This window comes from Sporolactobacillus sp. PKPK-6 (assembly GCF_056678885.1).
This window is the reverse complement of sequence record NZ_JBWXPA010000001.1, coordinates 1,440,691-1,497,636: the sequence shown is the minus strand read 5'-3', so window position 1 is coordinate 1,497,636 and position 56,946 is coordinate 1,440,691. Positions and strand designations below refer to the sequence as shown.

The following is a 56,946-nucleotide window of genomic DNA, read 5'->3' as shown; positions in this document are numbered from 1 at the left end:
GCGTGCCAATGATACCGGCGCTCGCACCGACACTGACCCATGCGTCAGACAAATTATCTTTAGCTGCCGCCAGCACGGACGCGCTCTTTGTCCGCATGGATAATCGTTTATTGTACGCGTAAACGAAAAACATGACCGCGGCACAAAATAAGCCGACCCATGCAGCGAGAAGATCCGGCCTTTCCTCATGCCCTGTAAAAATTGATTTTGCACCGTCGAAGAATACCTGAACGCCAACAGCCATCATGACAAAAGAGGCAAACAACGAAGCAATCGTTTCGCTGCGCCAATGACCGTATGGATGGTCGCTGTCTGCAGGACGCTGGGAAAGACGCAGGCCGACCAGCACGGCAGCTGATGCAACAATATCGGTCACATTATTAAATCCGTCGGCGCTGAGTGCCCTCGATCCCATGGTGACACCGACAAACAATTTCAGCACTGATAAAACGAGATAGGTAACGATACTGATGATCGCACCCCGTTCGCTTAATTTTAAATTCAAGTATTTATCCTGAATCATCACAAGCACCTAACTTTCTTTTCTGCTAAGCCGTTTATAAAAAATCTTTTGCTATAATGGAAAAAATATGATTTAAGCTCATATCCTAATACCCCAAAAGAGAAAGTGCAAATCTAAGCCAGGAGGTTACTTTTATGATTGGCAATTCATTTGATGCCAGTTTTCAAGGCATGCAGATTTTGTTTTACATTGGATTTTTCGTTGTTATTGCAATCATCGTAGTAAGTGCTGTAAAAGGGATGGCGACGTGGTCTTCGAATGAGCAAAAACCACGACTCCGCGTACATGCCTCGGTGGTGGCGAAACGAACACAGACTTCAGGCGGAAATCAAACAATGGTTTCCACAAACTATTATGCCACATTTGAAGTCGAAAGCGGAGATCGGATGGAGTTTCGCCTAAACGGCTCTGAATACGGTGAACTAGCCGAAGGAGATCGTGGCATGCTTGATTTTCAAGGAACCAGATTTCAAGGCTTTACGCGTGAATCAGAGAACGCAGACGTGCAATATCACGATTGATGCAAAAGTTTGGAAAATTTGTGCCAGTCAATTAATTTACCTTGACTTTATCAGCAATTTATCAGAAACTTATAGAGCACCACATTTTCGGCATCTTCCATAGGGCGGATGCGAAAAAAAGAACAGGAGCTGAGTAGAGATGAGTAAGAGTATGAGCGTAGTAACAGAGGCAGGAACATTTGGTGAATTCGGCGGAAGCTATGTACCGGAGGAATTGCAAAAGGTTTTAGCGAAGATCGCCGAAGCGTTCGACAGGTACAAGGATGACCCTGAGTTCAACAAGGAATTGCATTATTATTTGAAAGAATATGTGGGGCGTGAAAATCCGCTGACGTTTGCGAGGAATCTGACGGAACAAGCGGGCGGCGCGAAAATCTATCTGAAAAGAGAAGATTTGAACCACACAGGCGCGCACAAGATTAATAACACAATCGGCCAGATTTTATTGGCGAAACGAATGGGTGCGAAGCGGATTATTGCCGAGACCGGTGCCGGTCAGCACGGTGTCGCGACCGCGACTGTTGCAGCCCTTTTTGGTTTGCCGTGTACCATTTATATGGGTAAATACGATACCGAACGCCAAGCATTGAACGTCTTCAGGATGGAACTGCTTGGCGCTGAAGTCGTGCCTGTGGAAAAAGGGCAAGGACGCCTGAAGGATGCCGTTGATGTTGCATTAGGCGACTTAGTTCAAAACCATGAGACGACCTACTATCTGCTTGGTTCGGCGGTCGGGCCGCACCCTTATCCGACGATGGTGCACCATTTCCAATCGGTAATCAGTGAGGAATCGAAACGTCAGATTTTGGAAAAAGAAGGCAAGCTGCCGACTGCAGTTGTTGCCTGCGTTGGTGGCGGCAGCAACGCGATCGGCGCGTTTGCCCATTACATTGACGAACCGAGTGTCCGTCTTGTCGGTGTGGAGCCTGTTGAAGCAGCAAGCATTGCTGAAGGAGTGCTGGCGGTTATCCACGGATTTAAGTGTTACGCCCTGGTGGACGAAAATAATAATCCAAAGCCAACCTATTCCATTGCTGCTGGCCTGGATTATCCAGGCGTCGGACCGGAGCACAGCTATTTGAAGGCATCCGGCCGCGGTGAATATGTGACCGTGACCGGTCAAGAAGCGCTTGATGCGTTCTTGAATCTTTCTAAGGTTGAGGGAATTATTCCGGCGCTGGAAAGCGCGCATGCCGTAGCTTATGCAATGAAACTTGCAAAGACGCTGCCGAAGGACGAAAGCATCATCGTCAACCTCTCCGGCCGCGGCGATAAAGATGTGAAGCAAGTATATGAGATGCTGCAGAAAAAATAAAAATGACTATGCGATCTGAAAAATAGATAGATGAAACAAAAAAGGCGGCTTGGCATTCAAATCGAATGCTTGGGCCGCTTTTTTCACAGGTAAAGAAAGTTTATCATTTTTCCTTGCTGGTACGACGACAAGGTCATAAGATTTGGTTGGACGATCAGGTTTTAACGTCAAATCTGAGAAATAAAGGGAAAAATTCCGCTTAATTAGAAAATGAACGAAAGAATAACTTAAATAGACGGAGAAATTCCGCTTATCGAACACGAAAAACGTGAAAATGGAAGGTTTTGTTTTGTATAACCGGAAAAATTCCCCTTATTTACCGGCGAAACCAGGTCCATGGTGCATATAACCGGAAAATCTCCGCTTATTTTACTCGTTACTTAATTAAGGACACATTGCCTTATGAAATCGAGATGTCTGTTCAAGCACAAGGTGGATGATTCAATACTGCATTTGGAGCAAAGAAACTTTCGCTAAGAACGCGAAAACCATCACGTCCTGTGAAAGTACGTCCTGCACGCAACACGAAAGCTACCGCATCCTGCGGAAGTAAAGACCTGACGCGTTCTACTGAGTTTTTATAAATGTGTTAGTAAATGGCTTTAGCGATTGCCTCAAGTTCATCAACAACAGCATGAATTGGTTTTTGCGTATTGATTTCCAAAGTGGCCCCGGCACGAAGAAGCGGTTCAACTGCGGTACAGTCACTTATGATCCGTTCTCGATCTTCTGACGTTTTTCCAAAGGGATTATTATTACGCGTTTTGACACGCTCAAGGATGGTTTCGAGAGGTGCAGACAAGAGTACAATGACATCGAATTGAGGGTAAAATTTGCTCTGATTGCGGACGCAGCCGGAGATAAACACTATGCCTTCATCATGCTTTGAAAGAAGCTCGTTTATGCGCTCTTCATGCCACAGCTGTTCAAAACCCTGCCCACCGGCAAGCGGCACCTCCATACTGAATCCATCATAGTCGGTGTCGACAACGGTGTATCCTCTGCGCGCCAGTTCAATCAACGTGGTGGATTTTCCGGTGCCGGACATACCCGTTATGAAGATGACGTTTTTTTTCGGCAGTGTGATTTGATTTTTCTTGACAGGCAGTACTGTGCCCTTGCGATAATGATTATAGATATGCGCGCTGAATTTTGGCTGGGAGTGATCGGAAAATGAAACCATTGCTTTTTGACCGGGTTCAACAGACTGTGTACGCAAGTTTTCCGTCCATTGCGATGAAGCGTCTGCAGTAGTATAGGTGTGGCTGATCAACCAATAACTCCATTCATAGCCTCCTTTGCGTGTTTCCACTTTTTTGTGCTGCACGGTGACTTGAGCATTCGGCGGCTCCTTGCTTAATGAGCTGCATGACGAAATAATAACAAGTATCATGCAGACGAAAATCAACCCAATTTTTTTCATCAACATCTCTCCAGTGCTTTTTTTCCATTCTAAACTATATTGTGGTTCAAGTGATGATACAATAGAAAAAAATGAGAGGATGCGTCCTATGTTCCTTCATAAAATTGATAATGAGATCTCATTGAAACTCATTGATCTGGGTGACGCAGAGCGAATCTTTGAGATGACCGATAAGTCGCGCGATCATTTGCGCGAATGGCTGCCTTGGCTGGATATGACAAGAACCGTTAACGATACGCGTGCGTTCATTCAAGGCGCGCAAAGAGGTTATGGTGAGAATCGCAGCTTGACAACGGTCATTCTGTTCAATGGAGCGACTGCCGGAGTGATCGGGTTCAATGAATTGAATATGATGAACAAGACTGCGCAAATTGGCTATTGGCTTGGTGCCGGTTACCAAGGAAAGGGGCTCATGACACGCGCGGCTGCCGCAATGACTGATTACGCGTTCAATGAACTCGGAATGCACAAGGTGGAAATTCGCGCTGCTTCAGGCAATAAAAAGAGTCGTGCCGTGCCTGAACGGCTCGAATTTAAGCAAGAAGGCTGCATCCGCCAAGCCGAATGGCTTTACGATCATTACGTGGATCATGTCGTGTACGGAATACTTGATTCCGAGTGGAAAGCAAAGAAAAACAAGAAAGCTAACAAATGAAAATCTATACCTATCGCACAATTCTTGTCACTTCATATAGGACCCTCGCAATACATAACGAATAAAATGGAATCAACGACTTTGATGATGATTGGATGTCCGCACTCTCAAGTATCTTGCAGCCGGTTATTAACTTTTAGGAGGCCGCCATGTCCTCATATCTTTTACTACTTTTCATACTTGCCTTCTTCCTTCATAATGCTGAGGAAGCCATTTGGCTTGTGAGAAAATCTGCGCAGCCGTCGAAAATAAAAAGGCAACCAAAGCCTACGCAAGATCAATTTTTGTTCGCTGTTCTTTTTGTCACAGCTCTTGCGGTTTTGATCACGGCTTTCTATCTTTTCTATCCCGATCAATGGTTTTTGAAATATGCTTATTTTGGTTATGTCGGTGCAATGATCCTCAACGTTTTCCTTGTTCATCTGCCATCAACGATTCTTGAAAGAAGATATTCGCCGGGATTGATGACAGGACTCTTGGTGCTTGTGCCGGTGAATGGGCTTCTGATCACAAGAGTTTTTCAAATAAAACTCTTGTCACTTGCCGATTTAATTGGCGCAACAGGGATCATGGCTGCACTTTTGCTATTGGCTATTCCGTTGCTGTTTCGACTTGCGGGAACACTGATTCATTATTAAAAGGGGGAAATCGCAATGCTTGATCGATTCGACAAAGAACTTCTAGAAATCAAAGAACAAGTGAAGTACAAACGGAAATGGGAAGATCAGCTTGGGCGTCTGCAGGATGAGGCAGAGCAGCAGGAAATAAAAGTGCATATGCTTAAATCCATGCTTCATAAGGAACAAAGAGATGTAGAGCGTATGGAGTCGTTCAGCGTGCCCGCTATTCTTTATTCAATTATTGGACGAAAACTGGAAAAAATTGATAAGGAGAAGCAGGAAGCAGTGGCGGCAGAGCTGAAGTATCAGGAGGCTTGTCGCACTTCGGAGGATATGAAAAAAGAAATGGCTGAGCTAGAAAGCCAGTTAGCATCCGTGCGAAATGCGGATGAGCGCTATTCAGAGTGGATGCAGAGAAAAGAGCAACTTATTCATGACGCCCAATCACCGCTAGGCGAAGAGCTGTACAAATTAATGGACCATGAGGCGGAGCTTCGCGCAAATCTCAAAGAGTATGGCGAAGCGTTCACGGCAGGTGCGCAGGCACGCAACGCGCTTGAACGCGCACTGAAATCGTTAGGGTCTGCGGAAGGTTGGTCGAACTGGGACATGTTCGGTGGCGGCTTCATTTCGACAGCGATAAAACATGAAAAGATGGATGACGCGCATGGCGATATTCATGAAGCGCAACAAGCGCTGAGACAATTTCAGAATGAATTGAGTGATATTACCGATGCCGCGCTAACTGATCTCGAAAATGATCAACTCCTGAACTTCGCCGATTACTTTTTTGATAACATCGTGACCGATTGGATGGTGCACAGCAAGATTCAGAACTCAGAATCGCAGACAAGAAAAGTTCTTCAGCAAACCAATAGCCTGCTCAGCACTTTAGACGCGCAAATTACCGATCTGAAGCAGCAGCGCGATATGATCGAACAGAAAAGAGTGACACTGATCGAATCTGGACAGTGACACTTTTGGCTGGTTGTCATTCTGGCAAAAGCTAAAAAAATCCCATTCGAATTGTTCTCGAATGGGGGTTCAACCTTATGCCTCGAACTGAGCCTTCAGCCAGTTCTGAATATCGTTGACTTCATCCATAATGACACCATGAGCAGTGGGGTACTCTTTATAGGTGACACTCAGCTTCTTACCTTCGAGAAAGCTCTGCGTCGCCTGACCGATTTTTGCCGGAAAGAGAGGATCAAACTGTCCGTGTCCGACAAAGAAAGCTGGCTGCGTGCCAAATTCTGTTGTTCGGGCAGCTTCAGCGACATAGCCGGGCAGACGACCGCTCAAAATCACAGCACCACTCGATTTTTCAGGATAAAGCAGAGTGTAGGACAGGCCCAAAATGGCACCTTGGCTGAAGCCAAGATAATATCTCGGTTGTTTTTCGGAGAGCCCTTCTTTTTGAATCGCTTCATCAAAGAATGTATCAAGATCATGCAAGGTGCCGTTAATCACTTCCTCTTCAGTCTGTCGTGAAAAGTCGGGCACATAGTACGTAAATCCGGAGCCATATGGCCGGTCGCCTTGTACATCTATCTGTACAAAATTTTTCTCACCATCTCCGGGAATGGAGCTGAGATCGTGATAATTGGAGCCAACGCCATGCATCGTGAAAAGGATTGGAGTCGTCTCTGTAACTGTTTCGGGCTTGGTGATTTTATATAAATAGGTCATTGTCCCACCTCTTTCTGTTGATAGCTATAGTTTATTTTCTTACAAAAAGTAAGTCAAAGAATTGTTCTTGGAGTGTAAAAAAAACCTGCGCAACGAATTCACGCAGGTCTCTTCTTATAATAAAGGTTAATTTTTCCACTCGATGACGTCTTCAATCGGCTGTCTTGTCTTCGGACGTGGGTCCTTGGCGCGATAACCAAAAGCCGCCATGCAGGCAATCCCGAAATCGTTGCCCTTAATAATGCCTTCTTCACTTAAGACTTTTTCCACCTGATCCTTGTTGAAGCCTTCCATTGGGCAGGAATCGATGCCGATTTCAGCAGCTGCAGTCATCATATTACCAAGCGCAATATAGCACTGGCGGCAACCCCATTCGAAGAAGACACGTTCATTTTCAGCCAGGGTGAAATCCACCTTTTGAAAATTAGCGATCGCATTGGTCATCATTTTGGCAACATCCGGCGGACATTGCTGAATGTCATTGATCATGTGCTGAACGTGCTCGGAATGTGCATCCAGTCCGGAGTGCAGCCGAGACAAAATCAGCACGAAGTGACTTGCAGTCTTCAGCTTTTCGGTTGCCCCCCAAGCTGCCGGGGCAAGCTTGGCGCGCAGCTCTTTATTTTGTACGACGACAAATTTCCACGGTTCAAGACCGAATGAGCTTGGCGATAAATGACCGGTTTCCAAAATGAACTGAAAATCTTCATCGCTGATTTTCTTTGCCGGATCGAATTGCTTGCAGGCGTGCCTGAATTGAAATGCGGATAAAATGTTTTCTTTAACTTGTTCCTTGTTCATGGTCTGATTCATGACTTAATTCCTCTTCCTTCATGTTGAAATAGATCCGAATTGAGTGCTTCCTAGGTTCGCGTACAACTCGGTCACAGTCAGAAACATCCATCATGTTCACAGAGATTATTATAGTCTCCATGTTTTAATAAAATAAACTAAATTGGCTCGCCTGCTTGAGGCTGCGTAAATATCGCCAACCGGTCTGACTTGATATTCCCGCTGATTTTTCTCACAATAAAAGGAACACGAAAAATTGGAGGGAGCACTATGTATTCAGATCTATTCGGAAAAACAGCTGTTGTCACAGGCGGATCTAAAGGAATTGGGAATGCAATTTCGCGCCGATTAGCCGAAGAAAAGATGTCGGTGGTCATCAACTACAACAGTGGCAGCGGGCAGGCAGAACAAACGGTTGAAGAATTAAACAAGGCCGGTGGGAAAGCCATTGCAGTGCAAGCGGATGTGGGAACCGAGAGCGGCGTCCAGTCCTTGCTGGATGCAGCAGTAGAACATTTTGGCGGATTGGATGTATGGATTAATAATGCCGGGATGGAAAATCGGGCACAGACGCATGAGCTCAGTCTTGAAGACTGGGAGAAGGTTATGAATGTCAATCTGACCGGAGTATTCCTCGGTGCGAAGACAGCGATCAACCATTATTTGGCACACAATAAAAAAGGCACAATCATCAACATGTCTTCCGTTCATCAACGAATTCCGTGGCCGACTTTTGCACACTATGCCGCCAGCAAGGGAGGCGTCAAACTGTTCACGGAAACAATTGCTTTGGAATACGCCAAACGCGGCATTCGAGTCAATGCAATTGCACCCGGTGCCATTCAAACGCCAATCAACGCAGAAAAGTTTGCGGATCCCGAACAAAAACAAAGTACCCTGAACCTGATTCCAATCAATTATATCGGCAAGCCGGAAGAAGTTGCGGCCGCAGCGGCTTGGCTCGCCTCAAATGAATCAAGTTATGTGACCGGTACGACTATTTTTGTGGATGGTGGTATGTCACTTTATCCGGAATTTTCAGAAGGAAACGGCTGATCTTTATACGCATCCATAATAGCATCGTGTTTCATTCGGAAACGAAACAGCACCGTTTTGTTCATAACGAGAGAACAGCTCCGTCAACGCTTGAACGAACGGCTGGCGGCTTGCATCGCCCGGCTTAGGGGCATAGGAAGCCGATAAATGCCGGCCGATAAAGGCATCGAGCGTATACCGGAGCGGGTGACTATAGGTTTTAACAGAATACGCGCCATCTCGGAAAAAGCGTAAAAAACTTGAACGGTCACCATCAATACCGCCGGAGAAGCCGCGAAAATTTGGGCAGAATGTCTTGCAGATTTTCGCGGTTTCTTTAATGAGCGGTGCGTTCGGTATGCGGCTGTTCCAAATAAGGGCAACTTTTTGATCCGGCTTTAAAATGCGGCAGCATTCTTTCTTGAAATCATTGACGTCAAACCAATGAAACGCCTGTGCGACCGTGACCAGATCCGCGCAATGGTCAGGAAGTTGCGTGTGCTCGGCGTTGCCGGAGACTGATGTGAACTGAGAATACGTGTTGAGTGATGTCTCCGCGGCGGTACGCATATCTTCATTGGGTTCAACAGCGATAACCTTGACGCCGCGATCGAGCAGTTGTCTGGTCAGAATGCCTGTGCCTGATCCAATATCGGCGACAATAAATTGCGGACTCGGATGGGTAAGCAGATCATCCAGCAGCAATTGCGGATAGTCGGGACGGAAGCGAGCGTAGATTGAAGCTTTACCGGTAAATTTATCAGTGTTATTCATCCTGATTCCCCATTTCATCATTAATTAAGTGCTTTCCATCATCGTACATGATTATTTCAACTTTTCATAGATACATACCCATTGGAGGGATTTGCATGAATGAGAGAAACAGCGAACGATTTAGCGATAAACCTTGGCTGAACTGGGCGATGGAGCTTCAAGCCCTGGCACAGGCCGGTCTCGCCTATTCAAAGGATCGCTTTGATCAGGAACGATTCGCACGCATTCGTGAAATTGCAGCGGAAATGCTGAGCCTGAAAACCGGTTTCTCGCTCGACCATGTCAAAGCGATTTTCTGCAATGAAACCGGCTATCAAACACCGAAGCTTGATACACGTGCGGCGATTTTTCAAGATAACCGGATTTTGCTGGTGAAAGAGAATGCCGGCACATGGTCGTTGCCCGGAGGATGGGTCGATGTGGATCAATCGATTAAATCGAATACAATCAAGGAAGTGAAGGAGGAGTCCGGACTGGACGTCGTTCCGATTCGGCTTATTGCCATTCAAGATCGCAATGCACATAATCTTCCGGTGTATGCTTATGGCGTCTGCAAAGTGTTCGTGCTTTGCACACTGATTGGCGGACAATTTGAAAAAAACATTGAAACAACTGAGACCAGATACTTTGGTATCGACGAACTGCCGCCCCTTGCTGAGGAAAAGAATACTCCGAAACAAATCAAGCTGTGCTTTAGAGCGGCGAGCGATCAGAATTGGGTCGCGGAGTTCGACTGAGCACGTTACTTTTTCGTTTTCTTCATGCCTTTAATCATTTCAGATCCAATAGCGCCAATGACTAAAATGATCAGAGAAATCACGCTGTAATCCTTGAAAAAGGTTGTAAACGGCACATGCATCAACCGGAAAATCAGCGTCAGCAGCCGGCCGAAAAGCAGAATAATACCGATAAAAAATAACCAGTTAAAGAGCTTTTCGAAAAAGATCATTCTTTACCTCCTGTTATTTTGTCGCTTTAAGGACCATTCGATGAACCCAAGGAATAGGTTTCAAGATACGGTTCTTGCGCAATTGTTGAACCCGGTCAATAGGAAGTACGCGCAGGTTGCACCATCTCCATTTAAAAAGACTAAGTAAATAAAAGTTTGACAGATCGTTAGCATTGTCGCAACAAACTGAATAACAAACTATGATAAAATAAATGAAAAAGAGAAGCTGAATGGGAAGAGGGGATGCTGATGGAAAGCAATGTATTGATGGAGCGCGTGCTGCCTCTTGAAGGTGTATATAATTTTCGCGATATGGGCGGAATAAAAGCACGAGACGGACGGAAAGTGAAAAAGGGACTTCTTTTTCGTTCTGCGGAACTGACCGGAATGACGAATGAAGATAAAAAAAATCTAAAGCCTTTGAATCTCAAACTCATCTATGATTACCGTGACAAAGCGGAAGCTGTGCTCAAGCCGGATCCGCAAATTGGCAACGAACGGCATGAACGAATTGCGGTAAATGGGGAAGATAAATTGACCGCCAGAGATGAGTGGAATCCGGAGCTTTTTTATAAAACATTTACACGTGAAAAATTCGCGCAAGTCTATCGAAAAATGCCAATTGAGAACGGTTCGTATAAACGATTGATGCAGTTGTTTAAGAAACCGGAAGAAAATTTACCGGTGCTTCACCACTGTGCCGGCGGCCGCGACCGAACCGGTGTCGGCGCAATGCTGCTTTTGCGTACCCTTGGTGTTTCCTTCGAAACCATTATGGAGGACTACCTTTTCTCAAATAAAACATTGGTTGCTTATCACCAGGAAACGTTTGCCGAAGCTGCGCAGTACGTATCCGGAGCCCAACTGAAAAATTTTGAAGAAGGCTTCTTGCTGCACGAAGAATACCTGGACGCATCGATCGGCTCCATTTTCGGCAGCTACGGCAAGTTCGGCAAGTACCTGGAGCGAGAGTTCGGCATCACGCGCGCCGATCGCGAACGGATTAAGGATTTTTGTTTGGAATAATTTTTTAAAAAGGACGGCTTGAGCAAAGAGAAGCCGTCTTATTCTTTCTATTGTGGATTCTGCAGAAAAACAGGATATACTTAAGTAAAGCATGTTAAGAGAACGGAGGTCGTTTACTTTGAACAAAAATATTGATTCTAGAGACAAAGAGATCCTTCGAATGGTTCCATACATCATTGATCGTGCACGTATCGACGGCAAGGCCAATAATACACCGATTGTTTATAAGAAAAATGGACAAATGGTTGAAGAATATCCGGATGGAACGATTAAAATCGTTAATGAGGCTTAACTTTATGTGCACACTGTACGTATTTGCCGGAAATAACGGAAGTGGTAAAAGTACTTTTCGGAGCTTAATTTTGGATAAAATGGATTCCGACATCAATGTTGACACCGACTTAATAGCCAAAAATATGAAATTAAATCATGTGAATAATCCTCAAATAAAAGCAGGGAAAAAATTCAAATGATTCACGAGTGTATTGAAAAGAAAATAAACTTTTCAATGGAAACAACGCTATCTGGGAAACTTGCAGTGAATCAAATTTTGACTGCAAAAGAAAAAGGATTTACCATCAAAATGTTCTTTTTGTTTTTACAAGACGATTCGTATAATTTAAGAAGAATTAAATATCGTGTTGAAAATGGAGGACATAATATTCCCAAAGCAGATGTATTTCGCAGAAAAGATCGGTCAATTAACCATTTTCTTAAACTTATTGATGCTTTGGATGAGTCATTTTTGATTGATAATACTGGAGGTATTCCGACTACAGTAGCAATCATACAAAGTGGAAAAATCGTTGTACAACGTAAGCATGCAGTACCCTCATGGATGATCGAGTATTTTCAAAAAAAAGAAAACGAAGCATAACTTGAGCAGCATCTTACACCGTGAGGAGCTGTTTTTTCCTATTCTTATAGGAATTATTACATGAATAGGCTATGGATGACATTCAAATGCTATACTTAAATCAACAGAAAAAAAGGAGAGGGAACTTATGACAACATGGATTATTATCGCCATCCTAGCAATTATCGTGATTTATTTTATTGCTCAATACAACGGTTTGGTCAAGCTCCGCAACTGGGTGCAGGAATCGTTCAGTCAGATTGATGTGCAGCTAAAGAGGCGCCATGACCTGATCCCGAATCTCGTGGAAACGGTTAAAGGCTATGCGAAGCACGAAAAAGAAACGCTGAATCAGGTTATTGAAGCACGAAATGGTTTGATCAGTGGTACGCCGCAGCAGCGAATTGAAGCGGATAACCAGATTGAAGGTGCGTTGAAGTCAATTTTTGCTTTAGCAGAATCCTATCCGGATTTGAAAGCGAATCAGAACTTTCTGCAGCTCCAGGAAGAATTGGCGACAACAGAGAACAAGGTTGCTTATTCCCGTCAGCTGTATAACAAGACGGTGAAGGATTATAACATCAAGCGTGAATCGTTCCCATCGAACATTATCGCCGGAATGTTCAACTTCAAAAGAGAAGAGCTGCTCACAATCCCTGAGGCTGAACGCGACGTGCCTAAGGTTACCTTTTAACGGAGGCTGCTCATGCTCTATCAACAAATCCAACAAAATAAGCGAAAAACGCTCGTGCTGCTCACCTTTTTCTGTTTTCTTGTCCTTGTGATCGGCTGGGCGGTCGGCTATTTTCTGAACGGGGACATGCTTTCAGGACCGATCATTGCGGCGGTGGTACTCGCATTTTATGTGCCCATTACGTTTGCAAGTGCTCGTGCTCAAGTTCTGAGCATGGCTGGCGCGCGAGAGATCAACAAAAGCGACAATCCAATGGTGTTTAACGTGGTTGAGGAGCTTGCGCTCGCGGCGAATGTTCCCATGCCGAAAATCTACATTGTCGATGACCCGTCACCCAATGCGTTTGCGACCGGTATGAAACCGGAGTCCAGCGTGATCGCCTTCACGAGCGGCCTGCTTGAACGGCTCAACCGTGAGGAGATCGCAGCAGTCACCGCACACGAATTTTCTCACATTAGAAATTACGACATTCGTCTGATGACACTGTGTATTGCACTTGTCGGTGTGATCGTTGTTGTCGCGGACATTGGCCAGCGCATGTTTTTCTGGGGCGGCGGCCGAAGCAATAAGCGCGACAATGAGAAATCGAACCCGATTTTTATGGTGATCGCACTTGTTCTGATTATCCTTGCCCCGCTCGTTGCGCAATTCGTTCAGCTCGCGGTATCGCGCAACCGTGAATATTTGGCCGATGCCTCAGCAGTGGAATTGACTCGTGATCCTCAAGGTCTGATCAACGCGCTGACCAAGATCAGCAGTGATGACAAAGGCATGAAGCATGTTAAGGATGCAACTGCTTCAATGTATATTTCCAATCCGTTTGGCAAGAAACACAAGAAAACCAATTGGTTCGCGACTCACCCATCAACCGAGAGCCGGATCGAGCGACTCAAAGCAATGTAAAAAAATAAGCAGCCCCCTCGCAGAAATTCTAACGAGGGGGTTTTTACATGCGTAAAAATTCATGCGGACAAACTCGGAATTAATTAGGGAAACGATCAATTTAATCGGGGGAAAGTCCGAAACAATCAGAGAAAAAGTACCCCTAATCCGGGAATCGAGTGTGTCTGCGACTTTTATCCAATCAAACTCGGAATGAATCAGGGAAAAAACAGTTTAATCCGGGAAAACTTCAGGCCAATCTGGGGAAAAGTGCATCTATTCCGGGAATCGAGCCCATGGCAACTTATATCAGGACAAATTCGGCATCAATCGGGGAAAAATTCAAGTTAATCCAGAAATAATCGCGCCTAACCGAAGAATGGATGCCAAATCACATTTTATCCAGGACGTTAAAAATCAGCACAGCGATTTTTTTTTCGCTGTGCCGCCTTTAGTTTATGTCAACTAGATAGAAATCACGCTTGTTGCAGAAGATGAATCAATTCGTCACGGTTCGCACGGGCACAGTAAGCTGGAGTGCCATTTTGAAAACGATAGCCTTCATGCAGCGCACCGGCGTCATAGACATCGAAACCAATGGATTCAATCAAGTCGATGACTGTTTTCTTTGCTTCCGCGTCGTTTCCGGCAATCGGGAGCGTTCGTCGTTGCGGATCGCCTTGCGGTTTGGCAGTTGTTTGAATTTCTGAAGCAATGATTGAGTTGAACGCTTTGACTACGCGTGCATTCGGAAAATGTTCCGCCGTCAATTCACTGGTCGTCGCCGTTCCGTCATCAAGCGATGCGATATGCCCATCTCGGAATGGATAATAGTTCATGGTATCAATAATTACTTTGCCATCCGTTCCGGAGGTTGATAATTTAGGAAGCGCATAAAGCGGTACCGTCACAACAATCAAGTCAGCTTCATGTGCTGCTTGTTCCGCAGTTGCAGCTTTTGCCTTAGGACCTAATTCTTTGACCAAGTCGGACAGTGTTTCCGGACCGCGGGAATTGGACATCACAACGGAATGACCGGCACGGAGAAAGCAAGAGGCAACGGTTCGGCCGATATTGCCGCTGCCGATAAAACCGATTTTCATAATGATCGCTCCTTTCGCTATTCACGATTAGTGTAGCATTCATCAACATGAGCGTCTAACAACTTGGCTCGAAGCAGGGCAAGCGGGCATCGTCTTTAGGTGAAATGTTAAAGACAAGATCAAGAGGCGCGGAACGGAATCAGTATTAGAAAACTTGGCTTCGCCAAGCCTCTGACGAAGGCGAAGACTTAGTTGTACATATAACTTATTTTCCTTAAAATTTATATACTTATAGTATAAAAAAATGCGCCGGAAACGGCGCATTTTAACGTATAATCGCTGCATCAGTGACTTTCCTGCCATGATCTATCCTAATAAGACGCGTGCATGCCAGTGTAATGAATTCCTGGTCATGCGTGATGACAAGCACTGTTTTTCCTTGAGCGGCCAATTGACGCAGCTTTGTTGCAAGCAGCCGCATGTTTTCCCCGTCAAGTCCGCTGGTCGGTTCATCGAGAATTAGGATTGAGGGTTCCATACTCTCAGCGACAGCAAGGAGCAATCGCTGTTTTTGACCGCCGGATAATGTTGATGGGTGAGCATCCTTGAACGGAAACAGCCCGTACGATTGCAATAGAGTTTCTGCCTGTTCAGGAACTTGTGCGCTGAGTCGGATTTCTTCAAGCACGCTTTCGGCGAACAGCTGGCTGTCGGCATGCTGCATGACAAAAAAAGCAAGCTTTCTTCGCAGTCTGCGACCTGCCGAACGGTGATTCATCAGAATTTGGCCTGATTTTTCCGTAATCAATCCGCACAGAATTTTTGCCAATGTTGTTTTGCCGGCGCCATTCGGACCGGTGAGAGCGACCACGTCGCCTTTGCCGATGCGCAGACTGAAGTCGTGAATGACCGGTGATTTTTTATAGGCAAAAGAAAGGTGTTCAATCACCATGGCTTCTTCCTTATTTGTACTTCGCTCGCTTGTATTCAGATCGGGCAGGCTGGCACAGCGCAGACCGAGTCGGCGCAAATCGTCATGGTTCAGGCGGGACAGCTCTGCTGAGGAAAAAGTCTCAGTGATTACACCGTTTTCCATATACAGAATTCGATCAGCGATCTCGGTTAAATAGAACAAACGATGCTCGGCAATAAGTATGGTTTTCCCCTCATTTTTTAGTGCGGCTAGCAATCGGCACAGCTGATCAACTGCCTCTGAATCAAGATTTGCGGATGGTTCGTCGAATACATAGGTATCCGGATTGATCGCATAGATGCTGGCGATGGCCAGCCGCTGTTGCTGACCGCTCGAAAGATCATGAAGCCGCTGATCAAGCAGCGCAGTGCTTCCTGTCTTCTCAGCAGCACGAGAAATACGCTGCTGCATCTCATGACGCTCCAGTCCGTAATTTTCACAGCCGAAGGCAATTTCGTCAATGGCCTGATCTGCGAAGAATTGGCTGCTCGGATCCTGGAGCACAGCACCGATCCGCTTCCCAATGGCCCAAAAGGGAAGGTCGCGTTGGTTCTTACCGTCAATCACAACCTGGCCGTTCAGTTCACCTTTATAGAAGTGTGTCGCCAAGCCATTGATGATGCGCGTAACCGTTGTTTTCCCGCAGCCGCTTTTGCCGGTAATGACGACAAGCTCTCCTTTATTTACAGTAAGATTCAGATCGCGAACAACCGGAGGCTCGTTCCCATAAGAAAATGAAACCTGTTGAAGTTCAATCAAATCATCACCCACTTGTCAACATAGAGACAGATCGCCGAAAAAACGAATGCTAAAATGAGTAGAATGCCGTCAATCAGTCGAAAACGAATCAACCGCAGCGAGCTGTGTGTTCCCGGATTGGAGATCCCGCGCAGTTCAGCAGAAGCGGCTAAATCATCTGAAATGACCGAGCTGCGGGTAATCATTGGGATTAATGTATATTCGAATGCCCGCAGCGGATGAGCCAAAGACAACAGACCACGCATGCGGAGCGCCGCCAGTACAGTCCGAAATTCTCCACGGACGGTCGGTGCGAAGCGGAGCATGAACGTGATCGGCAATGCGAGAGCTGAGGGCAGCCGCATTTTCATAAATGCCGCTGTAATTTCCCCAGGCGGCATACGTACCATTGCAAAAGCAGCCATCATGACGAGCGAAATACGCAAGATCGCGAAAAGCAGAACATCGGGAAGAAAAATGGTGATTCCCTCAGACCCGGATAAACTGCGCAGAAGAGCAATTGCGCATCCGGCAAAAAAATAGATAATGCCTGCGCGGTAAAAGGATTGCGCGCAAAGGTAAAGCATCATGAAAAGCATGGCAAGACAAACCGATCCATCATGCGTGAGCAGGGCAGACAGCACGAACATCAGCGCAAAAACGGCCAGCTTTGCCCGGAAATCCACATGAAGAGCGGAACGTGTCATCGAAGCAGCCCACTTTTCACAAAGTGTTTCTTCATCAGCTTCGCCGACACAAGTCCGCCAAGCAGGGCGCCAATGGCAGTCAGCAGCAGGATAAAAATGACCCATGGCACTGAGTAGTAATAATGAGCAACCTGATTAAAGTGTGCCTTGCTGACACCGGAAGCAAGATATTGCTTAGAGAAAAACCAAATATCGATCATCCCGTTTGTCGCACGGAACAGCGAACAAATGATCCAGCTGATCGTGATTCGAATGAAATTTTTATACGCATCATGTCCGGTCATTGCGAGTTCGCCCAGAATAGCGGAAAGGACGAACCATGCGGCGAGATAAGGCGTTCCGCTTATCAAATACAGAATCGCCATGATCAGGCAGTAGACCAAGACAGTTCCGCGCTTATGCACCTTCAAGACCATAAAAGTAAATAGAGGTGCAGACAGAAAGGCAATCAACGGACTGCTGATGAACATTGAGAAATAGACTACGGACATTGCCGGAATGGCCACGGCAATCGCCAAAATAATCATAAGCACACTGAAAATGCCGATTGTTGCGTAATTACGCACCGACAGACGAGATGATTCTTGATGTATTTTTGATGAAACCATGATGAATTCCTCTTTTCGACAATAATTTGTTACAAAATAGACAAAAATGAAAGCATTATTATAGTAGCATAGAAGATTCGATGAAAACTAAAAAAGGAAAAAGTGTATGATATTTGTCACAATTTGAGTCGGATATCATGGAAATGGCAAAAAGCTGTCATAATGTTAGCTACTAGTCGAACTAAGTTATTTGCGGGTGGCTCGGGTGGGAATACAACAAGCGTAATACATGAAACCCAAGACTCAATGCACGAAACCAAGAATTCAACGCACAACTAGAAGGGTGGGCCAAATTCAATGCACGAAACCCAAGGCTCAATGCACGAAAATCGTGATCCAATGCACGAAACCAAGAATTCATCGCACAATTAGAAGGGTGAGAAGAATAAACGCCGTTCGATCATTACTTTGATCGGGCGGCATTTTTAATGGATCAGATCAATCAACAAGCATCTTTTATGACTTATTTGACAAATTCAACTTCAGCCCCGCAAGATAAGCGGAAAGGATCCATTTCAAAGACTCGTCTTGATCATTTTTCATGTTAAATCCTTGATGCAGCTGCAAACTGGCAAATCCATGGACAATACTGCGCAATCCGCGAACAGCATGAACGCGATCCTCCTCACTCAAAGGATAGCCTTCAAGAATTTTAAACAAAAAGTTAAGCAGCCTTTCGGCGATTTGATGAAGATCGGGGTCGGTGGGATCAGGCACATGAATGATTGCGTCATAGAGATTGGGATGCTCTTTTGCAAAAGCGATGTAGGTACCGGCTATGGCGAACAGGGCATCGTCCTGCGATTTACCCAGTGCGGATTGAATCAATTTTTCCGTGAGCATACTCAATCCATAACAGGACAGGCCGTTCCTCAGATCGGTTAGATTGTTTATGTGATTATAAAGTGACGGTGTTTTGATGTGAAGTCGCTGAGCGAGCGCGGCGAGCGTAAGGTTATGCAGACCGGTCTCCTCAATTTGCTGAGCAGCTTGTTTAATAATTTGCTGTTTCGTTAGCCCTTGGCGCATCTTAATTCTCCTTCATTTTTTGCTCGGCAAAGCTGATCGCTCCAGACATGGCCTGCTCCGGTTGATCAAGTACGCGGCCGTGTCCTACGGACAAATAGTACGGTTTCAAATTGAGTAATTTCTTCGCACTTGTGTAAGCCGTATGCTTACTCCATGTTGCGAGTGCGGGAAACGGGAAGAACCATTTTAATTGACCGCTGACAGCAATCCCGCCGCGCACTTGAAAAGCATCACCGGCAAAAAGTGCACCATATTTTCGATCGAAAAATGCGATATGGCCGGGGGTATGACCGGGACTGGATACGACCAGCAGACGGCCGATGGTATCACCTTCTTGCACAAGGCGATCGGGTACGGTTTGAATATTTTTAGGGATACCCCCGCGAATGGGAAGCTGTGGTTCATCAGGATCAAGGTCAACTTTTCCGGCAAGCAGGCGCGCATCACGTTTGGAAATATAGACGGTGACACTCGGGAGTGCTTTTTTCAACGAATCGAGTGCACCGACATGGTCGCCATGTGCATGAGTCAAGACAATACGAGTAATCGGTTTACCAATCCGTTTTGCAGCTTTCAAAATTGATTGTGTGCTTGATGGAAGCGCACAATCGATTAACGTAAGTGCATCTTCTTCTTCAACGAGGTAGCAATTCACGGGAAACAAAGTCGGAAAAAAAGTCAGCTGATAAAAATGATCGTATTTTAATAGGCGCATACAAATGACCTCCGCAAAACTAATTTTATTAGTATTTTAACTTATGATATTAGTTTTGTGAATTAAATTAATTTATAGTAAAATTATCCAAAAATATTTTTTGCTCACGGTCTCTTAGACCCATTTTTATTACTTTTTCATGACAATACATGCAAATCGTTAATTGCAACGGAGCATGCGTTTACATTTTTCACATGTATAAAGGAGTTTAGGACAGGCATGAATCGAACATCAATCATTCAAAATGAAAAACTGTTCTGCGGCATTAGAGAATATGACACTGTTTGTCATTAATGCAATAGTACATGTGTCTTAAGACCTATGATTTAAATAATTCATTTGGAAAAGTCTACGTTTTTATCCTTCATTTGCTCAATTGACGAGTTCGTTGGTTTCCACGTATTCTTGTGGGGAACCGACGCCGACATTTTGACGACCGGTTGACAATTATCTTTTTCATGGGAAATGACAAAGAGAGAAGCACGCAGACAAGGTGCTCGGTTCCATGAAATGATGCAGCAAGACAAATAAGGAACAGGGAGAGGAAAACATGCACATTGGCAAAATCGCAAAACAGACGGCAGCCGCGCTGCTTGTCACAACCTTTATGATTGGCGGTAGCACGCAAGCATCGGCAAAGCCAATTGATTACTTTGGAAAGAATAAAACGTATGGCATCTCGCATCTGACACGTTATGATATGAGTAAGATTCCGGATCAGCAGGAAAACGAACGGTTCCAAGTTCCTGAATTTGATGAATCAACGATTGAGAATCTTCCGTCGGCAATAGGCAAGGACAAGGACGGAAACACGATTGACCTGGATGTTTGGGACAGCTGGCCGCTACAAAATGCAGATGGCACGGTTGCCGATTACAAGGGCTATAATATTGTCTTCGCACTTGCCGGTGATCCGAAAGTCGGCAGCGATACGTTCATCTACCTCTTCTATCAAAAGAAAGGCGATACATCGATCGACAGCTGGAAAAATGCAGGACGCGTCTTCCAGGCTGATGATCATCTGAAAACAAACGATCAGATATTAAAAGATCAGGCTGAGGAATGGTCCGGATCGGCGACGTTGACCAAGGACGGCAAGGTGCGTTTGTTCTATACCAACCGTCAGCCTTGGGACGAGGGCAAGAAGCTTTATGGGAAACAAACACTGACAACCGCACAGATCAATCTTTCACAGCCGGACGTAGACTCATTGAAGGTAGACGGCATCGAAGATTTGAAGTCAATTTTCGCTGGTGACGGCAAATACTATCAAACCGTTGATCAATTCGCAGCCGGCGACAAAGGCGCAGACAACCACACGTTCCGTGATCCGCACTATGTTGAAGATAACGGACACAAATATTTGGTATTTGAAGCAAACACCGGAACGAAAGTGGGCTACCAAGGCGATGACCAATTCAATAATCGTGCATTCTACGGCGGCAGCCTGCGCTATTTCCAAAAGGAACGCAAAGCGCTGCTCGACAGCCCGAAAAAGAATCTTGCGTCACTTGCTAACGGTGCGCTTGGAATCATTGAACTCAATGATGATTACACCTTGAAGAAAGTTATGAAACCTTTAATTGCATCGAACACGGTTACGGATGAAATTGAGCGTGCAAATGTATTCAAAATGAACGGCAAATGGTACCTGTTCACCGATTCACGCGGTGCGAAAATGACCATTGACGGAATCAGCGACAAAGATGTGTACATGCTCGGCTTTGTATCCGACTCGCTCACCGGTACGTATCATCCGTTGAATGGCAGCGGACTGGTTCTGCAGATGGATCTGGATACGGATGACATCACATGGAACTACTCGCATTTTGCTGTGCCTCAGAAAAAAGGGAACAAGGTGGTCATCACAAGCTACATGACCAACAGAGGGACATTTGATGACCAGCATTCAACCTTTGCGCCAAGCTTCCTTGTGAAACTTCAAGGCTCACGGTCATCGGTTGTACCGGACAGCATTCTTGATCAAGGTCAGCTCACCATTGACTAATAATCGAGAAGGTAAGTCATTAGTTCATAGCAGGAAAATTGAGACTTCAAATCAGGAGTCTTTTTTTACACAAAAATAGATTGCGAAATGGTTATTCATATCCCTGAACATAATGGATCATAATAAGCATTAGAGAAAATAATGTCGATTATAGGCGACATTTTCATTTTTTGCGTAAAAAATGTGCGACGATGAATGCTGTGACATGCTGGAGGTTATTCTTGTGAATAAAAAAGTTTGGATTGTGAGCAGTCTGGTGATGCTCGGTCTGCTCCTTGTGATAATAGCGCTTGTCCTGTCTCAATCATTTCGGCCGAAGGAGAAACAAGTGACACATAAAAAGGAAGATTCTTATCGACCGGTCTATCATTTCTCAGTGCCGGATAAATGGATGAATGATCCGCAGCGGCCGCTCTATTTTAATGGCAAGTATCATTATTATTATTTGTACAATCGCGATTATCCGAAAGGGAACGGGACGGAGTGGCGACTGGCCACATCGAAGGATCTCGTGCACTGGAAGGATGATGGTGTCGCCATTCCAAAATACACGAATAAAAACGGTGACATCTGGACCGGATCGGTTGTGCGCGATCCGGAAAACACGGCCGGATTTGGAAAAAATGCACTGGTTGCCATTGTGACTCAGCCGCCCGCGCAGCGTGATCAGGAGCAATTTCTGTGGTACAGCACCGATGACGGGAAAACATTTAAGCAAGACAATGAGGATTCGATATTGCCCAATCCCGGTGTCAAGGATTTCCGCGATCCGAAGGTGATCTGGGACGAATCGCGCCATAAATGGATCTTGCTGCTTGCCGAAGGATCGAAAATCGGGTTCTATGAATCGAATGATCTAAAGGATTGGCACTACACGGATGGTTTCATGACACAGAATATAGGAGTGATCGAATGCCCGGATCTCTTTCAGCTGCGTGCCGGTGACGGAACGGTTAAGTGGGTGCTCGGTGCAAGCGCCAATGGAAAAGCAGAGGGACTTCCGAACACATATGCATACTGGACCGGTGATTTTGACGGGAAAAAATTTACTGCTGATCAAGATACGCCGCAATGGCTGGACTACGGATTCGATTGGTATGCCGGCGTGACATTCGATAACGGAAAGGCGAAAGACAAGCTCGATTCGCGCTATGCTATCGCATGGATGAATAATTGGGACTATCCTAACACTACGCCGACTCTGAAAAAGGACAAATTCAACGGCGTGAACTCAATCGTACGCCAAATTCATTTGATTAAGCAGGACGGTGGCTACAGCCTGGCTTCTCAACCGGTTGCCGAAGTGGATAAGCTTGTTGATTCGACGCAGCGGCTGAAAACAGTCCGCGTGAATGGTTCGAAAACACTCGATGTGCACGGAACTGCCTATCAGCTTGATGTCGATCTGTCGTGGACCAATGCACGCAACGTCGGGCTCCGGCTGCGCGAATCCGACAATGAAAAACGGCATATCGATGTCGGAGTATTTGCTGAAGGCGGCTATCTTTATGTTAATCGCACGTTCACAAATCAGCCGGATAAGAGTAAAAAGTACTTGGAAAGCCGTGCACCGCTTGCTCAAGATACCAAACGCATGCATCTTAAAATCCTTGTCGATAAAACAAGTATCGAAGTTTTCACAGACGATGGGCGAACCGTTCTCACAAACGAAGCCTTTCCGAACCTGAACGACCAAGGCATCAGTCTGTACTCCGAGGACGGAACTGCCGTCTTTAGTAACATTGAAATCAAACACTTTCGATCAATTCATTAAAGCCCAAGGTTAAGCGGATGGACCAAACTCCGCGGGAAGTTAGACCGAATCAAGGAAAAGTGAGACCGAAACGCTGAAGAGTTAGACCGAATCAAGGAAAAGTGAGACCGAAACGCTAAAGAGTTAGACCGAATCAAAGGAAAGTGAGACCGAACCTCAAAAAGTTTAAACCGAATCTCGAATCCATGAAAGATCAAAATCTAAAAAAAAGAGCTATGAGCAGATCGCTCACAGCTCTTTCTTTATCTGAATCAGTCGAATATGTTGATGCAGGATTGAAACAGGTCTTTGTTTTCTTGGATTTTTCCTTCATTGCCGAGGACGCAGACCAGACCTTGATCGGTAACTTTTTTCAGCAGTTTGCCGAATGCCTGAATATCCGACAGCTTTGTATCAAGGACATTGTCGCGTGTTTCCTGTACGTCGGCCTGGGTAATGTTTTTGAAATATTGAGCATCGGCCATGCTGCCCTTGCCGCGCGGGGTCAGCGGTGTATCTAGGTCAGACAAGGTTCCGATAATATATTTCGTCATTTCGAAATCGTCGGCGTCGAACGCTTCAGCGAATTTTGCTGCTTCATCGTAGATCGCCAGCGTTTCCTTCAGGTTCGGGTCACGGTATGACCAGAAAATCATGTTGCCCGCGGACTCGAGTGCGAGGCCACATCCGTACGCACCGCCCATGACGCGTACCTGGTTCCACAGATAGTCAAGCGACAGAATTTTTTTCAAAACCTGAAGCTTGCCTGTGTAATCGAAGCCGAGCGATTTGAAGTTGGCACCCTTGGCCGCGTACTGGACCTTGCTGGATGTCATCAATCCTTCATTTTTCGCTTCTGGCGCCGGCAATTGATTCGAGCTGCGGCCAGGAGCTGATTGTGTCTGCAGATCCAGTGTGCTGAACTGCTTCTCAACCGCACTCAGTAGTTCGGAGTTGCCCGTTACGCTTGCAGTCAATGCAGTTTTCGTAAACAGCTGCTTTGCAAGTGACGCGAAAGTATCGGACAACTGGTCGATACGCGCATCCCAATTTTTATCCAGATCTGAAATAAATTGATAGAAATCAAGGCCGCGCAATTTTTCGCTGTAAGCCGCTGCCTGCGAGAAGTAGGACCCCAGTCGACGGACGACAACGGATTGACCATTCTGGTTGAAGGACATCTCCACGCGCGACTTGATCTCTTTGACAATTTCGCGAATACGTGCCGCATTGTCAAATTTGCTGTGATACAGGATTTCATGGATCAGCGCGAACGCCTGAGGCAGCTTTTCCACAAGCACTTTGGTTTTTACGGAGAACTTCGGTGCATAGGCGTCATCATCTGATTTGTCACTGAAGGTCTGATTGTCAAAATCAATGCCGCCGGTTTGAATGTTGATTTCGCTGACCAAATCCGAGTAGGCGTATTTTTCCGTATCGACTTTTCCAAGTACTTCCTGCAAAAGTGTAAGACAGGAAATTTGATCTGCAGGGACCGCCGTCGCATCAAAATAAAGATTAACGTAGGCAATCTTGTTGCTTTCCAGATCATGGTAGAGTGTTTTGACGTCGTCGATTGCAGTCTCCTTGAGCGGTAGGTCTTCCGCTTTCCGCTCAACATCAGACAGCGCAAGGGTCGGGATTTTACGCAAATCTTCAGGAGTATCAGCACTGGATTGACGCTCTTTCAGCTTTTTCGTCTCATCAATAATTTGTTGCACGCCTTCCGCATCCAGCTTTTGCTTTGCATCTGCTAAAGCAGCTTCGACTTTCTTCGCTTCTTTTTCCGCAATTGTTTTAGACGGCGCAATCGTAACAAAAGTTTGGTGATTGCTGTTAATCAGATATTTTTCAATCAACGCTTCGAAATAGTTGCTCGTCAACGCTTGCTTGATTTTTGCCAAGGTGCTTTCAAATTTCAAATGTATGAACGGATCTTCGTCATACAACCAGCTGCCCATCGACATAATGCTGTAGATCAGGCCCTTCGGCATGGAACCGTAATCCGCTTCACGCAGCTGGAATTCTTTAACGTTGATCGCCGCTTCAATCTGTTTTTTATCCAAACCGTCTTTGACGAACGTTCTCAGCGTATCGAAAACAACCTTCTTAAAGGCTTCCTTCTGACTCTCGTTTGCATTCTTTACATTTACTGAGAAAAACGGCTGCAGAATGCTGTTATCGTAGGAGCCGAACACATCCTGACCGATGCCTGCGTCGAGAATTGCCTTTTTCAGCGGTGCGGCAGGACTGTCAAGCAGCAGATAATCGAGAATATCGAACGCCAGATACGTTTCCGGATCGGTAGAGGTCGACACGGCGAAATTCATGCTCAAATATGTTTTATCATTCAAGTCTGCATCAGGGAGCACCGGATATTCCTTGATGATTTCATTAATTTTGCCAATCGGCTTCTGTACTGCGATTGAGGAATCGACCTCAATGCGATCATAACCGGCAAGATAAGCCTGATCGAGATAGGCAAGCTTCTCTTCAATATCCATATTTCCGTACAAATAAATGTAGCTGTTGGCCGGACTGTAATATTTTTTATGGCATTGCAGGAAGTAATCGTAGGTCAGATCGGGAATGTAGAGCGGATCGCCGCCGGATTCATAGCCGTAGCTCGTGTCCGGGAACAGCGAGTTTTGGTTCGCGCGCATCAGCAGTCCTTCAGGGGAAGAGAAGGCACCTTTCATTTCGTTGTAGACGACACCTTTGTAATGGATCGGATCGTCTGCTTTTTCCAGTTCGTAGTGCCAGCCTTCCTGCTGCAGAATTTCCTTGTATTTATAAATATTCGGATGGAAGACCGCATCGAGATAGACATCCATCAGGTTCTGAAAATCTTTGTCATTTTTACTGGCTACCGGATACATCGTTTTGTCGCTGAAGGTGAACGCATTTAAAAACGTATTCAGCGAACCCTTGAGCAGTTCGACAAACGGTTCTTTGACCGGATATTTATCGGAACCGCAAAGAACCGAGTGCTCAAGAATATGAAAAACGCCGGTGTTATTTTCCGGAGGCGTGCGGAAACTGATCGAGAAGACTTTGTTGTCATCGTCGTTTTTCAGAAACAATAACCTCGCGCCGCTTTTCTCATGCTCGAACACATAGGCTTCTGAGTGAATGTCTTGGATTGTGTCGGTATGCAGCAGTCGAAAACCATGGACTACCTTATTTTGAGTGAGTGTTTCCATTAAGTAACCTCCTATTAAAACATGTTTCGCTTCCAAGCGAGCGCACGCCACGTTGAAAATGGCAACACTTTTATTATACAGTATTATTTAGAAAATAATGCCTTTGACAATCCGCATTTTCCGTGATCTCGCGTCTTTGTTTAAAATGTACAGGAAAGGTCATTTTCATACTGAAGGCAAAAAAATGAGTGAGGTGACGAATATGGGCTACGAACCAAAAACGAAAGAGACCGACAACAGTGTGATTGAATTTATTGAAACGGTGGAAAATCCGAAAAAACGCGAGGACACTTATCGGTTGCTCAATCTCTTTACAGAAACAACTGGTTATGAGGCAAAAATGTGGGGACCGAGCATTATCGGATTCGGCTCGTATCATTATAAGTACGCCTCCGGGCATGAAGGCGATGCCCCGCTTACCGGATTTTCTCCGAGAAAAGCGAAGATCAGCCTGTACCTGATGATGGAAGATGAGGATTATGAAAAATTTGCACCGGATTTTGGCAAACATACACGAGGAAAAGCCTGCATCTACGTCAATAAGCTTGCGGATATAAATGCCGAGGTGCTGAAAAATATGATTCATACGGCTGTGGTCTTTTCAAAAAAGCAAGACTGCTGAATGAAACCGGGGGAAAGTAGTCATTCTGATCATGGTTACTTTTTTGTGCCTATATAACAATAAGGTGCGTACTATTTAAAAAGAACTTTATCTTTTATACTTAATAAGAAGACTTATAAAGGAGGGTGACCATTGACACAGAAAACAGTGGTTTTAAATAATGACGTATCAATGCCAATCATGGGGCTGGGCGTATTCAGAGTGAACGATCAGCAGGTTGCTGCCGAGTCCGTGCAGACGGCGATTCATTCGGGCTATCGCCTGATTGACACAGCTGCAATTTATCAGAACGAGGCCGGTGTTGGAAAAGGAATCAAAGCGGCGCTCAAAGAAACGGGTCTTACGCGCGAGGATCTGTTTATCACCTCGAAAGTGTGGAATGCAGATCAAGGATACGATTCGACCTTGAAGGCATATCAAGAAAGTCTCGATAAACTTGGTCTGGATTATCTTGATCTTTACTTGATCCACTGGCCGGTTGCCGGTAAATATAAAGATACATGGCGTGCGATGGAACATTTATATAAGGAAGGAAAAGTGCGCGCCATCGGTGTCAGCAACTTTCAAATCCATCATCTTGAAGACCTGCTCAAGGACGCCGACATTGTTCCGGTCGTCAATCAAGTGGAGCGTCATCCACGACTCTCACAGCTGCCGTTAAAAGATTATTGCGAGAAACATGGCATTCGTCTGGAAGCTTGGGCGCCCTTAATGGTCGGCGAGCTGCTCCAGGATGAAACGATTCAAGCGATTGCCGGGAAATACGGTAAATCAGCGGCTCAAGTTATTCTGCGTTGGCATATTCAAGGCGGCGTGATCGCTATTCCGAAGTCAGTCAACGCGAGCCGCATCAAGGAAAACGGACAGCTCTTTGATTTCGAGCTTACAGCTGAAGACATGGCAGCGATCAACGCACTGAACACAGATCACCGCACAGGCGCTGACCCGGACAATTTTGATTTTTAATTGAATACACGTTGCGGCCGATTCCATTTGCGGAGTCGGCTTTTTTTAATGGGCAAAACAAATCGGTGGAAGCGGTCGATCAACTTCGCAAACTGCTCGATAAATCGATGAAACTGCTCGATAAAATCGTCAAAGCGGTCGATAAATCAGTGCCGGTCGCATCTGACGCACGTGATCAAGCGGAAGCGGTGATTCCGATGGGGCAGAATCGTGGTTGACAAATTGGCGAATTTCTCTTACACATTTTCTAGAATCTACATTTTTTTTGCTATACTTTAATTACAAAAATGAACAGACATCATGAGCGAAGCAATTGTACGGAAGGAGGGAAACGGATGAGTGAAAAGGTACTTGAGTTAATCCTCGATAAGCTGACAAGTATGGACAGCCGGTTCGATCACTTGGAAGAACGTATTGATCATCTGGAAAAACGTATCGATCAAATCGATTTACGCATGGACCATATTGAGTCACGTATGGATCGCATGGAAGAAAAACAGGATCTGATGCAGACGCAGCTTAATGAAACGAACCGGATTCTTAAAACCGTTCACAGTCGCCAGGAAGCAACCGATGCGAAACTGACAGCGCTGAGCAGCGACGTCGATAAGCTGCATGGCTATGTGAAAAAAATTGATGAGAAAGTCGATCACAATCAGCAATCCATGGATAAAATGTTCGAAAATCAAGCTGCGATCTTTGAAATGCTCGGCGAACATGATGTCTCGATCCGCGCATTAAAAAAGAAAGCAAGGTCATCGTAACTCGCAAGCAACACCACAGATAAAATCCGCGTGAAAAATCCTTCAAAAGAAACGCGTACACCGACTCAGGCTCCAAAATCGAATAGATCTAAAAATGCCGGCAGCACGCGAAGCTTCCGGCTATTTTAATACCCGTCCCCAAGTTTCAATTATAGAAACAATAGAATCGATATTTGATTTCCGGCCTTTTTCTGTTTAAGATGAGCACATCCAAGAAAGAGGTGAACCGAATGAGTCAATATGAGGTGGCCACCTTAAAAAAGGGACTCCTGATTTTGGATGCTTTGCGTCAGACAGAAGAGCTGACACTTAGCGATATGATTGATCAATTGGACTTAAATAAATCCACTGCTTTTCGTTTGGTCTATACGCTTGAAGCGATGGGCTACGTGAAAAAAGAAGGAAAAGCCTATCGGGCAAGTCATAAACTCAGCATCTATTCCGCACCTGAATCAGTAAAAGTGAATTGGCTGACGGCGGCACCGCTTTATCAGCTGAGCGCGGAGCTTGGCGAAACCGTCTATGTGGGAACGCTGATCGGAACCGATATCGTCACCACTCAAGTGGTTGATGGAAATCATGCGATTCGCAGTCATTCGGAAATCGGTGACCGGGCGCCGGCACATTTAAGTGCACTGGGAAAAGCCATCCTTGCCTTTCTCAATGATCATGAGCGCGAGTCCTTGTTTCGACAGCTGACACTCGTGCGTAAAACAGAGAAAACGTTCGCCGATTTTCACTTGCTTCGTGCCCATTTAACCGTCATACACGATCAGGGATACTCCGTCGATGATGAAGAGACGGAAGTCGGTCTCCGCTGTGTTGCAGCACCGATTTTTTATCATGATCGAGTGATTGCTGCAGTGGCCTTATCCGGACCGGCATCCCGGCTCATAAAAAAGAAAGACAGACTCCTGAGTAAAAAATTGATGGCTTGCAGCAAGCAAATTTCTAAATTGCTTGACTGATGGTACTTTTTTAATGGAGGTTTAACAATGAAAGAAATGTCCACAAAGGCGCTCGTTGGCATCTATTCTCTGGCAATCAGTGCGTTTGCGATTGGCACGACCGAATTTGTCATTGTCGGCCTGCTGCCAACGATTGCCGCAGATCTTCAAATTTCTGTGACGAAGGCCGGGACACTGATTTCGGGGTATGCGGCAGCGATCGCGATTGGCACACCAATCATTGCAGCACTGACCGGACGTATCCCAAAGAAAGGCTTTTTAATTCTTCTCATGACCGTTTTCACACTGGGAAATGTTGTGGCGGCCGTTTCCGGAAACTATGAATGGCTGATGCTGGCACGTGTTCTTACAGCGGTCACGCACGGCGTTTTCTTAGCGATTGCTGCGGTCGTTGCTGCTTCACTTGTACCGACTGAGAGAAGGGGAACGGCGATTGCTATTGTGTTTACCGGATTGACAATTGCGACCATCGTCGGTGTTCCTCTAGGCACATTCATCGGACAGCATTTTGGCTGGCGCGCGACCTTTGTTCTTATTGCTGTGCTGGGCTTAATAGGTCTGATTATCAACGTGTTCACGATTGACCGCATCAAACAGAATGCACAGGTACCCACGCTGAAGGACATGATGCAGTGCATTGGCAACCCGCGCATTCTCATGGCCTTTGTCATGACCTGTCTCGGCTTTGGCGGAACATTTACCTTATTTACCTTTTTATCGCCGATTCTCGAAAAAGTGAGCGGATTTTCTGCATCGTCCATTTCATGGCTGCTGCTTCTCTACGGTGTGGCCGTTGCAATCGGTAATATTTTGGGCGGGAAAATGGCCAACACACATCCTGTAAAAGGACTGCGTCTGGTTTTCCTGCTCCAGTCCGTCGTGCTTTTGCTGCAGATGTGGCTGTTGCCGAATAAAACGTTGAGTCTTATTTCGGTCTGTCTGCTCGGTCTGTTCGCATTTATGATGTCGCCGGGTGTTCAGGCGTACATGGTCGGCCTTGCCGAGAAGCTATTTCCTGCAGCAAGTGATATTGCATCTGCATTAAATATTTCCGCCTTCAATGTAGGTATTGCTGTCGGATCAACCCTGGGCGGATGGACCGTCGATTTCTTTACCTATCTGGATACGGCTTGGGTCGGGGCATTGATGTCCGGTACGGCTTGTGTACTCGCGATCATCAATTATCGGTTGGATAAAAAACAAAAACTATTTTAATGGGGGGGCACTCACGATGACCTTGCAAGAATTAGAACAGCTCGAAAATGAACTGCAATTTGATCAATTCACTAATGAAGATGCGCTTCAGCTTGGATTATTGCTGATTGACTATGCAAAGGGAAACGGCAAGTCAATCGCGATTCATATCGAACGTAATCGCGTACCGCTGTTCACCTATCTAATGGAAGGAACCTCTGAGGAAAACGTCTACTGGTTTGGGAGAAAGAAACGAGTGGTAGACCATTATAATCATAGCTCCTTTTATATTGGCAAGCGCTTTGAGGCAGGCGGCATGACCCATGATAAAAATTCACTGCTCCCGCCTTCCGAATATCAAGCGGTCGGCGGCTCTTTCCCGATTCGCGTTCGGAACGTAGGGGTCATCGGTTCGGTCACCGTTGCCGGAATGACGCCGCAGCTGGATCATGACTACGCCGTTGCCGGAGTGCAGAAATTTTTAAAGAAATAATTGATGCAGAAAAAAGATCGGGACAGCTTCCCGATCTTTTTTAATTGGAGTAATGCAGTCTTCGCCGCACCAGATCTTCCAGACAATCAATAAAAAAAGGATGATCATTGGCGGCAGGAATGTAGCTGAACTGCTGCCCGCCTGCTTCATAAAAGGCTCTGGCATTTTCTTGCGCAAGTTCCTGCAGCGTTTCTAAGCAATCGGCACTGAAGCCGGGTGCAATCACGGCGATCTGCTTTGCGCCTTGTGCGGCCAGCGCGCGGACCGTATCAATCGTCGCCGGTTTCAGCCATTCCTCGTTGCCGAATTTCGACTGGAAGGTTTCTAAAATCGATAGCTCCGGAAACTGCTGCTTGATGAGTTCGGTTGTGATTTGGCAGCGCTGCGGATAGTCATCGCCGTTTTGCGCGTAGCGAATCGGAATCCCGTGATAAGAAAGAAGGAGCCGCTCAGGCATACCGTGCTCGGCAATAGAGCTGCGGATGCGATCAGCCAAGGTCGCGATATAGCTCGGCTGATCCGGATAATCACGAATGAACGTCAGCTCAGGCAAATCGCGCCAGTCGGCAAGAGAGCGCTGCAGTCCGTCCCAGATTGAACCAACCGTCGTCGAGGAGTATTGCGGATAAAGCGGTACGACAACAAGACGGCGCACGCCCCATTGATGCAGCTTTTGTAATTCCGCGTCTAAATTAGGCTTTCCGTAGCTCATCGCCAGCACAACCTTCACGCCGGTATCGGTCAATCGTTCCTGAAGTGCCGCCTGCTGCCGGCGTCCATTGAGCAGGAGCGGTGAGCCTGCATCTGTCCATACGGATTGATAGAGCATTGCCGATTTCTTCGGACGCACGCGCAGAATGATGCCGTGCAGAATCGGCAGCCACTTCCAGCGCGGCAAATCAATCACGCGCGGATCGCTGAGAAATTCGGCCAAATAGCGGCGTACCGATTTTTCATCCGGAGCATCCGGTGTCCCGAGATTGACGAGCAGTACAGCAGTTTTTTCCATGAAGAGAGGCTCCCGTTCATTACAGAATAAATCAAGTGTACCAAAAAATGCCGTCACGGACGCAGAAAATGCAAAAATTTGTCTGGTTGATCATGCTCGGATCCGCTACACTGGAGAAAAAAACGGATGGAGGGGAACCCATGAAAATCTATATCATCGGCTCGGTCGGCAGCGGCAAAACAACCTTGGCTCGGAAAATCGCAGAAAAAACGGGAGTCGCTGCTTATGAGCTCGATAATGTGGTTTGGGAGCGGCATACTGATGGAGACAGGCGCCGGACACCGGCGGAACGCGATGCCGTTTTGCAAGACATACTGAAGACAGATGCGTGGATCATTGAAGGTGCTCAGTACGCGGATTGGGTACTGCCCGCCATACAGCGTGCGGATCGGATTCTTTTTCTAGACCCGCCAAACCGCATCCGAAAATATCGAATTCTCAAACGGTTTGTCCGACAAGAATTGCGTTTGGAAAAAGTCAACTACCGGCCGACCCTTCACATTCTCCGACGAATGTTTGAGTGGAATGCACAATTTCAGACACAGGGGAAGCAGCGAGTTTTACATGATTTCGCACTTTTTCAAGAAAAGACGGTTATTCTAAGAACCAAGAAAGACATTCAAAACATTTTGAATCTGATATAATGAGAGCATCAAAAAATAGGGGGACTTATCTATGCAAAAAGTACAACTCTTCTTCTCAAATCAGGAAGCAGGGGGCTGCATGGACTAACGTTTGTACGATCTCCTGCTTTCCTAATTAACCCAAAAATTAATTAGAGAGTGGGAACGATTTTGAAAACAATTGCTTCATATAATATCCGCTTATTATTTTGGTCCGACTTTTTCGGCACCATGAATTTCCTACAGCCGGTCATGACACTTTTTTATATGCAGCGCGGCTTGAGCGCGCAGGACATTTTCATCGTACTGTTCTGCTGGAGTGCCGCCGTGCTGATTGGGGAGGTTCCCACCGGCGTGTACGCAGATCGTTTCGGTGCCAAATGCTCCTTTATTACCGGTGCCGTGCTCAGAATAGCGAGTATTGCTTTACTGCTTTTCGCATCGGAGCCATGGATGTTTTTTGCATACAGCTTTATCAATGGTTTTTCCGTCACCTTTTATTCGGGAGCCGATGAGGCATTCATCTATGAGTCTCTGAAAGAAAGTGGCGAGGAACATCGGATGGATCAGGCGATGGGGAAAATTCAATCCGGCAGCTTCATTGCCATGATTGTCGCGGTTCTGTTCGGAGCCTACGCGGCAAAAGACTTGAGCACGTCGCAATTTGATCTGCTGATTCTGCTCACCATTGCGTTTCAATTGGTTGAACTTGCGCTGACACTCTTATTGAAGAAGCCGAAACGCGCCGCAGAACCGTTCGAGAATCCGCTTCGCCAGGTCAAGGAAGGCTTTCTTGTGATCAGGCACAAGCCGCTCCTGCTGTTGATGTTCCTAAATGTCACGCTCGTGTTCATTCCAGTGGGTGCGGTGTTCAAGAATTTTGACCAGCCGTTCTTGACTCATGCGGGCATACCGGTTGAAGTCGTCGGTTTGTTCTATGCAGGTGCCGCCGTGCTCGGATTTTTCGCCTCGCGTTCAATCGGCTGGCTGACCGATCATTATTCGCGTATTGCGCTAATGTTCGTAACCGGCGCGTTGTCGGTTATCGGCTTAGTCTTGGCAGCATTTACGGGATCGACGCTGTGGCTTGCGATCGGTGTATTCATTTTACTGCGGATCGTTCAAGTGATCCGATATCCGATCTATTCGCAGATCAGTAACGATTACATTCCATCAACGGTTCGTGCGACGACGATCTCGCTGCTGTCGATCGTCGACTCATGCTGCGACTTGGCTGTATTTCTGGCCTTGTCCTTTGTAGCAGCCGGTAACTCAATGCAGTGGATCTTCCTTGGTGCCGCAGCGATCGTCTTGATCGGCATGCTGCTGCCGATTCGACCATTAAAAGAATAAGTGATGAAGAGGGCGTCTCAAAAGTCTGTTTTTGACTTTGAGATGCTCTTTTTTACAAGTGGCCAAACAAGAGCTTGTGAATCAAAGTGCAGGCACGAGTCTGCACGAGGTGGCTCCCGGATCGTCTGCGGCAAGTGCTCAATTTGATAAATAGATGGAGAATTTCCGCTTATTTAGAATACGAACGATAAAATAGCTTAAATAGATGGAGAAATTACGCTTATCGAATCGAAAAACGTAAAAATGGAAGGCTTTGCTTTGCATAACCGGAAAAATTACTCTTATGTACTCGCGAAAAAAGCTCCATGGTGCACATAACCGGAATATCTCCGCTTATTTTACGTGCGACTGACCGTCTTGACATCTTAAACCAGTTTTTATATATTTAGTTGTACATACAAACGAAAATTAAAAACCTTAAAATAAAAAAGGAGGCGCTGCAAAGTGAGCGACTTTCGCTATAACTGTCTCTATTTTACAACCAACCGATTAAGTCGGGTCATCACTAAAATGGCGGATGAAGAATTCGCGCCGACCGGGTTCAGCCCGATGTACGGTTATTTACTGTTACTTGTTATTGAGGATCCGGGGAGCACGCAGAAAAAACTGGCCGAACAATTGGATATTGCGCCCTCCACATTAACGCGATTTATCGAGAAGCTTGAACGAAGAGAACTTGTGCGCAGGAAGACGCAGGGAAAAACGGTGCTTGTTTATCCGACTGCCTCCGGACGAGCACTGGAACAAGAGATTCGCAATGCGTCAAACCGACTTCATCAAAGGTATGAGCGCGTGCTGGGCAAAGAAGCATCTGATCTTTTGTCACAAGAACTAGTGCGCTCAAGTGATCAGCTTAAAGAAAAATAAATGAACCGAGTATTGTATACGACGAAAAGAAAAGACTTGAGGTGACGTATGAAGTTAGCAAAAATACACTATGGCTGGGTTGTTGTTCTGGTCACGTTCCTGACGCTTCTTGTTTCCGCCGGTGTGCGATCGATGCCGGGCGTGCTGATTGTTCCATTTCAGAACGAATTCGGCTGGAGCCGCGGCAGCATTTCCAGTGTGATTTCGATTGGCATCCTATTATATGGCTTGGTTGGTCCGTTCTCGGCGATTTTACTGCTGCGTTTCGGGATACGAAAGATGGTCGTGATTTCGCTGACAGTACTTGGAGCGAGCTTGGCGTTGACACCAATAATGAATGCTTTATGGCAATTCGAACTATTATGGGGACTTGTTTCCGGATTAGCCACGGGTATGATGGCGAATGTGCTTGGAGTAACCGTGAGCGGCAATTGGTTTCAGAAGCGGCGCGGTTTGGTTGTAGGAATATTGACAGCCAGTGCAGCGACCGGTCAGTTGCTTTTCCTTCCATTGCTCGCCAAAATAACGGTTGATGCCGGCTGGCGCTATGCGATGATCACAATTGTCGCAGTGATCGCGGTATTAATGGTTATCGTTGCCGTTTGGATGCGTGACCATCCGTATGATTTGGGTCTTGCGCCATATGGATCAACAAAAGTGGTCAAACCGGAGCAGATCAAAGAGAACGCATTGCTCGCGCCGCTGGTTGCACTGCGATCGTCCTTAACGAATCGCACGTTTTGGTTGCTTGCCGGCACCTTTTTCTTCTGCGGATTCTCGACCAACGGCTTAATTGGGACACATTTCATCCCGGCGGGCCACGATCATGGTATCCCGGAGGTCACAACGGCGGGCATGTTGGCGACGATGGGTGTATTCGATCTGCTTGGCACCACGTTGTCCGGCTTGCTGTCTGATCGCATGGACAGCCGAAAGCTTCTGTTTTGGTATTATAGTCTGCGCGGGCTTTCGCTTCTTTTTCTTCCCTATGCGCTCGATGCTTCGAATCCAATGTTAATGATTTTTACCGTTTTCTATGGCTTGGACTGGATTGCAACCGTGCCGCCGACGGTGAAGCTCGCCGCAAAAGAATTCGGCAACGCAAAAGCGGGCATGATCTTTGGATGGGTGGCAGTCGCCCACCAGCTTGGGGCTTCCATTGCCGCATATGGCGCCGGAGCGATGCGCGACATGCTCGGAAGCTATAACGTTCCTTTCATCTCGGCCGGGGCGGCATGTCTGCTCGCTGCGATGATGTCGCTTTGCATTGCGAAAAAGACTCATGTGAACAGCCTAGACGGTCGACCAGTTTGACCCTTTTTAAATGACAAACTACGAATAGGATAAAAAGACACTTAATTAATAAAAGTTAGTTGGTTATTTTTTGTATGTATAGTACAATATAGAGAGGGGTGAGCATTATGCAAAGAGCGGTTTCAGTCTGTCCCAAATTTGAGAAAGCTTTTCAGATTCTAGGAAAAAAATGGAATGGTTTGATTATAGAAGTGCTCCTATCTGGGGAAACTCATTTTAGTTCGATCTCTGCAGCAATTCCTGAATTAAGTGATCGGATGCTGTCCGCACGGCTTAGAGAGTTGGAAGAGATGGGCATTATTCAACGTATGGTCGACACGGGTTATCCGGTCCAGGTTACCTATCGTTTGACTGAGATGGGAATCGAATCGAAACCGATTTTGGAAGAAGTACACAATTGGGCGAACAAATGGTATGGAGAACATGCGACTGAAAAAAAGTAAGTGCAAATGGTTTACTTTTTTTTAATCATAAACTATACTTATGTAAGTAAAGAAAAATTAATTAGTTAAGGAGTGTTTTTACTCATGGCAAACACATTTATTAATGCAATCGAAAATCGCAGATCCATCTATGCCTTAGATAAGAACGTGAAAGCAAGCAAGGAAGAAATCATTAAGACGATTCAGGATGCAGTCAAATACTCACCTTCCGCATTCAACTCACAGACGGCGCATGCTGTTGTCTTGTTCGGAGCTGAGAGTGAAAAAATTTGGGGTGAAGGCGGTATTGCAGAAAAGGAACTGCGCAAAGTAATTCCTGAAGGTCAGCCATTCGACTCAACCGCACAAAAGCTCGCTTCATTTAACGCAGGTGTCGGAACCATACTGTTCTTCGAAGATCAGGATGTTGTTAAAAGTCTGCAGGAACAATTCGCACTGTATGCCGACAACTTCCCTGTATGGTCGGAACACAGCACAGGGATCACACAATTTGCAGTATGGACTGCACTGTCTGAAATCGGCGTCGGTGCATCACTGCAACACTACAATCCGCTGATCGACGAGGCGGTTCAATCAGAATTTAATCTTCCGAAGAACTGGAAGCTCCGTGCGCAAATGCCATTTGGCAATAGTGCAGCACCGGCTGGTGAAAAGGAATTCGCACCGATCGACGAACGCGTCAAAGTATTCGGCTGATTCACGATACTTAGCAAAGACCGAAGGGGATGACCCCTTCGGTCTTTTTGTCAGCTTTCCTCTCATGAAAATGCTTAAATTGTTCTAAAATTCAACTTTTATCTTGCTATCACTTTCAAAGAGAGAGTATAATTAAAAATAATTTAATTCGCAATTAATTAGAAAGATACAGGGGGAAGCTTTAAATGATAAAGAAATTATCTGTTTTATCACTTTTACTGGCATTCGTTTTAATATTCACGGCCTGTTCATCCGGCAGCGACAGCGGTTCATCATCTAAGAAAGCAGCAACGAAAAAAGTATTGCGCGTGGTTAACGATGCGACTTATCCGCCATTTGAAAGTTTGGACAAGGGTAAGATGGTCGGCTTTGATGTTGACATTATGAAGGCGCTCAGCAAAGCTTCCGGTTACAAATACAAACTGGTCAATGTCGGTTGGGACCCTGTGTTTGCCGAACTGAAATCAAAGACGGCTGATATGAGTATTTCAGCAATCTCAATCACTGCTGATCGTGCAAAGACCTATGATTTCTCTAAACCTTACTTCCTTTCAACAAACAAAATTCTTGTAGCTAAAAGCAGCACGATTAAATCAGCTGCCGACCTGAAGGGAAAAACCATTGCCGTTCAACAAGGCACAACCGGACAAGCTGCGGTTGAAAAAATTGTCGGCAAGAACAATCCAAAGGTTAAAAAGTTCAAGACGATCAACCTGGCAATCATGGAAATGCTGAACAAGGGTGCTGATGCGGTCGTTGCCGACAACACGGTAATTGAGCAATATGCACGCAACAACCCAAGCAAGAATTTGAAGGTCGTTGAAGACAAAGATGCATTCGAACCTGAATTCTACGGGATCATGTACCCGAAAGACAGCAAGCTGAAACCGGTCTTCGACAAGGCAATCAACAAGCTGTACAGCGACGGTACTTATGTAAAAATCTATAAAAAATGGTTTAAAGTTTCTCCGGACCTTGATACATTGAAAGCTCAGCAATAAGCTTTTAAACCAACGAGTTACAGATAGAGGTTGCTTAACGATCTTGTTAAGCAACTTTTTAAGTTAGGGGAGGATTCATTTGGGCGTTAACCCTTTGGACATCATCAGAGAATATTTGCCCTTTTTTGCAAGCGGAACATTATTTACGGTCGGTTTTTCACTTGCCGGCATCGTATTCGGGACACTGCTCGGTTTACTTGTCTGTTTCGGGAAAATGATCAATAATAAGGCGTTGTCATGGCCGTTTATCTGCTACATTACCTTCTTTCGAGGAACGCCGCTGTATGTACAAATTCTTATTATTCATTTTGGTGTCGTTCCGGCTGTTTTTGGTCAATCAAACGGCATTCTCGCCGGTGCTCTTGCACTCTCATTGAATGAGGCAGCATATATTGCCGAGGTTTTCCGTGCCGGTATTCAATCCATTGACGAAGGTCAGACCGAGGCGGCACGTTCACTTGGAATGAGCAAGCTCCAGGCCATGCGCTATATCGTATTGCCGCAGGCCGTTCGTCGCGTGCTTCCGCCGATGGGCAATGAATTCATCAGTCTGATTAAGGACAGCTCGCTGATCGCGGCAATCGCGGCACCTGAACTGACCTATTGGGCGCAGGCAATGGGCGCGCAGTATGCAATCGTCTGGACACCGTACTTGACGATTTCCTTCATCTATCTGATCCTGACCTTGACCATGAGCTTCTTAGTAAATCGCCTGGAAAGAAGGATGGCGACAAAATGATGATCAAAGTAGAAGATTTGAAAAAGTCGTTCGGCGACAATGAAGTATTGAAAAAAATTAATCTTGAAGTGGAGAAGCAGCAAGTGGTCGTTGTCATCGGTCCGTCCGGATCAGGCAAATCGACACTGCTCCGCTGCATTAATCTGCTTGAGTCAATCACCTCCGGGCATGTATACATTGAAGGCACGGATATTGCCGACAAAAAAGCGAACATCAACCAAATTCGACAGGATGTCGGCATGGTGTTTCAGCAGTTTAATTTGTTCCCGCATATGACTGTGCTTGACAATATTATGATCGCACCGCTTAAGGTGAAAAAGGTGAGCAGGGAACAGGCGAAGACAAAAGCAATGGAACTGCTCGGCAAGGTCGGGCTCGCAGAAAAAGCGAATGCCTACCCCGATTCATTATCCGGTGGTCAGAAACAGCGTATCGCGATTGCCCGCGCACTTGCGATGGAACCGAAAATGATGCTGTTCGACGAACCGACCTCGGCGCTCGATCCTGAAATGGTCGGCGAAGTGCTCGATGTCATGAAGCAGCTCGCCAAGGATGGGATGACGATGGTTGTCGTTACTCATGAAATGGGCTTCGCACGTGAAGTCGGCGACCGCGTCATTTTCATGGACGGCGGTTATATAGTAGAAGAAAATGAACCAAACCAACTGTTCGAACACCCACAAGAGGAGCGAACGCAAGCATTTCTAAGCAAAGTTTTATAAAAAACAGGAGAGCAGCAATCATTTTGCTGCTCTCCTGTTTTTTTGTAATGAGGCCGATTCATGGTGTCGCACCGATACGCTCACCAATGAAAAGGCCTTAGTCTTTCGGCGATGATGATTCAATCCATTTAGGCTGGGCGGTAAGGAGGCGCAGCCGATAAGAATTCTTTGCTGTTTCACCAAGCCGGTCGAGCAGATTATAGTTGACCACTGCACCGACTGCGGCACCGATTCCGGGCATCAGCTGTAGCATTTTTGCAAAATCGAGATAGTCCCGATATTCCTGCTGGAACTCTTGCCAGTCCATCTCCATAAATTCCTGCTTGCGCGTCCCCCAATTCTCAATGATTTCGAGCGTCTCATTCCGCACGTCATCACTCGAAAAAGCGAGCTTGAACACTTGCAAAATGAAGATCCGCTCCTCATATTCCTTCGTATCAAAACCATAAACCGATGCCGCATCAAAAAGAAATTTCATTTTGATGGACAACAGGAGCGGAAAATCGGCCAGGCCAAGCAGGATTCCGCCTGCACCGGTACCCGCACCTTCTACAACAGCGGTTTTACGGTAATTGGACAATTTTTCAGTCACGATTCGATCTTTTTCTTCCAGTGACAAACCGGCAGCTTGATTCTTTTTGGTGATCCAATGCGAACCGGTCAGTGTCGATTGAACCATACCTTTTATTGCCGCCGTGATCGCATGTTGCACTTTTTCAGGTATATACCCGTTCATTTTTGCCTGAACTTTTTTAGACATACGATTGAGCAAACTCGAGGGCTTGAGCATCTTGCGCTTCCAAGCCATGATTTCATCATAAGCGCGCAATTCATAATCGTTCATTGGATCCCTCCTCAGGTCATTTACGTGTGATGCAGATCCGGCGTTTCACTTGTGCTTCAGGCGAGCGCGCCGAAAAGCATGGGCGGCAAGGCGGCGAACAGTCCGGGTCGGGTTCGTTGGCGATCGGAAGAACAGGGGGAAACGATTCCTTTTTTACCAAGCCGCAATTGTTCATTTGTACACTAGGGTTCCCTACCTAAAAAAGGTTAAACTTTTTCTTTGTCCAAAAACTGATCAGCCACAGGATGGCACCGCTCACAAGCGACGGAAGCCAGCCGAATGAGAAGGACGGGCCGAAGTTGGGAATCAGATACAGCAGCGCAGTACCTAGACCAAAACTGATGATACCAACCAGCCCGGCTTTCAATACATCTTTCCAATTGCTTACTTTTTTGAAGAGGGCGTTCTCGACAAGATGCAAAATGAACCAGATAAGAAATGCGATCGCCAAGAGCCAGTAAACCGTAATCAGCGTAGATTTGACGATAAAGACGGTCGCGTCCACAGGCTTGAAGAAGCCGCCGATAAATAAAGCGGCGCCTCGGACAAGTAAAAATATAGAGATGAGGTTGATTAACAGATAGCTGAGAAACGGAAGCCTGGTGCGCAAGTGCGCTTTGGGCAGCTCGCTGATCAGCTCATCTGCATATCCCTTTGGATCATCACCGAAGATGTCGGCCGCCGTTTTTCCATCCTGCTGTCCATCAATCAAGTGATTGAGCAGTTCCATCAGTACCTCTTCGCTTTCCTGATCCGATGATTTTGCCTTTAATCGAATGTAGACGAGCATATCATCATAGTATTTTTCATTTTCCTTAGTCAGCAACTTGCGCCTTTCATTATTTTCCGAGATTAGTTGTTTTGAGCTAATCATTTGTGTGCCTCCTTTGCATTAATGTCGTGACCGGACCGGCGATATTTGCCCATTCCAGCGCCAGTTCCTTCAGCGCTGCAAGTCCATCGTCCGTCAGCGAGTAATACTTGCGGTCCGGCCCCGATTCCGACGGCCGCATCTCCCCGCGAATATAACCATTTTTCTGCAACCTCAGCAGCACCGGATAGATCGTCCCTTCACTGACATCACTCAATCCGGCCAGCTGCAGCTTCTTTGATAATTCATAACCATATACGGATTCCTTTTCGATGATCGACAGCACACAGCCATCAAGCACACCTTTCAAAAGCTGGGTCCGAACAGACATAGCTGCTCCTTTCTTAAAACGGTATGTTGCAAAACAAGATACCAGTGTGAAAAATCAGCTACTTTGCAATGCCAAGTAGCTGATATCAGTATAAAATGCTAGGGAATGGATGTCAACAAATCACATCCAAAAAGCAATGCACCAAATCAATTGGCCAATGCATGAAATTAGTGATCCAATGCACGAAAAGTAGTACTCAATGCATGAACGCCAGCCTGATCTGAGTCAATGCACCAAATCAATTGGCCAATGCATGAAACCAGTGATCCAATGCACGAAAACCTTGGTTCAATGCACGAAAAGTAGTGCCCAATGCATGAACGCCAGCCTGATCCGAGTCAATGCACCAAATCAATTGGCCAATGCACGAAACCAGTGATCCAATGCACGAAAGATCAAAAGGAGTGTACAAGCCGAGGCTTGTACACATCTATATAAAGACAAAAGAAGAAACCAGCCGTCAAAGAAGGCTGGTTTTTCAATGTTGATCAGGTTCGTGATAAATTGTATGTCGCTGTGTGCCTGTATAGCGAAGGTTCATGTTCTTTAGCAGGTTCGTTGCCTGCGCTCGAGAATCTAGGTGCGCCCAGTGTCGGAACTCACGGTTCGTTATAGTTGGTGACATCAGCAAGAAGTAGTCGTCAAGCAGGGTGTGGTGCGCGGTTTTTGAATCTCGGCCGCAACGTGAACAATGCCAGCTGCCATGGGCTCGAATCATGGGGATGGCGTGGCAGTTTGGACATTGAACGCCGGTGAGTAGGTCTTTGTCATCAATATGATAGAGCTCACGCACATTCTGGATAAGTGGTGTATGGGCTTGGATAAGTTGATCGTTGAGCCGATCGCGTTCTTGATCGGTTAGGCGTATGTTAACCGGAGCACGCGTGAGTGCCTGAATGCGATCGGGAACTTGGTGCATGTGGCAGACTTTTCGAGGAACGATTGTATTGCCGGAAGCTGTTTTGAGTATGGTTTCAGGATTGCTGAACGTGACGAAGTCTTCAATCGGAGCTTGCGGAAATCTGTGGGCCGCGCACCAACGACTCAGACAATCATTTTGCCTTTTTACTTGCACAATCGGACAACGAAATCCTTCCGACTTACCATTGAGTGTTCGGATCATTTGTTTGAACACCGGGTCGAAATAGACCTCTCCTTTTAGTGCCTTAATTTCAATTATTAATAGGAAGGAATAGGTTAGAATGAGCGTGTCCATTTGGAAAAAGGAATGGTTCATCGGCAGGCGCAGGCCATGATAGATGGAGAAATCATCCGGCAGATCGGCAAGGTAATAATCAATCGCTTCCTCACCTTTATATCCGTTCGAGCGATTTTTCTCATCCTGGCAAATCAGCGCGAATTGCGGATGATTTGGAGGGAGGCGGCGTTTCAACGCGCTTAGTTGACGGAGAATATGGGGCATCGTTCTCTGTTTTTTGATCAATCAATCATCTCCTTAACTTCAAAGATCTTTTAAAAAGAGAATAACAAATTTCCCGAAAAAAAACGAAACGACAAAACAGTAAAAATGAAGCCAAAACACTGCATAATAATAGAAATCGAATCAACAAGCCGTATTAGAAAACGTTTACACAAACAAAATAATTAAAATTGAAATTGGGCTTGATCGCGCCCAGCCCAATACAATCGCCCGACATATAGTAATACATAATGAGAGGGGCGGGTGACTGTATGACAAACGAATTCGAGGATGGTTATTTTTACGATCCTTATGGCTATTATAATGGGAATCAATTTAATGAAAATGCGTACGATCCTTATCGTGAACAGATGCCGACACTGCTGCCGACGGCAACAATTGAAAATGAAATTAAGCTGGGAAGGACCGGACATTATTACCGTACCAGGCTGGCAAGCTTCGGTGAACTAGTGACGATCCAGCTGCTTGGTATAAACCCAACAACCGGCATGGTCAGTATGAACGTCTACATGCCGCAAACCGGGCAATGGATGTTTCATCAAGAGCATAAATCGGATATGTTCGGGCTGACTTATCTTGGTCCGACCCCTCCGCCACTCGGCGGCCAAGGAGGAACGCAAGGTGGTGGACCGGGCGGCACGCAAGGAGGCGGCCAAGGTACCGGTACGCCGCGTCCGCCGTGGTGTCAGCAATATTCTTGGTTTCCCGGCTGCTGATGAAAAAAGATGGCACCCGCATCATGCAGAGCCGTCTTTTTCTTCATAGCTTCAAACTGGGCCACAGCCCAACCCAATGAAAATGCCCGGCATATAGTATTACAAACAAGATAGGCAGGTGTTTATAAAAATGTATGACGATCCAAACGGATCTGGGTATCCGTATGGCTATGAATCATATGAATATGAGCCTTACAGGTATGTGACCGAATATGATGATGATGATTACGATGAACGCGAACAACCGCAGCCGTTTCTTGTTCCGACAAACGCGATTCAGCAAGAACTTAATCGCGGCAGACGCGGCCATTTCTATCAAACGCGGCTCGCCAGCTATAATCAGATGATGCTGATCCAACTGCTCGGCGTCAACCAGAATACAGGCATGGTCAGCATGAATGTCTATTTGCCGCAGCAGCGGCGCTGGGTACAGCACCAGGAACATTTTACAGATATGTCCGGACTTACTTATCTCGGGCCGTATCCGCCGCGCGGGGTACCGTTCCCGCAACAGCCGCCGCGTCCGCCGAGACCGTGGTGGTGCCCGCAATTTCCATGGCATCCGGCATGCCGTTAAAAAATTCTCTCATGCAAAAAGAGATGGCTCCGAATATCCGGTGCCATCTTTTTTCTATACTCTGCTACAATATGAGAAACGAGTAATCAGGGAGGCTTCACGATGTCGTTAGTCCTTGTCTTTTTGTGCTTATTTTATTTCTGGGCGCTGCTGAGCGGGATTCATGTCAACTCGGAAGAACAGCAACGTGCCAAATGGATTCACTGGAATCAAGATCATTGGAAAAAGCGTCGCCGCCTATACATAGAGAATGCGATCGTATTCGTGGTTTGGCTCGGCGCGATCGGCCTCACATTCAACCTTGGCCATGTCTGGATCAGCTTGAGCGCACTGATCTTCTTCGCGATCGTTGCCTTAATCAATTTTACATTCAGAGCATGGGCCGCCAATCCGAGTATTACGTGGGAGGACTACAATGCTCGAACCCAGTCGCCGCTCCGGATCGTAAGATCGGTTGCCGGAGTCTGTTCGCTGCTCTCCTTCATCATGATTTTTTACCATGCGCTAATTGATGCGACCATGATCGATCAGCTGCTGGCCCACCGGGATGAGCTTAGCGATCTCCCTCTTAACCAATACATCATCATGTGGGTATTAATTTGTCTCGCCTTTCCTTCGTTGGTCTCAGCCATTGTCATGAAAGGTCACCGTTATTTAGGAAAGAAGGTAGAAGTGAAGGCCGTCAATCAACTCGTCGACCATTACGATAAAAAAATTGAAATTCCAACGAGCGATTATTTGCTTCCACTGATGGAACGGACTGAGGCCAGCCTTCATGTGCCGAAGTCGGAGAGTATCCTAAAAAAAGGAAAAATTTTTCAGATTATCAAATTGATCATCGTCGCTATCATGCTGATCTGCGGATTGTTTGGCGGACTCCTACTGTCTGTTGATCTGGGCAGTTTCTTTACGCTGCTGAACGTGGCACTGACATGTGTTTTGTTTCTATGGGTTGTGGAAAAATGGACGCATCGCTTTGCGGACCGGAATCGCCAGGACCTGTGGCGCCGCCTGATTGAGCAACTCGATTCGGGAAAAGCGGATGAAGTACCGCTTTCGGGAAAATATTGGCAATATACGTTTGCGGAGTGGGTCCGCGAATTGAAGAGGTGAGCGGATGTTTTTCTATATAGCACTCTCAATAGTCAGTATCGTCATCGTATGCATGTTGATTGGATTTATTAAGTTTAGAAGAGGCAAATTTGACAGCCATTTTGTTCCATTTATTCTGAACGAAAAAGCAATTAAAGCGTTGAAAGCGAACAAGGGAGTCAGCGTCAAAACGCTTGAACAAATCAGCAATCTAGTGATTGCACAGGTGACGTTCGAAGGTATGCTGATGGCTTGGTATCTCAGTACTTTAGATAGCGACATGGGACATGGACTTGTAGTTGCCATCGCCGGAGTCCGGCTTGGTTTCGGCTATTGGATCACGCATATGCTTAAAAAAGAAACATCAGCTGCCAAGTAAAAAAGCGAGCGCCGCGGCGCTCGCTTCATGTCAGACTTCCTTGTATACTTCGACTTCCTTGATTTCCGGGATCAGGCTGTATGCCGTCAGTCGATGCTGACCGTCATACAAGCATAAATCCTTATTGACCATCATTGGCGGCAGCTTTCCGCCTTCATGTATATAATCAACCATCTGCTTGACGTTATCGGTATGATAATCATCGTAATTTTCCGGGTCGTTTGCCCATTCTTTATAGGTCACCAGATTTTTTCCATTGCTGCTGAACGAGCAAGGCACGTCATACAACTTTTCCTTCTCGATTGTGATCAGCTTGAATTGATGGTCATCAGTGCCGAACGCGTCATGCTGAAGATCGCTGTAGCGTCCGCAAATTTCTTTTCCCGTTAATAATTCTGCCATGCGCAACCCCTTCTTTATGATTTTCCCAAAGTATCCGTGCAAGTGCGCGAATGATAATAGTTTAAATTTATAATAGATCCGTAGATTTTGCAAAGTATATATTAACCAGTACGGATTGACAGGACACTATTTTTTGCTAAACTTGACGATAATGCAAGAGGAACGGGAGGCGTTAGGATGTCTGTGGAAAAAGTGAAGGCCTATTTTCGGTCGGTCGGCCGTGAAAAGGATGTCATTGAACTGAAACTCTCAAGCGCGACGGTGCAGCTGGCGGCGGAGCATTTGCATGTGGAACCGGAACGGATCGCGAAAACGCTCGCCTTTCGCGGCGAAAATAAGGAAGGTGCGATGCTGGTCGTCATGGCTGGCGATGCCAAGATCGACAATAAAAAATTCCGCCATGAATTCGGCTTCAAAGCGCATATGCTTTCGCCCGAAGAAACGCTGGAACTCGTTGGTCACGCGGTCGGCGGCGTTTGTCCATTTGGTCTGACACACGATTGGCCGGTGTTTATGGACGAATCGTTGAAACGCTTCGAAACCGTGTTCCCGGCATGCGGCAGCAGCAATTCCGCCATTGAGCTCACCATTGATGACCTGTACAGCCTAGGCAACGGCAAATCATGGGTCAATGCCTGCAAAGGCTGGCAGGATGAACCGGGAGCCTGAATAGATAGCACTTAAGACGTATACATTTATAGAACGCCGGACGGTTACTTGATCGCCGGCGTTTTTTTATACTAAGTAAAGCATCACCGCTGACGATGGATGTTCCACGAAACGTTGCCTCAGATACTTGGCGGAGCCAAGTTTTTTACATGACATTACTTTAAGGAAGGTAGGCGATTTGTATGAAACGGTTTGCGATTGTGCTGGCTATTGTTGTGGTTGTGTATTTGATCTTTTTCAATCCGATTCATTTACCTGGGTTGCCCTTTGGCAAGCAGCAAAGCTCGGCAACTTTAACAAAGCAGGTGAATCAGATTCAAGTTAAAACGGGAAGTATTCGAGCGGAAGTTGTGCTCGGTGAAGGGAATAAAGTGCGCGCCAAGTTGAGCGGCAAAGGGAGTGTCTCGGTTCAACGGTCGGGTGACTCGATTCAGGTGAAAACGCACAGGCAGTTCTCCTTTTTTTCCTGGTGGGACCGCTCTAAGGTAACGATTACGATTCCGCGCAGCTATGCTCGGGCGCTCAGCTTGGATATTGGCTCGGGAACGATAAACTTTGATGATGAGGCGACTTATCGAAAGCTTGCGGTGAATGTTTCATCGGGATCCGCAAACGTGAAGGGTATTTCTGCCGACTCTGCCCAATTGGTTGTACATTCGGGCAATCTGGAGATGGATCAATTACATGTGCGGTCGGCAACGCTTGATCTTCGTTCGGGCAATTTAAAGGTTACCCATTTCTCCGGAGCGTTCAATGCGCAGGTGCATTCCGGTAATTTGAAGATGGGAATCACCGAATTGAGCGGACCGGTCAAGGCTTCGGTCAACTCGGGCCTGGCAAATTTTGATCTGCCGAATGATGCAGATTTCCGCCTCAACGGAAAGACGAACAGTGGAATGCTTCGCTGCATCCTGCCGCTCAAAGAGAAGCAATCCGGCGACAAAACGATCAGCGGTGTCCATGGATCAGGAACCTACACGTTTGATGCAACGGTAAACAGCGGTGTATTGCGTATTTATTAAGAGCATTGTAAATTTTGCTCAGGTGGATTAGGTTCCCTTCATAATGCTTACACGAATAAAATTTTCATGATATGATGAATAGGTTGCCCGGTGCTGATGATCGGTGAATTCTAATCAGCATTGTCAATCATGAACATTTAGAAAGAAGTGTTGGAATGAGTATTATGGAAGAAAATAGGATTCAGGTCCACCGGAATCTCAATGTGGTACCAATTGTTCTTGTCTTGGTTTTTGGTGGGTTTATAACGATTCTGAATCAGACACTGCTTGTTACGGCGCTGCCGAGCATTATGCATGATTTGAACTTGACGTCGGTCATGGTGCAGTGGATTCAGACGGTGTTTCTGCTTGTCAACGGGATTATGATTCCAATTACGGCCTTCCTCGAGGGAAGGTTCACCACGCGCGCTCTGTTTTTATCGGCGATGGGATCATTTACGGTTGGCACGCTCGTATGTCTTGTCTCGAACAATTTCTTTTTTCTGATTATCGGTCGTATCATCCAGGCGATGGGTGCCGGGATCATGATGCCGCTCATGATGACGATTATGTTTATCATTTTTCCGATTGAGAAGCGGGGATCGGTCATGGGCATCTTCGGTCTGGTGATCGGGTTCGCTCCGGCGATCGGTCCGACCTTGTCCGGCTGGCTGATTAATCATTATTCATGGCGGATCTTGTTCTATGTTGTGCTTCCGGTTGCGCTACTTGATTTTATTCTCGCTTTTTTCATTTTGAAAAATGTGACCAAGCGGACGTATCCGAAGCTGGATATTCTGTCGATTGCTCTCTCAACGCTTGGCTTCGGCGGCTTGCTGTACGGATCAAGTATTGCCGGAAGTCATGGCTGGGGGGATCCGGAGGTACTGCTGACACTCGCACTGGGTGCCGTAGCACTCACGGTGTTCATTCTCAGGCAGCTTCGACTTGAACAGCCGATTCTGGAATTCAAGGTGTTCCGCTACCCGATTTTTACACTGACAACGGTGATCGGCATGCTCTGCTTTACGGCGTTTATTGCCGGTGCGACGATGTTGCCGATTTACATGCAGACGATGCTCGGCTTCTCGCCGCTCAAGTCCGGATTGATGCTGCTCCCGGGAGCAATTGTGATGGGCGTCATGTCCCCGATCACCGGACGAATTTTTGATAAGGTCGGCGCACGTGGCCTTGCAATCACCGGTCTCATCATTGTTTTGGTGACGACCTTGCTGCTGTGCCGCTTGGACGTATCAACATCGTTTGCTTATCTGGCTCTTGTGAATGCGGGGCGCATGTTCGGCCTGTCGATGGTCTTAATGCCGACAACGACAGCCGGCTTAAACCAACTGCCGAATAACATGATTCCGCACGGCACCGCCATGAACAATACCATGCGCCAGGTTGCCGGATCAATCGGAACGGCGCTGCTGTTCACCGTCATGGCCTCAACCGCGCTCAACCCGCAGAAATATGGCGTTGACGGGCTGATCCGTGGCGTCAATGCCGCGTTCTTCGTTGCTTCATTGATTATTTTAGCGGCCTTGATTCTCGCATTCTTTGTGAAAAAACCAAGCCGCCGCTCATGAACATAAATCCTCCCCGTACCGCTTATGCGGTGTGGGGAGGATTTTTTGTTGCTAAAAATTTCTCGATTGGATACGAATTTCATGATTGTGTTAGTCGGTTGAACTTTTTCGTCAGGTCTGGGTTCGTGCATGAGGACCTAATTTTCGTGCATAGAACCGATAGTTTCGTGCATTGGATTACGATTTTTGAGCATGAGCCTGGTCTGAGAGTAAGTTCATGCGTTCCGCTCACATTTTTGTGCATTGGGCTGGGATTATCGTGCATAGAACCGATAGTTTCGTGCATTGGATTACGATTTTTGAGCATGAGCCTGATTGCGTTCCGCTCACATTTTTGTGCATTGGGCTGGGATTATCGTGCATAGAATTTGGATTATCGTGCATTGGATTACGATTTTTGAGCATGAGCCTGGTCTGAGAGTGAGTTCATGCATTCCGCTCTTTTTTTCGTGCATTGGACTGGGATTATCGTGCATAGAATTTGGATTATCGTGCATTGGATTACGATTTTTGAGCATGAGCCTGGTCTGAGAGTGAGTTCATGCATTCCGCTCTTTTTTTCGTGCATTGGACTGGGATTATCGTGCATAGAACCGATACTTTCGTGCATTGGATTACGATTTTTGAGCATGAGCCTGATCTGAGAGTGAGTTCATGCATTCCGCTCACTTTTTCGTGCATTGGACTGGGATTATCGTGCATAGAACCAATAGTTTCGTGCATTGGATTACGATTTTTGAGCATGAGCCTGGTCTGAGAGTGAGTTCATGCATTCCGCTCTTTTTTTCGTGCATTGAACTAGGATTATCGTGCATAGAACTGATAGTCTCGTGCATTGGATTACGATTTTTGAGCATGAGCCTGATCTGAGAGTGAGTTCATGCGTTCCGCTCACATTTTCGTGCATTGAACTAGGATTATCGTGCATAGAACCGATGATAGTTTCGTGCATTGGATTACGATTTTTGAGCATGAGCCTGATCTGAGAGTGAGTTCATGCATTCCGCTCTTTTTTTCGTGCATTGAACTAGGATTATTGTGCATAGAACCGATAGTTTCGTGCATTGGATTACGATTTTTGAGCATGAGCTTGGTCTGAGAGTAAGTTCATGCGTTCCGTTCTTTTTTTCGTGCATAGAACTAGGATTATCGTGCATAGAACCGATAGTTTCGTGCATTGGCCCACTGTTTTTGAGCATGAGCCTGGTCTGAGAGTGAGTTCATGCGTTCCGCTCACTTTTTTGTGCATAGAATTTGGATTATCGTGCATAGAACCGATAGTTTCGTGCATTGGATTACGATTTTTGAGCATGAGCCTAGTCTGAGAGTGAGTCCATGCGTTCTGCTCACTTTTTTCATTGTATTCGATCGCTCGAATTCCACACTGTTTTCATAGCAAGCCGTCACGCTGCATACATCTAGTATGACTACCTGCAGAGAGAGGGTGCGCAATGCTTGATGAGAAGATCGATGGCGGCCGGGCATTTTTTGATCAGGATTGGCTGCGTAAGCAAATTTTCGAGACGATTGATTTTTATGATCCGCAGTGTATCGATCGCGTGAATGGCGGCTATTATCATTGTTACCTTGATGACGGCACGATCTGTGATTATGAAACCAAATCGCTCGTCGGTACCGCGCGATTCATCTACATATTCAGCATCGGTTTCCTGCTCGGCGGTCCGCAGCGCTGGAAAGTCATGGCGGAGCACGGTCTGCGTTTTCTCGAAGAGGTGATGCACGACCATGACTACGGCGGCTATTTTTGGCAGGCGGAAAAGCGAAAGGTGACCGACAACGGAAAATACATGTACGGTCAAGCCTTCGTACTGCTCGCGCTGGCAACAGCCGGCAAGGCGGGAATCGGCAGCACACGTCCGCTGCTCAATGCCCAGGTGCAAATTTTGGAAAAACATCTTTGGGACGATGAGCATCAGCTCTATCTCGACGCAAAAAATCGTGATTGGAGCGTGACGGATCCTTATTGCGGGCAAAACGCGAACATGCACACCTGTGAAGCGATGATTGCTGCCTTTGAGGTTACCGGCGAACAGGCTTATTTGCACCGCGCGATGACACTCGCACATTCTGTGACCATCACCTTGGCCGACCAAACGGGGGGATTGGTCTGGGAGCAGTACAACCGCGATTGGCAGCCGGACTGGAGGCAGCATGCCGAATATAAGAATAACGAGTTTCGGATGTACGGATTCGTTCTCGGTCACTCAATTGAATGGAGCAAGCTCTTGATGAAGCTGCATGACTATGTGCCGGAGCAGTGGCTTGTTGATCGTGCCGTTTTTCTCTATCGAACCGCTTGGAAAGCAGGGACGGATCACGTGTATGGCGGACTCTATTTTTCAATGGCACCGGATGGACGGATTCTTGATCCCTATAAATACTACTGGGTAATGGCCGAAGCGCTCGGTGCCTCTGCATGGCTTGCCGCCGCAGCGCCGGACGCCGATTTTTATTTAAATAATTATCGCCAGCTTTTCGGCTATTGCTGGGCACACTTCATTGATCATCGCTACGGAGCGTGGTATCCGAAGCTCGGCCGCGCGAATCTCCGCATCGGTTATGAAAAAAGTCCACTCACAAAAACAGACTATCATCCGATCACCAATTATTATGAAGCGATGCGTGTGTTCAAAAAATAGTACAAATCTCGAAACGCCATGTTTTCCGCAAAATATGGCAATGCACAAACCTTGATATGACTGGAAAAAACTATGAATCACGGTGTAAAATGCTGGCAAAAACACTTTTTACGTAGGAATCAATTGATTTTCGAAACTGTATCTATTATAATTACACTAATCTCCGAAAAGGGGAATCATAGAATGAACAGTCAGTTTACTATTGCGGTTCATTGCCTGATTGTGCTCGCCGGGACGCCGGATCTCGTCTGGAACAGCGAGTCGCTGTCGCAAAAGGTGCATACGCATCCGGCACGAATTCGCAAGATTATGAGTATTCTACGTAAGAATGGTCTCGTCGAAACGAAGGAAGGTCTCGGCGGCGGCTATCGGATCGGCTGTGATCCCAGCGAGTGCACATTGGCACGGATCTATCAATCTATTTCTTGCACCCCTTTAAAGCTCAGCTGGTGTTCCGCCGGTTGTGAGCAGGACCCTGAATTCGACCGAATTCGCTCTGTAATGGACTTTGCGTTTACGGGCGCAGAACGCGGTCTCGAAGAATATCTTGAACATTGGTCGATCGCTTCGCTGATCAAGCGAACGGGATCATCGACCGAGCAGCTTCCGGAGCATGACGTGCCGATTGCTGCACGAATCAAAGGAAAAATGAAGGAACATATAAAAAAGATCGGTGGTGAAGGTTGATGCAACATGAATCCAAATGGAAAAAAGGCGATTGGGTAAAAGGCAGAACGGTAAATGGCGAGCTCATGCATGGTTTTGTCGTTGACTACAACCATGAGGAAGGGACCGTCAAGATCCACGTTGTTGCCTGCGACCGCGAAACGACGGTCGGTCGAGTGATCGAAACACTCGGCTACCTGATCAAGCCGTTCCCGGTTACGCCGTTGAACGGCCAGGAACTGCGCAGCATGACCGATCTTGCATTGATTACATCCGACCGTGACTGGTTTATGGATCTGTCCGCGCAATTATCCGAGCGCGACGACAGTACGACCAGTGACAATCTGGCGCAAACCAGCCCATGGTACTGGTCGGCCCAGCATTAACTAATGAAGAGAAAAAGGTGCCCGCGGGCACCTTTTCTTTTTGCAGTGAACCTGGTAAAACGTATTATCAAGCGATCCTGGGGATAATAAAAGCTAACTCCGGAAGTTAAAGCGAACATGAGAAAAGTGAAAGCCAATCACACAAAAGTAAAACCCAACCCTACGCAAATAAAAGCTGATTTTTGATACATAAAAGTGCGACAATCAATGCATAAATCGGAATCAATTTTATAAAGGCCAGCGTTTACTCATAAGTTGGTCGGCTCGAATCTGCTCGTCTCTGATTCCATTTCAATGCATGATAACCTGTGCAAATTGGTACAGAATATAATGAGCAAATTTATTTTCTCTAATTGGAATCTGTGAGAAAATAAGTATGATAAGGAGGGCGGATGAAATGATTCAGTCGTTGAAAGATACGGTAAAACTTAATAATGGACTGCCTATGCCAGGCTTCGGACTTGGCGTCTGGAAGGTGAAGGACGGCGAGGAGGTCATCCATTCGGTTCGGTCTGCGCTGGCGGCCGGGTATCCGATGATTGATACGGCAGCGATCTATCGCAATGAGACCGGCGTTGGCGAAGCGCTGCGTCAATCCGGAGTGAAACGGGACGATGTGTTCATCACGACAAAGGTGTGGAACGCCGACCAGGGCTATGAGTCGACGCTGGCTGCTTTTGATACGAGCATGAAGAAGCTGGGCATTGAGACAGTCGATCTGTATCTGATCCATTGGCCGACTGCAGGAAAGTACAAGGAAACGTGGAAGGCTATGGAAAAATTGTATAAGGATGGCCGAGCACGTGCGATCGGTGTCTGCAACTTCCACGAGCACCATCTTGAGGATTTGCTGCAGGATGCGGAGATCAAGCCGGCTGTCGATCAGATCGAACTGCATCCGCTCCTCTCCCAGGTGCCGCTGCGCAACTACTGCTACAAAGAAGGCATCACCGTTGAAGCCTACTCACCACTTGGAAGCGGCGGGTTGATCAATCATCCGACCCTCAAAGCGATCGGAGAAAAATACGGTAAAACAGCCGCTCAAGTCATGCTGCGCTGGGATGTGCAAAATGAAATCATCACCATTCCGCGCTCGACTCAGGAAGCGCATATCATCAGCAACGCCGACATTTTCAATTTTGAACTGTCTCCGGAAGACATCGACAAAATTGACGCATTGAATGAAGATAAACGCTTCGGAGCAGATCCTGACAACTTTAACTTTTAAACAAATACAGTTAGGGTAATAAATAGTGGATACTTAGTAATTCTAAAACACCTTAAAGTAAACAATTACACACACATTTAGTGTATAATAAATGCATGGGATCACGCACTCTGACGCAATTTCCCGTGCATTTTTCAATGAATGAGGTGCTTGGGATGGTTTATCGGACGAAAACAGTTCAACTTTCTATAGAATCTTTCGGACAGGGGCTCGGTGTCTCTTTAAGTCCGGACAATAAATGGGTGCAACTTGCAGATCAACTGCCGTGGACCGAGATGGAGACTATCTATCGTGAAGTTTTTCCGTCTCCACTTGGCCGAGCAGGCAAACCCTTCCGACTTTTTTATGGGGCACAGCTCATTAAGCAATCCACCGGTCTTTCCGACGCTGATTTGGTCAAGGCCATTCGGGATACTCCGGCCTATCAGTACTTTATGGGGTGTCCCACGTACACAGTCAAAGTGCCGTTCAATCCGTCCGCCCTCACGCATTTCCGGAAACGGATCGCACCGATCAGTTCTCGGTTGCGTACGATGATCGGAGGCTGGTGTAAAATCCAGCTTCAAGACAGCCTGGGCGACGAGCAGAAGACGATGATCCTTGACGCTACGGTCACGCCCGTTCATATCCCTTTCCACAAGACTATTCCTTACTCAACCAGGCGCGCACGTTCCTTGAAACGTTCATTACGGAACTAGCGCATCAGCTCCACGTTCCCATTCCGCGGACCTACAAACGGGAAGCGCATAAAACCTATGTCACGTTCACCAAGAAGCCGCGTCGCACGGCTAAGGAAACGCGCCAACAAATCAAAGCGCAACTGCAGTACGTGCGACGTGATTTGCGTTATGTCGGCGAGCTTCAGGCACAAGGGGGACAATTGACAGAGAAGCAACTGAGCCGACTGGTTACCATCCAGGAACTGTTTACGCAACAGGAGTTCATGTATCGGACGAAGACCCACCGAGTGGACCATCGGATTGTCAGTCTGGCCCAGCCGTATGTGCGCCCGATCAAACGAGGCAAGGCGAAACAAAATACCGAGTTTGGTCCCAAAATCGATGTCTCCATTCAGGATGGGATCCTCGACATCGAACGGGTCGATTTCAACGCGTTTAATGAAAGTACCGACTTTCAAAAGGCCGTTGAGCGGTATAAAGAGCAGCACGGTTATTACCCCGACGAAGTGCTGGCCGACAAGCTGTACCGCAATCGGGAAAACATCGCGTTTGCCAAAGAGCGAGGCATAACGATTATAGGACCCAAACTCGGGCGCAAACCCAAGAACGTTGACGAAAAGCAACGACGCGCCGAGAACGCAGCAGCGCGTGATGCGGAGAATCGCCGCGGGCAAATTGAGCGCAGCTTTGCTTTTATCAAACAAAAGTGCAGCCTTGGCTTAGTGCGCGCCAAAACAAAGGATACCATTGCCGTCACCATTGATATGGGCATTACGATGGCAAACATCGATACGGTCTTACGCCTTTTTTCTTTTGCCCTTTTACTTGTCGTACAAATCAAGGATACATACCTAACGATTCGCTATAAATCAAGCGAAGACGCCGAATTTTTACTCACCTAATTCAGCACCCACTAAATAGGAAAGAGCCTGGCAAAAAGTTCAGACATTTTGTCAGACTCTTTTTCTGACCGCAAAAAATTTCTTCTATATAATAGGGAATAAAGACAGGGAGTTTTTCATTGATGACAATACTCGCAGCAACAAATCAAGAAATTAAACGCGGTCCGATTACCGTCGCTCTGATCATCGGCGCATTTGTTGCGATCC

General features: G+C 46.5%; 61 protein-coding genes and 1 pseudogene (2 of these 62 cut by a window edge). 43 read left to right on the top strand and 19 right to left on the bottom strand.

What is annotated here, in order from left to right:
- Positions 1-523 carry the 5' portion of a cation diffusion facilitator family transporter gene (locus tag AC1MBV_RS07200; RefSeq protein WP_480947987.1) on the bottom strand. Its footprint begins 356 nt before the window's first position, so 523 of the gene's 879 nt are visible here — the first part of the coding sequence; it begins with the start codon at positions 521-523; its stop codon lies off the left edge, out of view.
- Between the two features lie 134 nt (positions 524-657).
- Between AC1MBV_RS07200 and AC1MBV_RS07195 the strand changes: the two genes are divergently transcribed.
- Together AC1MBV_RS07195 and trpB are read left to right on the top strand one after the other, a co-directional pair.
- Complete coding sequence (locus AC1MBV_RS07195; RefSeq protein ID WP_480947986.1) at positions 658-1,044, top strand: DUF2500 domain-containing protein; 387 nt, start codon at positions 658-660, stop codon at positions 1,042-1,044.
- 151 nt (positions 1,045-1,195) lie between these two features.
- A complete protein-coding gene (gene trpB, locus AC1MBV_RS07190; protein ID WP_480948273.1) occupies positions 1,196-2,359 on the top strand; it encodes a tryptophan synthase subunit beta in 1,164 nt (387 codons plus the stop codon).
- Positions 2,360-2,948: 589 nt separating this feature from the next.
- Here trpB and AC1MBV_RS07185 read toward each other — a convergent pair.
- Positions 2,949-3,782: a shikimate kinase gene (locus AC1MBV_RS07185; protein ID WP_480947985.1), complete on the bottom strand. Its 834-nt coding sequence runs from the start codon at positions 3,780-3,782 to the stop codon at positions 2,949-2,951.
- Positions 3,783-3,870: 88 nt separating this feature from the next.
- On the opposite strand from AC1MBV_RS07185, the gene AC1MBV_RS07180 reads away from it, so the two are divergent.
- From AC1MBV_RS07180 to AC1MBV_RS07170, 3 genes are all read left to right on the top strand, one after another.
- Positions 3,871-4,437, top strand: coding sequence for a GNAT family N-acetyltransferase (locus AC1MBV_RS07180; protein WP_255748331.1), 567 nt, complete (start codon positions 3,871-3,873; stop codon positions 4,435-4,437).
- A gap of 149 nt (positions 4,438-4,586) precedes the next feature.
- The gene (locus tag AC1MBV_RS07175; RefSeq protein ID WP_255748332.1) at positions 4,587-5,075 is read left to right on the top strand and encodes an HXXEE domain-containing protein; all 489 of its coding nucleotides are present in this window, start codon (positions 4,587-4,589) and stop codon (positions 5,073-5,075) included.
- A 15-nt stretch (positions 5,076-5,090) separates the two neighbouring features.
- The gene (locus tag AC1MBV_RS07170; RefSeq protein ID WP_480947984.1) at positions 5,091-6,032 is read left to right on the top strand and encodes a hypothetical protein; all 942 of its coding nucleotides are present in this window, start codon (positions 5,091-5,093) and stop codon (positions 6,030-6,032) included.
- A gap of 75 nt (positions 6,033-6,107) precedes the next feature.
- Here the strand turns inward: AC1MBV_RS07170 and AC1MBV_RS07165 are convergent, their stop codons facing one another.
- Together AC1MBV_RS07165 and AC1MBV_RS07160 are read right to left on the bottom strand one after the other, a co-directional pair.
- Complete coding sequence (locus AC1MBV_RS07165) at positions 6,108-6,746, bottom strand: alpha/beta hydrolase (protein ID WP_255748334.1); 639 nt, start codon at positions 6,744-6,746, stop codon at positions 6,108-6,110.
- 126 nt (positions 6,747-6,872) lie between these two features.
- The gene (locus AC1MBV_RS07160; RefSeq protein WP_255748335.1) at positions 6,873-7,559 is read right to left on the bottom strand and encodes an NAD(P)H-dependent oxidoreductase; all 687 of its coding nucleotides are present in this window, start codon (positions 7,557-7,559) and stop codon (positions 6,873-6,875) included.
- A 249-nt stretch (positions 7,560-7,808) separates the two neighbouring features.
- On the opposite strand from AC1MBV_RS07160, the gene AC1MBV_RS07155 reads away from it, so the two are divergent.
- On the top strand, positions 7,809-8,594 hold the full coding sequence (locus AC1MBV_RS07155; RefSeq protein ID WP_255748336.1) for a glucose-1-dehydrogenase: 786 nt from the start codon (positions 7,809-7,811) through the stop codon (positions 8,592-8,594).
- A 3-nt stretch (positions 8,595-8,597) separates the two neighbouring features.
- Here AC1MBV_RS07155 and AC1MBV_RS07150 read toward each other — a convergent pair whose 3' ends face one another.
- Positions 8,598-9,347 carry a class I SAM-dependent methyltransferase gene (locus AC1MBV_RS07150; RefSeq protein WP_255748337.1) on the bottom strand — a complete coding sequence of 250 codons (750 nt, stop codon included), beginning with the start codon at positions 9,345-9,347 and terminating at the stop codon, positions 8,598-8,600.
- Between the two features lie 95 nt (positions 9,348-9,442).
- Here AC1MBV_RS07150 and AC1MBV_RS07145 point away from each other — a divergent pair, with 95 nt between their 5' ends.
- Positions 9,443-10,084 carry an NUDIX hydrolase N-terminal domain-containing protein gene (locus AC1MBV_RS07145; RefSeq protein WP_255748338.1) on the top strand — a complete coding sequence of 214 codons (642 nt, stop codon included), beginning with the start codon at positions 9,443-9,445 and terminating at the stop codon, positions 10,082-10,084.
- Between the two features lie 5 nt (positions 10,085-10,089).
- Here AC1MBV_RS07145 and AC1MBV_RS07140 read toward each other — a convergent pair whose 3' ends face one another.
- Positions 10,090-10,296, bottom strand: a complete 207-nt coding sequence (locus AC1MBV_RS07140; protein ID WP_255748339.1) for a hypothetical protein — start codon at positions 10,294-10,296, stop codon at positions 10,090-10,092.
- A 249-nt stretch (positions 10,297-10,545) separates the two neighbouring features.
- On the opposite strand from AC1MBV_RS07140, the gene AC1MBV_RS07135 reads away from it, so the two are divergent.
- The 5 genes from AC1MBV_RS07135 (at position 10,546) to htpX (ending at position 13,775) form a co-directional block, all read left to right on the top strand.
- Positions 10,546-11,322: a tyrosine-protein phosphatase gene (locus tag AC1MBV_RS07135; protein WP_255748340.1), complete on the top strand. Its 777-nt coding sequence runs from the start codon at positions 10,546-10,548 to the stop codon at positions 11,320-11,322.
- Between the two features lie 118 nt (positions 11,323-11,440).
- Complete coding sequence (locus AC1MBV_RS07130) at positions 11,441-11,614, top strand: hypothetical protein (protein ID WP_255748341.1); 174 nt, start codon at positions 11,441-11,443, stop codon at positions 11,612-11,614.
- 216 nt (positions 11,615-11,830) lie between these two features.
- A complete protein-coding gene (locus AC1MBV_RS07125) occupies positions 11,831-12,199 on the top strand; it encodes a hypothetical protein (protein WP_480947983.1) in 369 nt (122 codons plus the stop codon).
- A gap of 127 nt (positions 12,200-12,326) precedes the next feature.
- A complete protein-coding gene (locus tag AC1MBV_RS07120) occupies positions 12,327-12,872 on the top strand; it encodes a LemA family protein (RefSeq protein ID WP_253063526.1) in 546 nt (181 codons plus the stop codon).
- 12 nt (positions 12,873-12,884) lie between these two features.
- A complete protein-coding gene (htpX, locus tag AC1MBV_RS07115) occupies positions 12,885-13,775 on the top strand; it encodes a zinc metalloprotease HtpX (protein WP_480947982.1) in 891 nt (296 codons plus the stop codon).
- A gap of 455 nt (positions 13,776-14,230) precedes the next feature.
- On the opposite strand, the gene AC1MBV_RS07110 is transcribed toward htpX, so the two are convergent.
- The 6 genes from AC1MBV_RS07110 to AC1MBV_RS07085 all read right to left on the bottom strand — a co-directional run bounded on the left by AC1MBV_RS07110 (position 14,231) and on the right by AC1MBV_RS07085 (position 19,567).
- Positions 14,231-14,857: an NADPH-dependent F420 reductase gene (locus AC1MBV_RS07110; protein ID WP_480947981.1), complete on the bottom strand. Its 627-nt coding sequence runs from the start codon at positions 14,855-14,857 to the stop codon at positions 14,231-14,233.
- Positions 14,858-15,122: 265 nt separating this feature from the next.
- The gene (locus AC1MBV_RS07105; RefSeq protein WP_480947980.1) at positions 15,123-16,529 is read right to left on the bottom strand and encodes an ABC transporter ATP-binding protein; all 1,407 of its coding nucleotides are present in this window, start codon (positions 16,527-16,529) and stop codon (positions 15,123-15,125) included.
- Positions 16,526-17,215 (bottom strand): energy-coupling factor transporter transmembrane component T, encoded by a 690-nt coding sequence (locus AC1MBV_RS07100; protein ID WP_480947979.1) that lies wholly within the window; start codon positions 17,213-17,215, stop codon positions 16,526-16,528. Before AC1MBV_RS07100 ends, AC1MBV_RS07105 begins: the two co-directional genes overlap by 4 nt.
- Positions 17,212-17,823, bottom strand: a complete 612-nt coding sequence (locus AC1MBV_RS07095; protein ID WP_480947978.1) for an MptD family putative ECF transporter S component — start codon at positions 17,821-17,823, stop codon at positions 17,212-17,214. The genes AC1MBV_RS07100 and AC1MBV_RS07095 overlap by 4 nt, the downstream gene beginning before the upstream one ends.
- 456 nt (positions 17,824-18,279) lie before the next feature.
- Entirely contained in the window at positions 18,280-18,852 is a 573-nt protein-coding gene (locus tag AC1MBV_RS07090) for a TetR-like C-terminal domain-containing protein (RefSeq protein ID WP_255747393.1), read from the bottom strand.
- 1 nt (position 18,853) lies between these two features.
- Positions 18,854-19,567, bottom strand: coding sequence for an MBL fold metallo-hydrolase (locus tag AC1MBV_RS07085; protein WP_255747391.1), 714 nt, complete (start codon positions 19,565-19,567; stop codon positions 18,854-18,856).
- 550 nt (positions 19,568-20,117) lie between these two features.
- On the opposite strand from AC1MBV_RS07085, the gene AC1MBV_RS07080 reads away from it, so the two are divergent.
- Both AC1MBV_RS07080 and AC1MBV_RS07075 read left to right on the top strand, forming a co-directional pair.
- A complete protein-coding gene (locus tag AC1MBV_RS07080; RefSeq protein WP_480947977.1) occupies positions 20,118-21,575 on the top strand; it encodes a glycoside hydrolase family 68 protein in 1,458 nt (485 codons plus the stop codon).
- A 205-nt stretch (positions 21,576-21,780) separates the two neighbouring features.
- Positions 21,781-23,349, top strand: coding sequence for a glycoside hydrolase family 32 protein (locus AC1MBV_RS07075; protein ID WP_480947976.1), 1,569 nt, complete (start codon positions 21,781-21,783; stop codon positions 23,347-23,349).
- A gap of 251 nt (positions 23,350-23,600) precedes the next feature.
- Here AC1MBV_RS07075 and AC1MBV_RS07070 read toward each other — a convergent pair whose 3' ends face one another.
- Positions 23,601-26,531 carry an insulinase family protein gene (locus tag AC1MBV_RS07070; RefSeq protein ID WP_480947975.1) on the bottom strand — a complete coding sequence of 977 codons (2,931 nt, stop codon included), beginning with the start codon at positions 26,529-26,531 and terminating at the stop codon, positions 23,601-23,603.
- Between the two features lie 202 nt (positions 26,532-26,733).
- On the opposite strand from AC1MBV_RS07070, the gene AC1MBV_RS07065 reads away from it, so the two are divergent.
- From AC1MBV_RS07065 to AC1MBV_RS07035, 7 genes are all read left to right on the top strand, one after another.
- The gene (locus tag AC1MBV_RS07065) at positions 26,734-27,153 is read left to right on the top strand and encodes a DUF1801 domain-containing protein (RefSeq protein ID WP_255747422.1); all 420 of its coding nucleotides are present in this window, start codon (positions 26,734-26,736) and stop codon (positions 27,151-27,153) included.
- A 171-nt stretch (positions 27,154-27,324) separates the two neighbouring features.
- Positions 27,325-28,119 (top strand): aldo/keto reductase, encoded by a 795-nt coding sequence (locus AC1MBV_RS07060; RefSeq protein ID WP_255747420.1) that lies wholly within the window; start codon positions 27,325-27,327, stop codon positions 28,117-28,119.
- A gap of 11 nt (positions 28,120-28,130) precedes the next feature.
- Positions 28,131-28,337 carry a hypothetical protein gene (locus AC1MBV_RS07055; RefSeq protein ID WP_480947974.1) on the top strand — a complete coding sequence of 69 codons (207 nt, stop codon included), beginning with the start codon at positions 28,131-28,133 and terminating at the stop codon, positions 28,335-28,337.
- Positions 28,338-28,454: 117 nt separating this feature from the next.
- Positions 28,455-28,883, top strand: coding sequence for a hypothetical protein (locus AC1MBV_RS07050; protein WP_480947973.1), 429 nt, complete (start codon positions 28,455-28,457; stop codon positions 28,881-28,883).
- A 230-nt stretch (positions 28,884-29,113) separates the two neighbouring features.
- Entirely contained in the window at positions 29,114-29,851 is a 738-nt protein-coding gene (locus AC1MBV_RS07045; RefSeq protein ID WP_255747382.1) for an IclR family transcriptional regulator, read from the top strand.
- 27 nt (positions 29,852-29,878) lie between these two features.
- Positions 29,879-31,066, top strand: coding sequence for an MFS transporter (locus AC1MBV_RS07040; protein ID WP_480947972.1), 1,188 nt, complete (start codon positions 29,879-29,881; stop codon positions 31,064-31,066).
- A 16-nt stretch (positions 31,067-31,082) separates the two neighbouring features.
- On the top strand, positions 31,083-31,538 hold the full coding sequence (locus tag AC1MBV_RS07035; RefSeq protein WP_480947971.1) for a heme-degrading domain-containing protein: 456 nt from the start codon (positions 31,083-31,085) through the stop codon (positions 31,536-31,538).
- Positions 31,539-31,578: 40 nt separating this feature from the next.
- Here the strand turns inward: AC1MBV_RS07035 and hemH are convergent, their stop codons facing one another.
- Positions 31,579-32,547, bottom strand: coding sequence for a ferrochelatase (gene hemH / locus AC1MBV_RS07030; RefSeq protein ID WP_480947970.1), 969 nt, complete (start codon positions 32,545-32,547; stop codon positions 31,579-31,581).
- A gap of 140 nt (positions 32,548-32,687) precedes the next feature.
- On the opposite strand from hemH, the gene AC1MBV_RS07025 reads away from it, so the two are divergent.
- From AC1MBV_RS07025 to AC1MBV_RS06985, 9 genes are all read left to right on the top strand, one after another.
- Positions 32,688-33,191 carry a P-loop NTPase family protein gene (locus AC1MBV_RS07025; RefSeq protein WP_480947969.1) on the top strand — a complete coding sequence of 168 codons (504 nt, stop codon included), beginning with the start codon at positions 32,688-32,690 and terminating at the stop codon, positions 33,189-33,191.
- Positions 33,192-33,338: 147 nt separating this feature from the next.
- Entirely contained in the window at positions 33,339-34,523 is a 1,185-nt protein-coding gene (locus AC1MBV_RS07020) for an MFS transporter (RefSeq protein ID WP_255747419.1), read from the top strand.
- A gap of 444 nt (positions 34,524-34,967) precedes the next feature.
- On the top strand, positions 34,968-35,390 hold the full coding sequence (locus AC1MBV_RS07015) for a MarR family winged helix-turn-helix transcriptional regulator (protein WP_255747372.1): 423 nt from the start codon (positions 34,968-34,970) through the stop codon (positions 35,388-35,390).
- Between the two features lie 48 nt (positions 35,391-35,438).
- The gene (locus tag AC1MBV_RS07010; protein WP_480947968.1) at positions 35,439-36,704 is read left to right on the top strand and encodes an MFS transporter; all 1,266 of its coding nucleotides are present in this window, start codon (positions 35,439-35,441) and stop codon (positions 36,702-36,704) included.
- A 107-nt stretch (positions 36,705-36,811) separates the two neighbouring features.
- Positions 36,812-37,147 (top strand): winged helix-turn-helix transcriptional regulator, encoded by a 336-nt coding sequence (locus AC1MBV_RS07005; protein WP_255747369.1) that lies wholly within the window; start codon positions 36,812-36,814, stop codon positions 37,145-37,147.
- A gap of 84 nt (positions 37,148-37,231) precedes the next feature.
- The gene (locus AC1MBV_RS07000) at positions 37,232-37,843 is read left to right on the top strand and encodes a nitroreductase family protein (RefSeq protein ID WP_255747367.1); all 612 of its coding nucleotides are present in this window, start codon (positions 37,232-37,234) and stop codon (positions 37,841-37,843) included.
- Between the two features lie 185 nt (positions 37,844-38,028).
- Positions 38,029-38,844 carry a basic amino acid ABC transporter substrate-binding protein gene (locus AC1MBV_RS06995; protein ID WP_480947967.1) on the top strand — a complete coding sequence of 272 codons (816 nt, stop codon included), beginning with the start codon at positions 38,029-38,031 and terminating at the stop codon, positions 38,842-38,844.
- 79 nt (positions 38,845-38,923) lie between these two features.
- On the top strand, positions 38,924-39,583 hold the full coding sequence (locus AC1MBV_RS06990; RefSeq protein ID WP_255747363.1) for an amino acid ABC transporter permease: 660 nt from the start codon (positions 38,924-38,926) through the stop codon (positions 39,581-39,583).
- Complete coding sequence (locus AC1MBV_RS06985) at positions 39,583-40,305, top strand: amino acid ABC transporter ATP-binding protein (RefSeq protein ID WP_255747418.1); 723 nt, start codon at positions 39,583-39,585, stop codon at positions 40,303-40,305. Before AC1MBV_RS06990 ends, AC1MBV_RS06985 begins: the two co-directional genes overlap by 1 nt.
- 97 nt (positions 40,306-40,402) lie before the next feature.
- Here AC1MBV_RS06985 and AC1MBV_RS06980 read toward each other — a convergent pair whose 3' ends face one another.
- From AC1MBV_RS06980 to AC1MBV_RS06965, 4 genes are all read right to left on the bottom strand, one after another.
- Positions 40,403-41,149 (bottom strand): EcsC family protein, encoded by a 747-nt coding sequence (locus tag AC1MBV_RS06980; RefSeq protein ID WP_480947966.1) that lies wholly within the window; start codon positions 41,147-41,149, stop codon positions 40,403-40,405.
- Positions 41,150-41,345: 196 nt separating this feature from the next.
- Positions 41,346-42,023 carry a DUF1129 family protein gene (locus tag AC1MBV_RS06975; RefSeq protein ID WP_480947965.1) on the bottom strand — a complete coding sequence of 226 codons (678 nt, stop codon included), beginning with the start codon at positions 42,021-42,023 and terminating at the stop codon, positions 41,346-41,348.
- Complete coding sequence (locus tag AC1MBV_RS06970) at positions 42,016-42,351, bottom strand: PadR family transcriptional regulator (protein WP_255747357.1); 336 nt, start codon at positions 42,349-42,351, stop codon at positions 42,016-42,018. The genes AC1MBV_RS06975 and AC1MBV_RS06970 overlap by 8 nt, the downstream gene beginning before the upstream one ends.
- A 478-nt stretch (positions 42,352-42,829) precedes the next feature.
- The gene (locus AC1MBV_RS06965; protein WP_480947964.1) at positions 42,830-43,795 is read right to left on the bottom strand and encodes a nuclease-related domain-containing protein; all 966 of its coding nucleotides are present in this window, start codon (positions 43,793-43,795) and stop codon (positions 42,830-42,832) included.
- A gap of 248 nt (positions 43,796-44,043) precedes the next feature.
- Here AC1MBV_RS06965 and AC1MBV_RS06960 point away from each other — a divergent pair, with 248 nt between their 5' ends.
- The 4 genes from AC1MBV_RS06960 (at position 44,044) to AC1MBV_RS06945 (ending at position 46,556) form a co-directional block, all read left to right on the top strand.
- A complete protein-coding gene (locus AC1MBV_RS06960) occupies positions 44,044-44,508 on the top strand; it encodes a hypothetical protein (protein WP_480947963.1) in 465 nt (154 codons plus the stop codon).
- 130 nt (positions 44,509-44,638) lie between these two features.
- Positions 44,639-45,085 carry a hypothetical protein gene (locus tag AC1MBV_RS06955; protein WP_480947962.1) on the top strand — a complete coding sequence of 149 codons (447 nt, stop codon included), beginning with the start codon at positions 44,639-44,641 and terminating at the stop codon, positions 45,083-45,085.
- A 102-nt stretch (positions 45,086-45,187) separates the two neighbouring features.
- Entirely contained in the window at positions 45,188-46,198 is a 1,011-nt protein-coding gene (locus AC1MBV_RS06950; RefSeq protein WP_480947961.1) for a hypothetical protein, read from the top strand.
- A 4-nt stretch (positions 46,199-46,202) separates the two neighbouring features.
- Positions 46,203-46,556, top strand: a complete 354-nt coding sequence (locus AC1MBV_RS06945) for a hypothetical protein (RefSeq protein WP_480947960.1) — start codon at positions 46,203-46,205, stop codon at positions 46,554-46,556.
- A 30-nt stretch (positions 46,557-46,586) separates the two neighbouring features.
- Here AC1MBV_RS06945 and AC1MBV_RS06940 read toward each other — a convergent pair whose 3' ends face one another.
- Entirely contained in the window at positions 46,587-46,958 is a 372-nt protein-coding gene (locus tag AC1MBV_RS06940; protein ID WP_255747346.1) for a ParB N-terminal domain-containing protein, read from the bottom strand.
- Positions 46,959-47,135: 177 nt separating this feature from the next.
- Between AC1MBV_RS06940 and AC1MBV_RS06935 the strand changes: the two genes are divergently transcribed.
- The 9 genes and pseudogenes from AC1MBV_RS06935 to AC1MBV_RS06895 form a co-directional block, all read left to right on the top strand.
- Positions 47,136-47,627: a YbaK/EbsC family protein gene (locus AC1MBV_RS06935; RefSeq protein WP_480947959.1), complete on the top strand. Its 492-nt coding sequence runs from the start codon at positions 47,136-47,138 to the stop codon at positions 47,625-47,627.
- 182 nt (positions 47,628-47,809) lie between these two features.
- Positions 47,810-48,649 carry a DUF4097 family beta strand repeat-containing protein gene (locus AC1MBV_RS06930; protein WP_480947958.1) on the top strand — a complete coding sequence of 280 codons (840 nt, stop codon included), beginning with the start codon at positions 47,810-47,812 and terminating at the stop codon, positions 48,647-48,649.
- 155 nt (positions 48,650-48,804) lie between these two features.
- Positions 48,805-50,217, top strand: a complete 1,413-nt coding sequence (locus AC1MBV_RS06925; protein WP_255747340.1) for a DHA2 family efflux MFS transporter permease subunit — start codon at positions 48,805-48,807, stop codon at positions 50,215-50,217.
- Between the two features lie 1,451 nt (positions 50,218-51,668).
- Positions 51,669-52,877: an AGE family epimerase/isomerase gene (locus AC1MBV_RS06920; RefSeq protein WP_480947957.1), complete on the top strand. Its 1,209-nt coding sequence runs from the start codon at positions 51,669-51,671 to the stop codon at positions 52,875-52,877.
- A gap of 183 nt (positions 52,878-53,060) precedes the next feature.
- Entirely contained in the window at positions 53,061-53,564 is a 504-nt protein-coding gene (locus AC1MBV_RS06915) for an Rrf2 family transcriptional regulator (protein WP_255747337.1), read from the top strand.
- A complete protein-coding gene (locus AC1MBV_RS06910; protein ID WP_255747416.1) occupies positions 53,564-53,929 on the top strand; it encodes a hypothetical protein in 366 nt (121 codons plus the stop codon). The genes AC1MBV_RS06915 and AC1MBV_RS06910 overlap by 1 nt, the downstream gene beginning before the upstream one ends.
- A 397-nt stretch (positions 53,930-54,326) precedes the next feature.
- Complete coding sequence (locus AC1MBV_RS06905) at positions 54,327-55,157, top strand: aldo/keto reductase (RefSeq protein ID WP_255747336.1); 831 nt, start codon at positions 54,327-54,329, stop codon at positions 55,155-55,157.
- 155 nt (positions 55,158-55,312) lie between these two features.
- Positions 55,313-56,739, top strand: a pseudogene (locus AC1MBV_RS06900) (IS5 family transposase).
- Between the two features lie 122 nt (positions 56,740-56,861).
- Positions 56,862-56,946, top strand: the 5' end (the start) of a protein-coding gene (locus tag AC1MBV_RS06895; protein WP_255747335.1) for an MDR family MFS transporter. 1,352 nt of this gene lie beyond the right edge of the window; the window shows 85 of its 1,437 coding nt (coding positions 1-85); the start codon lies at positions 56,862-56,864; its stop codon lies beyond the right edge, outside the window.

Coding starts and splice junctions, on each gene's coding strand:
- AC1MBV_RS07195 (WP_480947986.1), top strand. CDS start 658: ATGATTGGCAATTCATTTGATGCCAGTTTTCAAGGCATGCAGATTTTG.
- trpB (WP_480948273.1), top strand. CDS start 1,196: ATGAGCGTAGTAACAGAGGCAGGAACATTTGGTGAATTCGGCGGAAGC.
- AC1MBV_RS07185 (WP_480947985.1), bottom strand. CDS start 3,782: ATGAAAAAAATTGGGTTGATTTTCGTCTGCATGATACTTGTTATTATT.
- AC1MBV_RS07180 (WP_255748331.1), top strand. CDS start 3,871: ATGTTCCTTCATAAAATTGATAATGAGATCTCATTGAAACTCATTGAT.
- AC1MBV_RS07175 (WP_255748332.1), top strand. CDS start 4,587: ATGTCCTCATATCTTTTACTACTTTTCATACTTGCCTTCTTCCTTCAT.
- AC1MBV_RS07170 (WP_480947984.1), top strand. CDS start 5,091: ATGCTTGATCGATTCGACAAAGAACTTCTAGAAATCAAAGAACAAGTG.
- AC1MBV_RS07165 (WP_255748334.1), bottom strand. CDS start 6,746: ATGACCTATTTATATAAAATCACCAAGCCCGAAACAGTTACAGAGACG.
- AC1MBV_RS07160 (WP_255748335.1), bottom strand. CDS start 7,559: ATGAATCAGACCATGAACAAGGAACAAGTTAAAGAAAACATTTTATCC.
- AC1MBV_RS07155 (WP_255748336.1), top strand. CDS start 7,809: ATGTATTCAGATCTATTCGGAAAAACAGCTGTTGTCACAGGCGGATCT.
- AC1MBV_RS07150 (WP_255748337.1), bottom strand. CDS start 9,347: ATGAATAACACTGATAAATTTACCGGTAAAGCTTCAATCTACGCTCGC.
- AC1MBV_RS07145 (WP_255748338.1), top strand. CDS start 9,443: ATGAATGAGAGAAACAGCGAACGATTTAGCGATAAACCTTGGCTGAAC.
- AC1MBV_RS07140 (WP_255748339.1), bottom strand. CDS start 10,296: ATGATCTTTTTCGAAAAGCTCTTTAACTGGTTATTTTTTATCGGTATT.
- AC1MBV_RS07135 (WP_255748340.1), top strand. CDS start 10,546: ATGGAAAGCAATGTATTGATGGAGCGCGTGCTGCCTCTTGAAGGTGTA.
- AC1MBV_RS07125 (WP_480947983.1), top strand. CDS start 11,831: ATGGAAACAACGCTATCTGGGAAACTTGCAGTGAATCAAATTTTGACT.
- AC1MBV_RS07120 (WP_253063526.1), top strand. CDS start 12,327: ATGACAACATGGATTATTATCGCCATCCTAGCAATTATCGTGATTTAT.
- htpX (WP_480947982.1), top strand. CDS start 12,885: ATGCTCTATCAACAAATCCAACAAAATAAGCGAAAAACGCTCGTGCTG.
- AC1MBV_RS07110 (WP_480947981.1), bottom strand. CDS start 14,857: ATGAAAATCGGTTTTATCGGCAGCGGCAATATCGGCCGAACCGTTGCC.
- AC1MBV_RS07100 (WP_480947979.1), bottom strand. CDS start 17,215: ATGACACGTTCCGCTCTTCATGTGGATTTCCGGGCAAAGCTGGCCGTT.
- AC1MBV_RS07095 (WP_480947978.1), bottom strand. CDS start 17,823: ATGGTTTCATCAAAAATACATCAAGAATCATCTCGTCTGTCGGTGCGT.
- AC1MBV_RS07090 (WP_255747393.1), bottom strand. CDS start 18,852: ATGCGCCAAGGGCTAACGAAACAGCAAATTATTAAACAAGCTGCTCAG.
- AC1MBV_RS07085 (WP_255747391.1), bottom strand. CDS start 19,567: ATGCGCCTATTAAAATACGATCATTTTTATCAGCTGACTTTTTTTCCG.
- AC1MBV_RS07080 (WP_480947977.1), top strand. CDS start 20,118: ATGCACATTGGCAAAATCGCAAAACAGACGGCAGCCGCGCTGCTTGTC.
- AC1MBV_RS07075 (WP_480947976.1), top strand. CDS start 21,781: ATGCTGGAGGTTATTCTTGTGAATAAAAAAGTTTGGATTGTGAGCAGT.
- AC1MBV_RS07070 (WP_480947975.1), bottom strand. CDS start 26,531: ATGGAAACACTCACTCAAAATAAGGTAGTCCATGGTTTTCGACTGCTG.
- AC1MBV_RS07065 (WP_255747422.1), top strand. CDS start 26,734: ATGGGCTACGAACCAAAAACGAAAGAGACCGACAACAGTGTGATTGAA.
- AC1MBV_RS07060 (WP_255747420.1), top strand. CDS start 27,325: ATGCCAATCATGGGGCTGGGCGTATTCAGAGTGAACGATCAGCAGGTT.
- AC1MBV_RS07050 (WP_480947973.1), top strand. CDS start 28,455: ATGAGTGAAAAGGTACTTGAGTTAATCCTCGATAAGCTGACAAGTATG.
- AC1MBV_RS07045 (WP_255747382.1), top strand. CDS start 29,114: ATGAGTCAATATGAGGTGGCCACCTTAAAAAAGGGACTCCTGATTTTG.
- AC1MBV_RS07040 (WP_480947972.1), top strand. CDS start 29,879: ATGAAAGAAATGTCCACAAAGGCGCTCGTTGGCATCTATTCTCTGGCA.
- AC1MBV_RS07035 (WP_480947971.1), top strand. CDS start 31,083: ATGACCTTGCAAGAATTAGAACAGCTCGAAAATGAACTGCAATTTGAT.
- hemH (WP_480947970.1), bottom strand. CDS start 32,547: ATGGAAAAAACTGCTGTACTGCTCGTCAATCTCGGGACACCGGATGCT.
- AC1MBV_RS07025 (WP_480947969.1), top strand. CDS start 32,688: ATGAAAATCTATATCATCGGCTCGGTCGGCAGCGGCAAAACAACCTTG.
- AC1MBV_RS07010 (WP_480947968.1), top strand. CDS start 35,439: ATGAAGTTAGCAAAAATACACTATGGCTGGGTTGTTGTTCTGGTCACG.
- AC1MBV_RS07005 (WP_255747369.1), top strand. CDS start 36,812: ATGCAAAGAGCGGTTTCAGTCTGTCCCAAATTTGAGAAAGCTTTTCAG.
- AC1MBV_RS07000 (WP_255747367.1), top strand. CDS start 37,232: ATGGCAAACACATTTATTAATGCAATCGAAAATCGCAGATCCATCTAT.
- AC1MBV_RS06995 (WP_480947967.1), top strand. CDS start 38,029: ATGATAAAGAAATTATCTGTTTTATCACTTTTACTGGCATTCGTTTTA.
- AC1MBV_RS06985 (WP_255747418.1), top strand. CDS start 39,583: ATGATCAAAGTAGAAGATTTGAAAAAGTCGTTCGGCGACAATGAAGTA.
- AC1MBV_RS06980 (WP_480947966.1), bottom strand. CDS start 41,149: ATGAACGATTATGAATTGCGCGCTTATGATGAAATCATGGCTTGGAAG.
- AC1MBV_RS06975 (WP_480947965.1), bottom strand. CDS start 42,023: ATGATTAGCTCAAAACAACTAATCTCGGAAAATAATGAAAGGCGCAAG.
- AC1MBV_RS06970 (WP_255747357.1), bottom strand. CDS start 42,351: ATGTCTGTTCGGACCCAGCTTTTGAAAGGTGTGCTTGATGGCTGTGTG.
- AC1MBV_RS06960 (WP_480947963.1), top strand. CDS start 44,044: ATGACAAACGAATTCGAGGATGGTTATTTTTACGATCCTTATGGCTAT.
- AC1MBV_RS06955 (WP_480947962.1), top strand. CDS start 44,639: ATGTATGACGATCCAAACGGATCTGGGTATCCGTATGGCTATGAATCA.
- AC1MBV_RS06950 (WP_480947961.1), top strand. CDS start 45,188: ATGTCGTTAGTCCTTGTCTTTTTGTGCTTATTTTATTTCTGGGCGCTG.
- AC1MBV_RS06945 (WP_480947960.1), top strand. CDS start 46,203: ATGTTTTTCTATATAGCACTCTCAATAGTCAGTATCGTCATCGTATGC.
- AC1MBV_RS06940 (WP_255747346.1), bottom strand. CDS start 46,958: ATGGCAGAATTATTAACGGGAAAAGAAATTTGCGGACGCTACAGCGAT.
- AC1MBV_RS06935 (WP_480947959.1), top strand. CDS start 47,136: ATGTCTGTGGAAAAAGTGAAGGCCTATTTTCGGTCGGTCGGCCGTGAA.
- AC1MBV_RS06930 (WP_480947958.1), top strand. CDS start 47,810: ATGAAACGGTTTGCGATTGTGCTGGCTATTGTTGTGGTTGTGTATTTG.
- AC1MBV_RS06925 (WP_255747340.1), top strand. CDS start 48,805: ATGAGTATTATGGAAGAAAATAGGATTCAGGTCCACCGGAATCTCAAT.
- AC1MBV_RS06920 (WP_480947957.1), top strand. CDS start 51,669: ATGCTTGATGAGAAGATCGATGGCGGCCGGGCATTTTTTGATCAGGAT.
- AC1MBV_RS06915 (WP_255747337.1), top strand. CDS start 53,061: ATGAACAGTCAGTTTACTATTGCGGTTCATTGCCTGATTGTGCTCGCC.
- AC1MBV_RS06910 (WP_255747416.1), top strand. CDS start 53,564: ATGCAACATGAATCCAAATGGAAAAAAGGCGATTGGGTAAAAGGCAGA.
- AC1MBV_RS06905 (WP_255747336.1), top strand. CDS start 54,327: ATGATTCAGTCGTTGAAAGATACGGTAAAACTTAATAATGGACTGCCT.